Annotated in this window: 53 protein-coding genes, 3 tRNA genes and 1 pseudogene (1 of these 57 running past the window's edge); 41 read left to right on the top strand and 16 right to left on the bottom strand. The window is 69.9% G+C overall.

The annotated features are described in order from the left end of the window. On the bottom strand, nucleotides 1-347 hold the 5' portion of the coding sequence (locus tag VV01_RS00955; protein WP_050668250.1) for a hypothetical protein. It extends 1,081 nt beyond the left edge of the window; only the first 347 of its 1,428 coding nucleotides appear in the window; its start codon is at nucleotides 345-347; its stop codon lies beyond the left edge, outside the window. Nucleotides 348-560: 213 nt separating this feature from the next. Here VV01_RS00955 and VV01_RS00950 point away from each other — a divergent pair. After that, a tRNA-Arg gene (locus VV01_RS00950) sits at nucleotides 561-633 on the top strand. Nucleotides 634-829: 196 nt separating this feature from the next. Continuing rightward, nucleotides 830-1,180 (top strand): hypothetical protein, encoded by a 351-nt coding sequence (locus VV01_RS00945; protein WP_157508688.1) that lies wholly within the window; start codon nucleotides 830-832, stop codon nucleotides 1,178-1,180. A gap of 11 nt (nucleotides 1,181-1,191) precedes the next feature. Here the strand turns inward: VV01_RS00945 and VV01_RS00940 are convergent, their stop codons facing one another. Together VV01_RS00940 and VV01_RS00935 are read right to left on the bottom strand one after the other, a co-directional pair. Beyond that, nucleotides 1,192-1,779, bottom strand: coding sequence for a site-specific integrase (locus VV01_RS00940; protein WP_197274964.1), 588 nt, complete (start codon nucleotides 1,777-1,779; stop codon nucleotides 1,192-1,194). 245 nt (nucleotides 1,780-2,024) lie between these two features. After that, nucleotides 2,025-3,230: pseudogene (locus VV01_RS00935) on the bottom strand (IS3 family transposase). A 69-nt stretch (nucleotides 3,231-3,299) separates the two neighbouring features. Between VV01_RS00935 and VV01_RS00925 the strand changes: the two are divergent. Both VV01_RS00925 and VV01_RS00920 read left to right on the top strand, forming a co-directional pair. Continuing rightward, nucleotides 3,300-3,671 carry a UTRA domain-containing protein gene (locus tag VV01_RS00925; RefSeq protein WP_050668246.1) on the top strand — a complete coding sequence of 124 codons (372 nt, stop codon included), beginning with the start codon at nucleotides 3,300-3,302 and terminating at the stop codon, nucleotides 3,669-3,671. Then, on the top strand, nucleotides 3,668-4,189 hold the full coding sequence (locus tag VV01_RS00920; protein WP_071606242.1) for a GNAT family N-acetyltransferase: 522 nt from the start codon (nucleotides 3,668-3,670) through the stop codon (nucleotides 4,187-4,189). The genes VV01_RS00925 and VV01_RS00920 overlap by 4 nt, the downstream gene beginning before the upstream one ends. A gap of 456 nt (nucleotides 4,190-4,645) precedes the next feature. On the opposite strand, the gene VV01_RS23120 is transcribed toward VV01_RS00920, so the two are convergent. The 4 genes from VV01_RS23120 to VV01_RS00905 form a co-directional block, all read right to left on the bottom strand. Then, a complete protein-coding gene (locus VV01_RS23120; RefSeq protein WP_157508687.1) occupies nucleotides 4,646-5,173 on the bottom strand; it encodes a hypothetical protein in 528 nt (175 codons plus the stop codon). Continuing rightward, the gene (locus VV01_RS23115) at nucleotides 5,170-5,961 is read right to left on the bottom strand and encodes a hypothetical protein (RefSeq protein WP_157508686.1); all 792 of its coding nucleotides are present in this window, start codon (nucleotides 5,959-5,961) and stop codon (nucleotides 5,170-5,172) included. The genes VV01_RS23120 and VV01_RS23115 overlap by 4 nt, the downstream gene beginning before the upstream one ends. A gap of 457 nt (nucleotides 5,962-6,418) precedes the next feature. Then, nucleotides 6,419-6,772: a hypothetical protein gene (locus VV01_RS00915; protein ID WP_050668245.1), complete on the bottom strand. Its 354-nt coding sequence runs from the start codon at nucleotides 6,770-6,772 to the stop codon at nucleotides 6,419-6,421. Between the two features lie 401 nt (nucleotides 6,773-7,173). Beyond that, entirely contained in the window at nucleotides 7,174-8,211 is a 1,038-nt protein-coding gene (locus tag VV01_RS00905) for a saccharopine dehydrogenase NADP-binding domain-containing protein (RefSeq protein ID WP_071606241.1), read from the bottom strand. Between the two features lie 71 nt (nucleotides 8,212-8,282). On the opposite strand from VV01_RS00905, the gene VV01_RS00900 reads away from it, so the two are divergent. The 21 genes from VV01_RS00900 (at nucleotide 8,283) to VV01_RS00800 (ending at nucleotide 31,198) form a co-directional block, all read left to right on the top strand. After that, a complete protein-coding gene (locus tag VV01_RS00900) occupies nucleotides 8,283-9,227 on the top strand; it encodes a helix-turn-helix domain-containing protein (protein WP_050668244.1) in 945 nt (314 codons plus the stop codon). A gap of 475 nt (nucleotides 9,228-9,702) precedes the next feature. Further along, on the top strand, nucleotides 9,703-10,539 hold the full coding sequence (locus tag VV01_RS00895) for an aldo/keto reductase (protein WP_050668243.1): 837 nt from the start codon (nucleotides 9,703-9,705) through the stop codon (nucleotides 10,537-10,539). 10 nt (nucleotides 10,540-10,549) lie between these two features. Further along, on the top strand, nucleotides 10,550-11,788 hold the full coding sequence (locus VV01_RS00890) for a DUF6986 family protein (RefSeq protein ID WP_050668242.1): 1,239 nt from the start codon (nucleotides 10,550-10,552) through the stop codon (nucleotides 11,786-11,788). Between the two features lie 107 nt (nucleotides 11,789-11,895). Beyond that, on the top strand, nucleotides 11,896-12,141 hold the full coding sequence (locus VV01_RS00885; protein ID WP_050668241.1) for a thiamine-binding protein: 246 nt from the start codon (nucleotides 11,896-11,898) through the stop codon (nucleotides 12,139-12,141). After that, nucleotides 12,134-12,505: a helix-turn-helix domain-containing protein gene (locus VV01_RS00880; RefSeq protein ID WP_050668240.1), complete on the top strand. Its 372-nt coding sequence runs from the start codon at nucleotides 12,134-12,136 to the stop codon at nucleotides 12,503-12,505. Before VV01_RS00885 ends, VV01_RS00880 begins: the two co-directional genes overlap by 8 nt. A 199-nt stretch (nucleotides 12,506-12,704) precedes the next feature. Then, on the top strand, nucleotides 12,705-13,601 hold the full coding sequence (gene pucL / locus VV01_RS00875; RefSeq protein WP_050668239.1) for a factor-independent urate hydroxylase: 897 nt from the start codon (nucleotides 12,705-12,707) through the stop codon (nucleotides 13,599-13,601). Nucleotides 13,602-13,642: 41 nt separating this feature from the next. Continuing rightward, complete coding sequence (uraD, locus tag VV01_RS00870; protein ID WP_050668238.1) at nucleotides 13,643-15,571, top strand: 2-oxo-4-hydroxy-4-carboxy-5-ureidoimidazoline decarboxylase; 1,929 nt, start codon at nucleotides 13,643-13,645, stop codon at nucleotides 15,569-15,571. Further along, nucleotides 15,568-16,089 carry a 2-oxo-4-hydroxy-4-carboxy-5-ureidoimidazoline decarboxylase gene (gene uraD, locus VV01_RS00865; protein ID WP_050668237.1) on the top strand — a complete coding sequence of 174 codons (522 nt, stop codon included), beginning with the start codon at nucleotides 15,568-15,570 and terminating at the stop codon, nucleotides 16,087-16,089. The genes uraD (VV01_RS00870) and uraD (VV01_RS00865) overlap by 4 nt, the downstream gene beginning before the upstream one ends. After that, the gene (gene uraH / locus VV01_RS00860) at nucleotides 16,089-16,415 is read left to right on the top strand and encodes a hydroxyisourate hydrolase (RefSeq protein WP_050668236.1); all 327 of its coding nucleotides are present in this window, start codon (nucleotides 16,089-16,091) and stop codon (nucleotides 16,413-16,415) included. Before uraD (VV01_RS00865) ends, uraH begins: the two co-directional genes overlap by 1 nt. A 108-nt stretch (nucleotides 16,416-16,523) precedes the next feature. Beyond that, complete coding sequence (locus tag VV01_RS00855) at nucleotides 16,524-17,381, top strand: hydroxypyruvate isomerase family protein (RefSeq protein WP_197274963.1); 858 nt, start codon at nucleotides 16,524-16,526, stop codon at nucleotides 17,379-17,381. Next, nucleotides 17,378-18,259, top strand: a complete 882-nt coding sequence (locus VV01_RS00850) for a 2-hydroxy-3-oxopropionate reductase (protein WP_050668235.1) — start codon at nucleotides 17,378-17,380, stop codon at nucleotides 18,257-18,259. Before VV01_RS00855 ends, VV01_RS00850 begins: the two co-directional genes overlap by 4 nt. Nucleotides 18,260-18,284: 25 nt before the next feature. Next, nucleotides 18,285-20,072: a glyoxylate carboligase gene (gcl, locus tag VV01_RS00845; protein WP_050668234.1), complete on the top strand. Its 1,788-nt coding sequence runs from the start codon at nucleotides 18,285-18,287 to the stop codon at nucleotides 20,070-20,072. Further along, the gene (locus tag VV01_RS00840) at nucleotides 20,063-21,208 is read left to right on the top strand and encodes a glycerate kinase (RefSeq protein ID WP_231635123.1); all 1,146 of its coding nucleotides are present in this window, start codon (nucleotides 20,063-20,065) and stop codon (nucleotides 21,206-21,208) included. The genes gcl and VV01_RS00840 overlap by 10 nt, the downstream gene beginning before the upstream one ends. Continuing rightward, nucleotides 21,198-22,538 carry an allantoinase AllB gene (allB, locus tag VV01_RS00835; protein ID WP_050668233.1) on the top strand — a complete coding sequence of 447 codons (1,341 nt, stop codon included), beginning with the start codon at nucleotides 21,198-21,200 and terminating at the stop codon, nucleotides 22,536-22,538. The genes VV01_RS00840 and allB overlap by 11 nt, the downstream gene beginning before the upstream one ends. Then, complete coding sequence (locus tag VV01_RS00830; RefSeq protein ID WP_050668232.1) at nucleotides 22,535-23,365, top strand: bifunctional allantoicase/(S)-ureidoglycine aminohydrolase; 831 nt, start codon at nucleotides 22,535-22,537, stop codon at nucleotides 23,363-23,365. Before allB ends, VV01_RS00830 begins: the two co-directional genes overlap by 4 nt. Nucleotides 23,366-23,768: 403 nt before the next feature. Next, on the top strand, nucleotides 23,769-25,262 hold the full coding sequence (locus tag VV01_RS00825) for a xanthine dehydrogenase small subunit (protein ID WP_050668231.1): 1,494 nt from the start codon (nucleotides 23,769-23,771) through the stop codon (nucleotides 25,260-25,262). Further along, entirely contained in the window at nucleotides 25,259-27,703 is a 2,445-nt protein-coding gene (xdhB, locus tag VV01_RS00820) for a xanthine dehydrogenase molybdopterin binding subunit (protein WP_050668230.1), read from the top strand. Before VV01_RS00825 ends, xdhB begins: the two co-directional genes overlap by 4 nt. 1 nt (nucleotide 27,704) lies before the next feature. Next, nucleotides 27,705-28,544: a xanthine dehydrogenase accessory protein XdhC gene (xdhC, locus tag VV01_RS00815; RefSeq protein ID WP_050668229.1), complete on the top strand. Its 840-nt coding sequence runs from the start codon at nucleotides 27,705-27,707 to the stop codon at nucleotides 28,542-28,544. Continuing rightward, on the top strand, nucleotides 28,541-29,827 hold the full coding sequence (gene guaD, locus VV01_RS00810) for a guanine deaminase (protein ID WP_050668228.1): 1,287 nt from the start codon (nucleotides 28,541-28,543) through the stop codon (nucleotides 29,825-29,827). Before xdhC ends, guaD begins: the two co-directional genes overlap by 4 nt. Before the next feature lie 62 nt (nucleotides 29,828-29,889). After that, nucleotides 29,890-30,666, top strand: coding sequence for an IclR family transcriptional regulator (locus VV01_RS00805; protein ID WP_050668227.1), 777 nt, complete (start codon nucleotides 29,890-29,892; stop codon nucleotides 30,664-30,666). Between the two features lie 130 nt (nucleotides 30,667-30,796). After that, nucleotides 30,797-31,198: a hypothetical protein gene (locus tag VV01_RS00800; protein ID WP_050668226.1), complete on the top strand. Its 402-nt coding sequence runs from the start codon at nucleotides 30,797-30,799 to the stop codon at nucleotides 31,196-31,198. 48 nt (nucleotides 31,199-31,246) lie between these two features. Here VV01_RS00800 and uppS read toward each other — a convergent pair whose 3' ends face one another. After that, entirely contained in the window at nucleotides 31,247-32,017 is a 771-nt protein-coding gene (uppS, locus tag VV01_RS00795) for a polyprenyl diphosphate synthase (protein ID WP_071606240.1), read from the bottom strand. 56 nt (nucleotides 32,018-32,073) lie between these two features. Here uppS and VV01_RS00790 point away from each other — a divergent pair, with 56 nt between their 5' ends. The 8 genes from VV01_RS00790 (at nucleotide 32,074) to VV01_RS00755 (ending at nucleotide 40,811) form a co-directional block, all read left to right on the top strand. Beyond that, nucleotides 32,074-32,904, top strand: a complete 831-nt coding sequence (locus VV01_RS00790; protein WP_050668225.1) for a TrmH family RNA methyltransferase — start codon at nucleotides 32,074-32,076, stop codon at nucleotides 32,902-32,904. Between the two features lie 138 nt (nucleotides 32,905-33,042). Further along, nucleotides 33,043-33,468 carry a peptidase inhibitor family I36 protein gene (locus tag VV01_RS00785; protein WP_050668224.1) on the top strand — a complete coding sequence of 142 codons (426 nt, stop codon included), beginning with the start codon at nucleotides 33,043-33,045 and terminating at the stop codon, nucleotides 33,466-33,468. A gap of 104 nt (nucleotides 33,469-33,572) precedes the next feature. Beyond that, nucleotides 33,573-34,337 carry a helix-turn-helix transcriptional regulator gene (locus VV01_RS00780; protein WP_157508684.1) on the top strand — a complete coding sequence of 255 codons (765 nt, stop codon included), beginning with the start codon at nucleotides 33,573-33,575 and terminating at the stop codon, nucleotides 34,335-34,337. Nucleotides 34,338-34,371: 34 nt separating this feature from the next. Beyond that, on the top strand, nucleotides 34,372-35,397 hold the full coding sequence (locus tag VV01_RS00775; protein ID WP_157508683.1) for an RlmE/FtsJ family methyltransferase: 1,026 nt from the start codon (nucleotides 34,372-34,374) through the stop codon (nucleotides 35,395-35,397). Nucleotides 35,398-36,173: 776 nt separating this feature from the next. After that, nucleotides 36,174-37,997, top strand: a complete 1,824-nt coding sequence (locus VV01_RS00770; RefSeq protein WP_050668222.1) for a phosphoenolpyruvate carboxykinase (GTP) — start codon at nucleotides 36,174-36,176, stop codon at nucleotides 37,995-37,997. A 265-nt stretch (nucleotides 37,998-38,262) separates the two neighbouring features. Then, entirely contained in the window at nucleotides 38,263-38,769 is a 507-nt protein-coding gene (locus VV01_RS00765; protein ID WP_231635122.1) for a SigE family RNA polymerase sigma factor, read from the top strand. After that, complete coding sequence (locus VV01_RS00760; protein WP_050668220.1) at nucleotides 38,766-39,713, top strand: hypothetical protein; 948 nt, start codon at nucleotides 38,766-38,768, stop codon at nucleotides 39,711-39,713. The genes VV01_RS00765 and VV01_RS00760 overlap by 4 nt, the downstream gene beginning before the upstream one ends. A 186-nt stretch (nucleotides 39,714-39,899) precedes the next feature. Beyond that, nucleotides 39,900-40,811, top strand: a complete 912-nt coding sequence (locus VV01_RS00755) for a hypothetical protein (protein ID WP_050668219.1) — start codon at nucleotides 39,900-39,902, stop codon at nucleotides 40,809-40,811. 69 nt (nucleotides 40,812-40,880) lie between these two features. Here the strand turns inward: VV01_RS00755 and glpK are convergent, their stop codons facing one another. Next, nucleotides 40,881-42,395, bottom strand: a complete 1,515-nt coding sequence (gene glpK, locus VV01_RS00750; RefSeq protein WP_071606238.1) for a glycerol kinase GlpK — start codon at nucleotides 42,393-42,395, stop codon at nucleotides 40,881-40,883. A gap of 43 nt (nucleotides 42,396-42,438) precedes the next feature. Then, nucleotides 42,439-43,176, bottom strand: coding sequence for an MIP/aquaporin family protein (locus VV01_RS00745; RefSeq protein WP_050668218.1), 738 nt, complete (start codon nucleotides 43,174-43,176; stop codon nucleotides 42,439-42,441). Between the two features lie 217 nt (nucleotides 43,177-43,393). On the opposite strand from VV01_RS00745, the gene VV01_RS00740 reads away from it, so the two are divergent. From VV01_RS00740 to VV01_RS00725, 4 genes are all read left to right on the top strand, one after another. Then, complete coding sequence (locus tag VV01_RS00740; RefSeq protein ID WP_050668217.1) at nucleotides 43,394-45,121, top strand: glycerol-3-phosphate dehydrogenase/oxidase; 1,728 nt, start codon at nucleotides 43,394-43,396, stop codon at nucleotides 45,119-45,121. Between the two features lie 168 nt (nucleotides 45,122-45,289). After that, nucleotides 45,290-46,015: a response regulator transcription factor gene (locus VV01_RS00735; RefSeq protein WP_407942879.1), complete on the top strand. Its 726-nt coding sequence runs from the start codon at nucleotides 45,290-45,292 to the stop codon at nucleotides 46,013-46,015. Continuing rightward, nucleotides 46,012-47,586 (top strand): sensor histidine kinase, encoded by a 1,575-nt coding sequence (locus tag VV01_RS00730; protein WP_050668215.1) that lies wholly within the window; start codon nucleotides 46,012-46,014, stop codon nucleotides 47,584-47,586. Before VV01_RS00735 ends, VV01_RS00730 begins: the two co-directional genes overlap by 4 nt. A 26-nt stretch (nucleotides 47,587-47,612) precedes the next feature. After that, complete coding sequence (locus VV01_RS00725) at nucleotides 47,613-48,146, top strand: GtrA family protein (protein ID WP_050668214.1); 534 nt, start codon at nucleotides 47,613-47,615, stop codon at nucleotides 48,144-48,146. A gap of 217 nt (nucleotides 48,147-48,363) precedes the next feature. On the opposite strand, the gene VV01_RS00720 is transcribed toward VV01_RS00725, so the two are convergent. Next, nucleotides 48,364-48,457, bottom strand: a tRNA-Ser gene (locus VV01_RS00720). Between the two features lie 288 nt (nucleotides 48,458-48,745). Here VV01_RS00720 and VV01_RS00715 point away from each other — a divergent pair. Continuing rightward, on the top strand, nucleotides 48,746-50,395 hold the full coding sequence (locus VV01_RS00715) for an LCP family glycopolymer transferase (RefSeq protein WP_157508682.1): 1,650 nt from the start codon (nucleotides 48,746-48,748) through the stop codon (nucleotides 50,393-50,395). Nucleotides 50,396-50,437: 42 nt separating this feature from the next. Then, the gene (locus VV01_RS00710; protein WP_050668212.1) at nucleotides 50,438-52,345 is read left to right on the top strand and encodes a penicillin-binding transpeptidase domain-containing protein; all 1,908 of its coding nucleotides are present in this window, start codon (nucleotides 50,438-50,440) and stop codon (nucleotides 52,343-52,345) included. Between the two features lie 90 nt (nucleotides 52,346-52,435). Here the strand turns inward: VV01_RS00710 and VV01_RS00705 are convergent, their stop codons facing one another. From VV01_RS00705 to VV01_RS00695, 3 genes are all read right to left on the bottom strand, one after another. Beyond that, nucleotides 52,436-52,639, bottom strand: a complete 204-nt coding sequence (locus tag VV01_RS00705; RefSeq protein ID WP_050668211.1) for a cold-shock protein — start codon at nucleotides 52,637-52,639, stop codon at nucleotides 52,436-52,438. 333 nt (nucleotides 52,640-52,972) lie between these two features. Next, nucleotides 52,973-53,863 (bottom strand): coiled-coil domain-containing protein, encoded by an 891-nt coding sequence (locus VV01_RS00700; protein ID WP_050668210.1) that lies wholly within the window; start codon nucleotides 53,861-53,863, stop codon nucleotides 52,973-52,975. A gap of 527 nt (nucleotides 53,864-54,390) precedes the next feature. Continuing rightward, nucleotides 54,391-54,483: transfer RNA gene (locus tag VV01_RS00695), tRNA-Ser, on the bottom strand. Between the two features lie 136 nt (nucleotides 54,484-54,619). On the opposite strand from VV01_RS00695, the gene VV01_RS22090 reads away from it, so the two are divergent. Both VV01_RS22090 and VV01_RS00685 read left to right on the top strand, forming a co-directional pair. Then, a complete protein-coding gene (locus tag VV01_RS22090) occupies nucleotides 54,620-54,946 on the top strand; it encodes a hypothetical protein (RefSeq protein WP_071606237.1) in 327 nt (108 codons plus the stop codon). A gap of 160 nt (nucleotides 54,947-55,106) precedes the next feature. Further along, nucleotides 55,107-55,382: an HU family DNA-binding protein gene (locus VV01_RS00685; protein ID WP_050668209.1), complete on the top strand. Its 276-nt coding sequence runs from the start codon at nucleotides 55,107-55,109 to the stop codon at nucleotides 55,380-55,382. A 75-nt stretch (nucleotides 55,383-55,457) separates the two neighbouring features. On the opposite strand, the gene epsC is transcribed toward VV01_RS00685, so the two are convergent. After that, on the bottom strand, nucleotides 55,458-56,084 hold the full coding sequence (gene epsC, locus VV01_RS00680; protein WP_050668208.1) for a serine O-acetyltransferase EpsC: 627 nt from the start codon (nucleotides 56,082-56,084) through the stop codon (nucleotides 55,458-55,460). 4 nt (nucleotides 56,085-56,088) lie between these two features. Next, complete coding sequence (gene cysK / locus VV01_RS00675) at nucleotides 56,089-57,018, bottom strand: cysteine synthase A (protein WP_050668207.1); 930 nt, start codon at nucleotides 57,016-57,018, stop codon at nucleotides 56,089-56,091. Between the last annotated feature and the right edge of the window lie 10 nt (nucleotides 57,019-57,028).

Genomic DNA, 57,028 nt, shown 5'->3' with positions numbered 1-57,028 from the left:
CTGCCGCGGGTCGTGCTCTTCGATCCCGAGTTCCCCTGGGAACCCTGTGCGTTCGAGGACGAGGCGTTGTTGTCGGTCGCGCTCGGAGCACTGCGCTCGACGCCCGTCCCGCCGTCGTCGGACGTGCCTGCTGCAGAGCTGGTGCTTGGCGCAATCGACGTGGCGGGCGCTCCGGGCTGAGCCGACTCGACAGGGCTGGACGCGCTGCCCGCGGCACCGGCCGGCGTACTGCTGCTGGCCGCGACCGGTACGGACGGACCTGCCGCATCCTTGGACTCCTGGCACGCCGCGAGCGTGAGGCTCGTGCTGAGTGCGAGGCCGGCGATGACGATGGACTGACGCTTCATGATGTTCCCCCTTGGCGTTGGCCGGCTCCCCGTCCGGCTTGCATGATGAGGACGGCCCGCTCGGGGGCGAGGTTGACGTCGCCAGGTCTCATTTCGGTCTGAACTCGTCGGCGACTCGGTCCTAGGACCCTCGCTCAGCCCCGGAACGGCGGCCGATTTCGCAGTTCGGCCCGGAGCCCGTTAGTATTACTCGTCGTTGCCACGGCAACGCACGCACCCGTAGCTCAACGGATAGAGCATCTGACTACGGATCAGAAGGTTTGGGGTTCGAATCCCTACGGGTGCACGCTGTGTTGAGACAGTCAACGAGGCCCCGACCTGCGGAAACGCGGGTCGGGGCTTTGTCGTTGCCCTGACCACTCCGGCCACTGACAGCAGCGCTGACAGCAACCGAGCCAGCCAGAGACGCATGGTCCGCGGGCGGGTCAGCGTCACAACAGGATCTGGACGCGCGGCCGCGCAAGCCTTGAGACCATGCTCGGGTGCAGCGACAAGAACTGAGCGCGGGCGATCTGCGCCGCTTCGATCACAACGTTGCCGCGATGTGGGAAGGCGCCGAGATCGTGGGCCATGTCGCCATCAGCGTTGGCTCGTTCCGGAACATGTTCCTGCGCAAGCAGCCTTGTGTATGGTCGCTCGTGACCTGGGTCGATGGCACCCAGGAGGGGCCTGACGAGGACTACCCACCGTGGACGACAGCACTTGAGCTCATCAATGGGCACATCGTCGTCGAACGAGATGGCACCTCCACCGCGTACCGAATCGAGTGGGTGCCACAGGCCAGCCGATCTGCCGCCTGGGAGCAGTACGGGATGCACAAGTTCTCGCCCTGAGACCTGCACACTCACGCCCCGAGCGCCCCATCCATCGCGTCAGCCGCAGAACGCAGCGCCGTAGGCATCACGTGCCCGTAGAGGTCCGTCGTCATGCTCAGCTGCGTGTGCCCCAGCATCTCAATGACCACGCGCGGAGACACGCCCTGAGCAAGCAGCAGCGTGGCGCACGTGTGCCGCAGGTCGTGGAAGCGGATGCGACGTACGCCGGCCGCTGCGATCTGCTGATCGAACAGCCGATTCAGGTCGCGCGGCTCGATGACGGTTCCCTTCGTGGTGCTGAACACCAGCCCGAGGTCGGTCCACGCCCCGCCAGCCGTCGAACGTTCCTCGTCTTGTCGCGCACGATGCTCGCGGAGAGCACTGGCACTCACCCGAGGCAATGGCATGGTGCGCCGGCTGCGCTGCGTCTTCGGACTTCCCGAGACGAGTCCGACTCCCTGCCCGAGCCGCTGCACCGTGCGATGAACGCGCAGCGATCCGCCGTCGAGGTCCACGTCGTCCCAGCGCAGCGCCAGCAGCTCGCCCTTGCGGGGCCCGAGCGCCACCCCAACGGAGAAGAGGGCCGACAGCCGATGCTCGTTCAGGCGGTGCGCCAACTACTTGACCAAGGCCTCATTACTGTGGAGCACGGACGAGGATCGTTCGTGCGGGGCAAGCCGCAGCTCATGCGGTTCGGTGCTGAGCGGTACTCGAACCGCCTGCGGCAGGAGACCGGGCTATCGCCGTATCGGGCCGAAGTTGAGCGGCAAGGGCGAGTCCCAAGCGTGGACTGCACGAGCATCGAACGCGTAACGCCACCGCCGGACATGGGACTGCTGCACGAACAGGTGACAGGTGGTAGTCATGCCGCCTGATCGGCTGGCGTGGTCATGATCGTCTCGTACTCGATGGGGGTCAACCGGCCGAGGCGGTCTTGGCGTCGACGCCGGTGGTAGGTGCGTTCGGTCCAGGTGATGATCGCGATCCGCAGGTCTTCGCGGGTGTCCCAGGTGCGGCGGTCCAGGACGTTCTTCTGCAGCAGCGCGTAGAAGGACTCCATCGCGGCGTTGTCACCGGCAGCGCCGACCCGGCCCATCGACCCGGTCAGCGCGTGCTGGTTCAAGGCGTGCACGAACTTGCGTGAGCGGAACTGGCTGCCGCGGTCGGAGTGCACGATGCACCCGGTGACGTCCTGCCCCTGCGCGCGTCGCCGCGCGACGGCCGAGTCCAGGGCTGCCGACCGCGAGGGTGGACTTCATCCGGTCGCTGATGGAGTAGCCCACGATCCGCCCGGAGCAGGCGTCCTTGATCGCGCACAGATACAGCTTCCCCTCACCAGTGCGGTGCTCGGTGATGTCGGTCAGCCACACCTGGTTCGGCGCGGCGGCGGTGAAGGAGTGCCGGATCACACCGTGCTCGTCCTGACCAGCGAGCAGGTCATCGTGCACCGGTGGCCCGGGCTTCTTGCCGTGGCTGCCGCGCTTCTTGCCGAAGACCGACCACCACGCGTTCGCCGAACAGAACCGCCACGCCGTGCGCGGCGTCATCACCTCACCCGCGTCGGCGGCCTCCACAAGCAAGTACCGGTACCCGAACTCCGGATCATCACGGTGGGCATCGAACAACGCGTTGGCCCGGTAGGCCGCCTGCAGCTCACGACCGGTGACCGGACTGGCCAGCCAGGCGTAATACTTCTGACGGTGGAGCTTCAGGACCCGGCACGTGACCGTCACGGGAATCCCGTCAGCGGCCAGCTCACTCACGAGCGGGTAGAGCCTTTTCCCGGCAGATGCGCCTGAGACAGGTAAGCCGCCGCCCGGCGCAGCACCTCGTTCTCCTGCTCAAGCAGCCGTATCCGCCGGTTGGCCTCCCGCAGGTCAGCAGACTCAGCCGTGGTCGTGCCCGGCTTGTCGCCATCATCGATCGCGGCCTGGCGCAACCACTTGTTCAACGTCATCGGGTGGACACCGAAGTCCTTGGCGACCTGCTCCAGCGTCACACCCGGCTCACGGCCGCGGGCGACGCGCACGACATCATCACGAAACTCTCGGGGGTAGGGCTTAGGCACAGCAACATCCTTCCAGGCCACCCTCACGGGCAAGCCAGATCAGATGTCACCTGTTCGTGCAGCAGTCCCGTGGTCCGGCGCGAGAACTGGTACTTCGCCGACGACGAACCGATGCAGCAAGGCGTCACGTACATCCCCTCGGAGGTCGCGGAGGGCACTCCCCTCGCCGACTCGGCCGACATGGGCAAAGGGAGTCTGTATGCGCGATTCGCGGACCGCGGCTACGTGATCGCCAGTATCCGTGAGGAGGTCTCAGCCCGGATGCCAGGCCCCGACGAGGCTCGCCGCCTCCACATCCCGGACGGCATCCCAGTCCTTGAGGTCCTCCACACGGGCATCGACACCGCAGGTCGGCCGTTCGAGGTCACGAGGTTCGTCATGCGAGCCGACTACAACGCCGTGCAGTACACGATGCCGATCAACGAGGAAGGCGCAAAGTGAGCAACGCCCATGCAGTCATTCGACTTCGACGGGACAGCGACCTACCTGAGCTCGCCCAAATTCTCGTGGCCGTCCATGCGCTGGACGGCTATCCAGTCGAGGGCGTCGACAATCCCCTGGCCTGGCTCGTCTCGGACAGCACTCTGTCAGCGTGGGTGGCTGAGCTTGACGGCAAGCTTGTCGGACATGTCGCGCTCTCCGACCCCAGCGAGAGCGAGGGCGCGGCCAAGCTGTGGGCGGAGCAACACGGGAATACTGGCCCTGGGTTAGCGATGCTTGGCCGGCTGTTCGTGTCGCCCGCTGGCCGAGGCCGTGGACTTGGCGCTCGTCTCACCGCGACCGCGACTAACGAGGCTCGTCGCATGAATCGGCGCGCCGTATTGGATGTCATGGAGAAGGATGTGGCCGCCCGGAAGACCTACGAACGCCTTGGCTGGATACGCCTCGGCGAGTTCGACCACGCGGCCGGAGCGGGCCGTGCAGTGCCAGCCATTGCCTACGCTGCGCCAACGGAGTGAATAGCGCTCCGTTGGCAACTAGCCAGCATCACGCCGGTCTCTGGACCCATTTCGAGTCAGCGACGATCTCATTGACCACGTCCCGCCACTTACGCCGATCCTTCTCTGGCCGCGCGGGAAGAACATCGGCATGAGCCGCCGAGAGGTCCGCGTCTGTTTCCCCCACCGCAGGGGTCTGCCTAACGCCGGCCTCTACCCGGCGAGGTACCGCAGCACAGAACAGTATGGACGCGTACTTCTCGACCGGGTAGAGGCATGTCACGTCCCGGCCTCGACTCTGCAGAACCGAGTCGAGGTGAACCGACATACCCTCATTCACTTCTCGACGCAGCCCCCCCGGCGAGGGCACCCAAACGTTATTCAACGAATCAAACGTTAGACAATTCGGAACCCTCGGGATCCTTCGATAGAGACCTTCGGAGTCCGGGATCGTAGGATCATCGAAGACCCACTCGCTCATCGCTGCAGCATGCTCTGACGCCAGAAGGGATTACGTGTCCACACTTCCTCCGCCATCGAAGCAAGAACTGCCTTCGACAGAGTGCGGACGTGACTTGGATCCGTCAACGAAAAAGACTCGCTCGCTACCTTCACCCAGAGATAGCTGGGTCCGTCAGAGTCGATGTCCACTTGCAGATGCCTTTCGCCGGCAACCCAATGCAGAACTGCGACACCGTCATCATCCGGAACGATCGATGGGAATGTCGACTCCGCGGTCGTGACCTGGCGAAGGAAGTCGAAAATGTTACGAACAGTCTTGGCCTCGAACGCATCGTGGCCCAGGTCATCGCAAATCTCTTCGATTAAGTGAGAGACGTGCTTCATCGCTGGAGTCGCCGTAGTCAACGACGGACGGTCCGGGAAGCGGGCGCCAGCTTCTCGCGAGGGAATGCGCGGAGTGAAGACGAATTTCCGCTCCCTCTGGCCCCAATGCCCAGCCTCCTGGCGTGGCCAGCTCGGCACAAGATCAACAATTGCGGTCATGACAGTTCCACCCTCCCCCAGGCTTCGCGCTGCTCTTCAGACGTGTACTGCACGAATAGTTCAATGAGTTCGTCATGCGCGTCTCGCATGCCGCCGAGAGTGCTTTCCTCCGACGAATCTACATTCCGACTGACTGATATAGAGAATATCGACTCGTCGCCGACGTCACCATCCACCGCTAAATACGAAGAGCATTTATGCGAATCCTCATCAGCGCACGCATGAATTCGTACTCCAACATAGCCAGCGCCCGGTAAGTGGCCCCCAGGAGTCCCGGTCCATCCTGTTAGGACACCAGTGGCCAACCCCGCGACGTCGACGCCGTCGATTACGTTCTCGTAGCGACATTCTGCACCAGTGATCACTAGCGATATTCCAGCCTCGTCGCGCAAGGTCTTCTCGAAGTCGGCCAAACGCTCTTCAAGTTCTCTTACGAGTTCCTCAAAACCAGGATAAGAGGAATCCTCCGAGAACTCCCATGCGATACCAAACTCGTCGCCCTGGAATTCGATCGATCGTTGACCGTCACTAGTGCTGTACGTCGTCCGCGCCAGCGGCCAGGTGGTCCCGCGGCCCGAGAGCCTGATGGCCTGCGGCCCTTCGCTTGGCGGCGTCGGAACCTGCTCGTCCACATTCGGGTACGCATCACGCCACAGACTCCTCAGCGGCGCGACATGGCTTGCCTGGACGTGACCCGTCGCCTCATACCGCAGGGCCAAGTTCGTGCGCCTAACGGGTGGATTCTCGAAGCGCAGCGGGCGCGCGCGCTCGTCCATGCCGGTCCCCATGCGCGCAGTATGACATCCAACCCTTGACTTCGGGGCATGCCCTGCCGATCAAGCCTCCACGCTGCGTCAGGCGGCATACAGGCGCTCCGTATCGTGAGGACTTTCTCTACTGACTTCAAGGCGCCTGCGGCGCTCGGCGGCCGGCCGCCGCCGTTCGCGCTCCAGGCGCAGGGACCCCCGCGCTTCGGCCTCGCAAGCTCGGCCTTCGCGCACCCCCGCACCCGTCGCGCTCACGGCACGGCCGACCACCACATGCAGGGAGGGCGCGCGATCCAGTTGATCGAACGCCCTCACCACACGAGCAGCCGTACCGACGCAGCAGCCTCCGTCGACACGTCAGGCCCTCAAGCCCGCACGAACCGATCGGTCCCGGTGATCGCTCCGCGCTCGTGGATGGCCACCACCCGCAGCGCCAGCGAGCTTGACCGCCTTCGACGCGACGACTCCATCTGCTCCGCTATCGGTTCGGCGGCTCTTCCTGTCCATCCGCCTTATGGCTCGGCGTGCCGATCGTCTCCAGCGGGCCCATCTCCCCATGCTCCTCGGCGTGTGCCCCTCGTACGGCCCTGATCCTCCGGTCGGCCTCGCGGTCCGCCTCTGCCCTGGGCATCCATTCGCTCTCGGTCGACATGACGACCTCTCCATCGGCCGCCGCTGCTCGGCGTTCCTTGAGCCAGGAGTCGAACTTGTGCTCCGGGCACGTCGGGATCACCTCGCACCGGAAGTGGTCGACGTCCGGCTTCTCGACCAAGCAGAACAAGATCACCGAACCCTCAACGGGCCTGCCACAGGTGTTGCATCTCGACGTCATCAGCTTCTCCTTCGAACCTCTTCGACGAGCTCGGTTGCCCGCCGCTCTGACAGCAGTTGTGACAGCAACCGGTCCGCACGGAGGCCCGCGACAGCACCCCACTGCGGATCGTCGACCAAGGCAGGACGCGCCCTCGCGCGACTGTGCCACACTGCGAATCGGACTACGGATCAGAAGGTTTGGGGTTCGAATCCCTACGGGTGCACGCTGTGTTGAGACAGTGTGAAGAAGGCCCCGGTCCTCGTGACCGCGGCCTTCTCGCGTCTGCGGCAGGAGCCGCACGCATTCTGAGAACCGCTCACTCGCGTCACATCTCGGCGACGCACGCTCTCCTCGCCCCTGAGAAGTGCCCCCTCGCGCCGGTTCTCAGCGCGTCGAGGTGACCGGCGGCGTACGGCCGCTCACGAAGCGCTGAGCGCGGCCGCCTCGTGCTCGCTCACGGCGAAGGCGTCCGTCGACCGCTCGAGTGCCTCGAGCAGGTCGCGGGCGTCGAACGCCTTGCCCGGCGCGAGTGCGCCCTCGCCGTGGTGGCGCCCGTCGAGCAGACGAGCGACGCCCTCGCCGATGATCGGCGCGGTGAACGCGTAGATGTCGCGACCCGAGGCGGTGATGCGCCGGACCTGCTGCCCCCGCCGGACGACGACGTCGACCACGAACCGCTGGCTCGACCGGCCCGAGTCGTCCGCGGCGCTCGGCGCGGGCGTGCTCTCGTCGCGCAGCTCGTTCAGGGGTGCGGTGTTGAGGTACGACGTCAGCTCGCCCACCTGCAGGTGGCTGTGCATCGTGATCGTCTCCGAGAACGGCAGCTGAACGACCTCCTGGTCGCCGATCGGTTCGGCGAACGACCACCGACTCACCGGTGCCGGGTTGGGCAGGGGCGAGAGCTCGCCGCCGCGGATCAGCTGCCGGACGGCCGTGTTGCGCTCGCCCGTGATGCGGGTGCCCTCGGTCGGCCACCAGCGGTCCAGACCGATCGCGACCTCGACCTCGTCGGCGTCGGTCTCAGCCGCGAGCGCTGCGGTCGCGAGGAGGTCGGCCAGGCCGCCGTAGAACGCCATCGCCGGGACGACGGTCACTCCGACCGCCCGCGCGGCCGCGTCGACCTCGTCGTGCAGCAGCTGGACAGCCGGCTGCTCGGCGGTGACGTCGAGGTAGTGGGCGCCGGCGGCGACCGCAGCACGCGACAGGCTCAGGGCCGTGTCGAGGAACGGGCCGGCGACGTTGACCACCACCGCGACGTCGGCCAGGGCCGCGTGCAGGGCGTCCGTGTCGTCGAGGGACACCGCGCGACGCTCCAGGTGCTCGTACGGCAGGGCGTCGAGGCGTGCGGCGTTGCGACCGGCGAGGACCGGCTCGATACCGCGGGACAGCAGCTCGTCGGTGACGAAGCGCCCGGTGTGGCCGGCGGCGCCGTAGATCAGGACTCGTTCGTTGCTCATGTCCTCAACTCTGGTCGGGCGCCGGAGCATGCGCGAGCGTCGGAAACGACGCCGGCCGTACACTTTCGGACATGCCTCGGATCGCGCTGGTCATGCACGACTCGGCCATGCTCTACGAGTCCGCGATCGCCGCCGAGGTGTTCGGCGTCGACCGCTCCGACCTCTCCTCCGACGGCACCTGGTACGACCTCGTCGTCTGCACAGCCGACGGCACCCCGCACCGGTGGTTGCCCGACCTGCCGACGACGGCGTACGACGGGCTCAGTGACGTGGACGCCGTCGTCGTCTCATCCACGGACGACCTCGACGGCGAGGGCGATCCGACGCTGAGCGCAGCGCTGGTGGCCGCGCACGCACGCGGGTCACGGATCGCGTCGTTGTGCACGGGAGCGTTCCTGCTCGCCGCGGCCGGCCTGCTCGACGACCGGCGTGCGACCACGCACTGGATGCACGCCGACGCTCTCGCCGAGCGCTACCCACGGATCGAGGTGCGTGCCGACGTGCTCCACGCAGACGAGGGCGACGTGCTCACCTCGGCGGGCAAGTCGGCAGCCCTCGACCTGTGTATTCACCTGGTACGCAACGATTTCGGCGTCGTGGCCGCCAACGGGATCGCGCGTCGGCTCGTCGTACCGGGCCACCGCCAGGGCGGCCAGGCGCAGTTCATCACGGCCCCCGCCGGGCCGCGTACGCAGGACGGTCTCGCGCCGACGCTGGAGTGGGCGCGCGGCCGCCTCGACCAGCCGCTCACGGTCGGCGACCTCGCGTCGCGCGCCGGACTGAGCACCCGGCAGCTGGCACGCCGCATGCACGCCGAGCTGCAGACCGGGCCGCTCGACTGGTTGCACCAGCAACGCATCGCGCGTGCCCAGGAGCTGCTCGAACGCACCGACGCCTCGGTCGACCAGATCGCCGACAGCTGTGGCATGGGTACTGCGACCACGCTGCGCCGGCACTTCCAGCGCGCCGTCGGCGTCTCGCCCACGGCGTACCGCGCGACGTTCCGGCTGCGCTGAGCCGACCCCCGCTGGTCGAGGAGGGCGAGGCGCTGGCCGAGCCCGTATCGAGACCACCGCGACCGCGAACGGACGACCCTCCCCGCGCCGCACCGGGTCTCGATACGGCTCGCGCCGGGGCGCTCGCCTACTCGACCAACGGGTGTGGTGAGGTCGCCTCCTCGACCAGCGAAGGCGGTCGCCCATTCCTCCCGCGGGATCGTGCGCGTCGACCGGGCAACACGGGTGGTGGAGCACTGTGCACTGGTTCGCCAGGTGAGCCATGCGAGCGCGTGGTTCACCACGCGAACCAGTGCACAGCGCGCGCCGAACCACTCCTCGCCCGACAGCCCGACCTCGATGGAACTCTCCCGTGCGGCACCGGGTCTCGCTACGGCTCGCGCTGGGGCGCTCGCCTGCTCGACCAACGAAGGCGGACCCGCGGGGTGCCGGCGGGCCTTTCGGACGGCGGGCCGGCGGCCGTACGTTGGAGCCCATGGCTACCCCCACCACAGCGCTCAACGACGGCTCGTCCCTGCCCGCGATCGGTTTCGGCACCTATCCGCTGAAGGCCGCCGAGGGCGTGAGCGCCATCGTGAGCGCGCTCGAGGCGGGCTACCGACTGCTCGACACGGCGGTCAACTACGACAACGAGCAGGCCGTCGGCGAGGCGATCCGACGATCCGGCATCCCGCGCGAGCAGATCCAGGTCGCCACCAAGATCCCCGGCCGCCACCACGCGTACGACGAGGCGCGCGCCTCGATCCGCGGCTCGCTCGAGAAGCTCGGCGTCGACTCCATCGACCTGCACCTCATCCACTGGCCCAACCCGAGCGTCGGCCTGTACGCCGAGGCGTGGCGGGCGCTGGTCGACGCCCGCGCCGACGGCGAGGTGAAGGCGATCGGCGTCTCCAACTTCACCGAGGAGCACCTGCAGCGCATCATCGACGAGTCCGGTGTGACGCCCGCGGTCAACCAGATCGAGCTGCACCCCTACTTCCCGCAGCAGCAGATGCGCGAGGTGCACGAGCGGCTCGGCATCCAGACCGTCGCGTGGAGCCCGATGGGCAAGCGCCAGGCGCCGTTCGGTGAGCCGCCGGTGGCCGACGCGGCAGCCGCGCACGGCGTGACGCCCGGACAGGTGATCCTGCGCTGGCACCACCAGATCGGCAGCCTGCCCATCCCGAAGTCGGCGACGCCCGAGCGGCAGCGGCAGAACCTCGACATCTTCGGGTTCGAGCTGTCCGAGGCGGAGGTCGCCGCGATCACCGCGCTCGGCCGCCCCGACGGTCGTCTGTTCGATGGCGACCCCAACACGCACGAAGAGATGTAACTTCAACAGAATGTTGATCTCCGATCTGACGGCTACCCTCGACGAGCGACTCGCACAGGCCGACGCCGACCTGGCCCGCCGCTACCCCGGACCCCGGCCCGACCGCCAGCCGGTGCACACGGTGTACGTGCCCGCCGACCGGTTCTCGGCGACCCTCGCCCACGAGTGGGGCGCCTTCGCTCTCGCCGCGCTGGAGTCGACCGACATCGCCGCCGAGATCGACCTGCCCGCCGACGTCGCCGCCGACGTCACCGAGCGCACCCGCCACAAGCTGGCGACCGAGCCGGTCGAGGACCTGCGCATCGACTTCGAGGACGGCTTCGGCGCGCGGTCGGACGCCGACGAGGACGCGGCCGTCGATGCCGCCGCGGCCGAGCTGGTGCGGGCGATCGACGACGGGACCGCACCGCCGTACACCGGCATCCGGTTCAAGAGCTTCGAGGCGCCGAGCCGAGCCCGCGGCGTACGCACGCTGGTGCGGTTCCTGTCGGCGATCACCCATGACGGTCGGCTGCCGGACGGGTTCGTCGTGACCCTGCCCAAGGTCACGTCGGTCGAGCAGGTCGAGGCGATGGTCGACGCCGCGGCGGCGATCGAGTCGGAGCTCCAGATCCGTTCTGGCGCAGTGCAGTTCGAGATCCAGGTCGAGACGCCTCAGGCGATCCTCGGGCCCGACGGACGTGCGCTCGTCGCCCCGATGATCCACGCCTCGGCCGGTCGCTGCACCGCCCTGCACTACGGCACGTACGACTACTCCGCGTCGTGCGGTATCGCGGCCGCCCAGCAGAGCATGGAGCATCCAGCGGCCGACCACGCGAAGGCCGTCATGCAGGTCGCGGCGGCCGGCACCGGCGTACGACTGTCCGACGGGTCGACCAACGTCCTCCCGGTCGGCGATGCCGCGCAGGCACGCGAGGCGCGCAGGCTGCACGCACGGCTCGTACGCCGGTCGCTCGAGCGGGGTTATTACCAGGGCTGGGACCTGCACGCAGGTCAGCTGCCGACGCGCTACCTGGCGACGTTCGCGTTCTACCGCGAGGGGCTTGCTGCTGCGTGTGATCGCCTGAAAAACTATGTGTCGCAACAGGACTCGGCGATCCTCGACGAGCCGGCGACGGCACGGGCGTTGGCCGACTTCGTGGTCCGCGCGCTCGACTGCGGCGCCACGGACGACGCCGAGGTCGCTGCCCTCACCGGGCTCGACCGCCCGAGCATCGACCGCCTCGCCCTGCGTACACCGTCGCGCTGAGGCTCCGAAACGACCCGCCCTTTGCGAGACGACCCGCAGATCGGCGGGTCGTCTCGCAAGGAGCGGGTCGTTTCGGTGGGGGTGACGGCGCGGATAGCGTGGGGCCCATGCGCGTGCGATGCGAGGTCACGACCGAGCCCTTCCACGGGGAGGGGCCGCTGCCGCCCCATGTGGTGGCCGTCGCCGACGCGTTCACGGCCGCCGGCCTGACCCCCGACCTCGGCCCTCTCGGAACGTCAGCCTCCGGCGACGTGTCCGCAGTGGCGGCCGTGCTGCGCGACGTGACCAGCGCGGCGTTCGAGGCCGGTGCTGCGCGCGTCAGCGTCCAGGTGGAGCGGGCCGACGATGAGTGAGTCGTCGTCCCGACTCGAGGACGCACTGTCCGAGCTGCTCGAACGCGTCGGTGGTGTCGTCGTCAGCGACCCCCAGCCCGACGACGTGCCGATCACCTTTGACGGCAGCACGATTCACGTGCGCGTGCCCGCTGCCGAGCACGACCTGTCGGACGGGCTGTCGCGGCTGATCCAGTCGGTCGAGACCGAGCTCGGCGCCCCGCTGTCGTCGTTGCCGCGCGCCCAGAAGCAGCACGCCGTACGCCTGCTGGAGGAGCGTGGGGCGTTCGAGATGCGCCGCTCGGCCGAGACGGTCGCCGAGGCGATGAACCTGTCGCGGTTCACGATCTACAACTACCTCAACCGGATGCGCGAGTCCTCCTGAGCGGGTCTCCCTGCGCGTCACCAGGTTTCGACACGAACTCCGCTAGCGCTCCGTTCGGCTCAACCAGCGGTTGGCCGGCCCGCGAGCAGTTTTCAACAAACTGTTGACGCTATGTCGCGGGCCGCTTTACGCTCGCCGGATACCAGCGATCGCTTCCGTTCATCGGAAACGTGATTCCGGATCATGAGAGGCCTGTTCCATGGCTCATCACCTCGGCTCCAACCAGTACGGCAAGGCGGAGAACCGCGTCGTCCGCATCTACCGCGACACCGACCGCCACGAGATCCGCGACCTCAACGTGTCGACGGCCCTGCGCGGCGACTTCACCGCGGCGCACACGACCGGTGACCAGGCCGGCGTCCTGCCCACCGACACGCAGAAGAACACCGCGTTCGCCTGGGCCAGGAAGCACGGTGTGAGCTCGGTCGAGGACTACGCGCTGGCCCTGGGAGCCCGTCTGCTGGAGGCGTCGCCCGCCGCGACGTCGAGCCGGGTCGAGGTCGATGAGTACGCCTGGGACCGCATCACCGTCGACGGCCGACCGCACGACCACGCGTTCGTCCGCCGAGGCGACGGCACGCGTACGACGATCGTCACCCAGGAGCGCGACGGGCAGACCCATGTCGTGTCGGGGGTCAAGGACCTGGTCGTGCTCAAGTCGACCGGCTCGGAGTTCAAGGGCTTCCTCAAGGACGAGTTCACGACGCTCCCCGAGGCGGACGACCGCATCCTCGCCACGTCCCTGGTCGCGCGGTGGCGCTACGACGGCACCGACGTCGAGTGGAACACGACCTTCGACGAGATCCGGGCGACGCTGCTCGCGACGTTCGCGACGACGTACAGCCGGGCGCTGCAGGAGTCGCTGTACGCGATGGGCAGCGCCGTGCTCGACCACCGGCCCGAAGTCGCCGAGATCCGGTTCTCCGCCCCCAACAAGCACCACTTCCTCTACGACCTCGACCGCTTCGGCATCGACAACCCCGGCGAGGTCTTCCACGCCGCCGACCGCCCGTACGGCCTGATCGAGGCCTGCGTCGAGCGCGACGGCGCGTCGGATCCCGGCACGGCGTGGCTCGCGACGCCCGGATTCTGCTGAGTCCCAACCCTTTTCGTCCGGCCGCACCACGGAGGTTCCCGATGTCCGCAGGCCTGACAGCACCGCCTCGACGTACGACCACGCACCCGGTCGACGAGGTCCTGCCGCCGCGCAAGCTCGCGGTCTACGGCATCCAGCACGTCCTCGCGTTCTACGCCGGAGCCGTGATCGTCCCGATCCTGCTCGCCAACGGCATCGGACTGAGCGACCAGCAGCTCATCCACCTCATCAACGCCGACCTGTTCACCTGCGGCATCGCCTCGATCATCCAGTCGGTCGGCTTCTGGAAGGTCGGCGTACGGCTGCCGCTGCTGCAGGGCGTGACCTTCACGGCCGTCTCGCCGATGATCGCCATCGGCACCGCTGCCGGCGGTGGCACCGACGGGCTGCTCACGATCTACGGAGCGGTCATCGTCGCGGGCCTGTTCACGTTCTTCCTCGCGCCCTACTTCAGCAAGCTGCTCCGGTTCTTCCCGCCGGTCGTGACGGGCACGGTCATCACGATCATCGGTCTCGCCCTGCTGCCGGTCGCGGCCGCGGACGCCGTGGGAGGCGCCGGCCCGACCCTGCACCCCGACAGCGGGCGCTACATGGCCTACGCCCTCGGCACGCTCGCGCTGATCGTCGTGATCCAGCGGATCTTCAAGGGCTTCATGGCGACCGTCGCCGTGCTCGTCGGCCTGGTCGTCGGCACGGGCGTGGCCTGGATGCTCGGCGACGCGCACTTCGACTCGGTCGGCGAGGCACAGTGGGCGGGGGTGACCACGCCGTTCTACTTCGGCTGGCCGACGTTCTCGGTCGCCGCGATCATCTCGATGGTCGTCGTCATGCTCATCACGGCCGTCGAGACCACCGGCGACGTGTTCGCGACCGGCGAGATCGTCGAGAAGCGGGTCGGCAAGGAGGACGTCGCGCGAGCGCTGCGCGCCGACGGCCTGGCCACCGTCATCGGCGGCGGCCTCAACTCCTTCCCCTACACCTGCTTCGCCGAGAACGTCGGCCTGGTGCGTCTCACCCGCATCAAGAGCCGCTGGGTCGTCGCGGCCGCCGGCGGGTTCATGATCCTGCTCGGGCTCGTACCCAAGGCCGGAGCGGTCGTCGCCGGGATCCCCCACCCGGTGCTCGGCGGAGCCGCCCTCGCGATGTTCGCCACCGTCGCCGTCGTCGGCTTCCAGACCCTCTCGCGGGTCGACTTCCACGACCACCGCAATGTCGTCATCGTCGCCACCTCGGTCGGTCTCGCGATGTACGTCACGGCCCAGCCCGAGGTGTCCAAGGCCGTCCCTGACTGGGCCGAGATCATCCTCGGCTCGGGCATCACGCTCGGCTCGATCACCGCGATCGTCCTCAACGTGCTGTTCCACCACGTCGGCTCCCACCGCGGCCCCGCCGTCGCCGGGTCGCCCGGAGCGCTGATCCGCCTGAGCGAGGTCAACGCCATGTCGCGCGAGCAGTTCGTCGAGACGTTCGGCGGCCTGTTCCAGGGGTCCAGCCATGTCGCCGAGCGAGCGTTCGACTCGCGGCCGTTCAGCGACACCCGCGACCTGCGCCGCGCGTTCCAGGAAGCGTTCTACACCCTCGACGACGACGAGCAGGAGCGCCTCATCGACTCCTACCCCGACCTCGGCGCCGACAGCGTCGCCGACGGCGAGGCCGGCGAGGACTCCCTGCGCGACCAGTCGACGCTGGGCCTCACCCGCCTCGACGACCGCGCACACGAAGAGCTCGCCGAGCTCACATCGCTCTACCGCAGCCGGTTCGGGTTCCCACTCGTCACCTGCGTCCGCGACCGCGACTCCTTCGACCAGGTGCTGCGTACCGGCTGGGAGCGCCTCGACAACGCGCCCTCGCAGGAGCACGCTGCTGCTCTGGTCGAGATCGCCAACATCGCCGGCCACCGGTTCGACGACCTGGTCGCCGACGCCAACCCGATCCATTCCGCCCGCACGAGATTCGCCGAGGGGTCATGAGCGTTCACGACTTCAACGAGCTGCCGGCGTCCGAGGCCGAGCGCCTGCTCCGCTCCTGCCTCCCCGTCGAGCGCTGGATCTCGACGGTCGCGCAAGGCCGCCCGTACGCCGACTGGCCGGCGCTGCGATCCACTGCCGAGTCCGCCGCCGCGCACCTGTCCGACGACGAGCTGGAGACTGCGCTCGCCGGCCACCCGCGCATCGGCGAACGGGCGAGCGGGCCCCGGCACGAGGCCGCTCACAGCGCCCGCGAGCAGTCCGGCGTCGACCGTGACGACCCCGCGGTGGCGCGGGCTCTCGCCGAGGGCAACGCCGCGTACGAACGACGGTTCGACCGGGTGTTCCTCATCCGCGCCGCCGGCCGCACCGCCCCCGAGATCCTGTCCGAGCTGCACCGACGCCTGTCCAACGACGACCGCACCGAGCGCGACGAGACGGTCACCCAGCTGCGCGAGATCGCCCTCCTGCGGCTGCAGCAGGCTGCCGCGCCCGACGCCGTGACCCAGGAGGCCACCTGATGACCACGCTCAGCACCCACGTGCTCGACACCGGCCTCGGCCGACCGGCCTCCGGCGTCGGTGTCACGCTCGAAACCGTTGCAGGACAACCGATCTGGAGCGGCGAGACCGATGCCGACGGCCGGGTGTCCACGCTCGGCCCCGAGACCCTCGACGCCGGCGACTACCGCCTGCGGTTCGCGACGGCGCCCTACTTCGCGGCTCAGGGCAAGCGCACCTTCTACCCCGAGGTGGTCGTCGTCTTCACCGTCGACGACGCCGACGCCCACTTCCACGTGCCCGTGCTGCTCAACGCGTACGGCTACTCCACCTATCGGGGCAGCTGACCCCGGCCGCACCTCTCCACGGGTCGTGAGACCTGTCGTCCGACCGGGCCGACGCCTGCCCGGGCACACAGCGAAATTCTCATTCCGCATCCCGAAAGGATCGCGATCATGGTCGACCACGACCTCCCGTTCCTGGCCAACATCTCGATGCTGTTCACCGAGGTGCCCTTCCTCGACCGACCGGCTGCCGCACGCAACGCCGGCTTCGACGCCATCGAGTGCTGGTGGCCCTGGCCCGACCGCCCGGTCCCGTCCGACGGCGACGTCGAGTCGTTCGTGCTCGCGGTCCAACGCGCCGGAGTCCGGCTCGTCGGGCTCAACGTCTTCGGCGGCGACCTCGCCGGCGCCGACGCCGGAGTGCTGTCGATCCCGAGCCGTAGCAACGAGTTCCGCGACAACCTGCCCGTGGCCGTCGAGATCGGCCGCCGGCTCGGCGTCCGCGGGTTCACCGCGCTCTACGGCTGCCGCGTCGACGGCGTCGATCCGCAGCAGCAGGACGAGCTCGCCGCCGAGCACATCGCCCTTGCCGCCGACCATGCCGCCACGATCGGCGCCACGATCTTCGTCGAACCGGTCAGCGGCCCCAGGCCCTACCCGCTGCGTACGGCGGCCGACGCCGTCCGCGTCGTCGACCGGGCCCGCGCCGACGACCACCCCAACGTCGGGCTGCTCTGCGATCTCTACCATCTCGCCACCAACGGCGACGACGTCCCGCGCGCGATCAGCACGTACGCCGACCGCATCGCGCACGTCCAGCTCGCCGACTCCCCCGGCCGGGGCGAACCCGGTCGGGCGATCTGCCGGTCGCCGATCTGCTCGCGGCGCTCGAGGCGTCGGGATACCGCGACTGGGTCGGCCTGGAGTACACGCCGACCACCGACACCACCACCAGCCTGCGCTGGCTGCCGACCGCCCGCCGCTCGGCCGCCTGACCCCGCGTCCACCACCGAAGGAGCCACGACATGACCCGCATCGCGTTCATCGGCCTCGGCATCATGGGCAGCCCCATGGCGGTCCACCTCCAGCAGGGAGGCCACCAGGTGACCGGCCACAACCTCGACCCCTCGCGCACCCAGCCGCTCGTCGACGCCGGCGCCGCCGCCCCGACCATCGCCGACGCCGTCGACGGTGCCGAGGTGGTCGCCGTGATGGTGCCCGACAGCCCCGACGTGCAGGACGTCCTGCTCGGCGAGCACGGCGTCTTCGCCCACGCCAAGCCCGGCACCCTGGTCATCGACTTCTCCAGCATCCGCCCCGACGTCACCGTCGACCTGGCAAAAGCCGCACAGCACAAGGGGATTCGCCTCCTCGACGCTCCCGTCTCAGGCGGTGAGGCCGGCGCGCTCAACGGCGCTCTGTCGATCATGGTCGGGGGCTCGGAGGCCGACTTCGCCGAGGCGTGCCCGATCTTCGACCTCGTCGGCAGGACGGTCGTCCACGTCGGCAGCAACGGCGCCGGTCAGACCGTCAAGGCCGCCAACCAGCTCATCGTCGCCGCCAACATCGAGGCGCTCGCCGAGGCGGTCGTCTTCCTCGAGGCGTACGACGTCGACCTCACCGCCGCCCTCGACGTGCTCGGCGGCGGCCTGGCCGGCTCGGCTGTCCTGGAGCAGAAGCGCGGCAACATGACCAGCGGCGACTTCACGCCCGGCTTCCGGATCGACCTGCACCACAAGGACCTCGGCATCGTCACGAGCGCCGCCCGCGAGGCCGGCGTCGTCGTACCCCTCGGTGGTGCCCTCGCTCAGCTGATGGCCGCTGCCCGTGCCAACGGCGACGGCGACCTCGACCACTCGGCCCTGCTGCGCGGCGTACGCCGCCTGTCGGGTCGCAGCCTCGGCTGACTCGCGAATCCGTAGGAGCCACACCATGACTCGTATGACAGCCGCGCAGGCGGCCGTGCAGATCCTGCACCGAGAAGGCGTCAGCACGCTGTTCGGTCTGCCGGGCGCCGCGATCAACCCGTTCTACAAGGCGATGGAGACCGACGGTCGTCTGCGCCACGTGCTCGCCCGCCACGTCGAGGGCGCGTCGCACATGGCCGACGGCTACACCCGCGCCGCGCCCGGCAACATCGGCGTCTGCATCGGCACCAGCGGCCCGGCCGGCACCGACATCATCACCGGCCTGTACGCCGCGAGCGCCGACTCGGTGCCGATCCTCGCGATCACCGGGCAGGCACCGGTCAACAAGCTGCACAAGGAGGACTTCCAGGCGGTCGACATCGCTGCGATCGCGGCGCCGCTCACCAAGATGGCCGTCACGGTCATGGAGCCGGCGCAGGTGCCGGGCACGTTCCAGCAGGCGTTCCACCTGATGCGGTCGGGTCGCCCCGGGCCGGTGCTGATCGACCTGCCGATCGACGTGCAGATGGCCGAGATCGAGTTCGACATCGACACGTACCAGCCGTTGCCGGTCCACCGTCCGGCCGCCACTCGCGCGCAGATCGCCAAGGCGATGGACCTGCTCGCGCAGGCCGAGCGCCCGCTGATCGTCGCGGGCGGTGGCGTCATCAACGCCGACGCCAGCGAGCTGCTCGTCGAGCTCGCCGACGTCACCGGCGTGCCGGTCGTGCCCACGCTGATGGGCTGGGGCTCGATCCCCGACGCCCACCCGCTCAACGCGGGCATGGTCGGGCTGCAGACGAGCCATCGCTACGGCAACGCCACCCTGCTGGCGTCCGACTTCGTGCTCGGCATCGGCAACCGCTGGGCCAACCGTCACACCGGCGACGTCGAGACCTACACCGCGGGCCGCACCTTCGTGCACGTCGACATCGAACCCACCCAGATCGGAAGGGTCTTCGCGCCCGACTACAGCATCGTGTCCGACGCGCGAGCAGCACTGGAGCTGTTCGTCGCCGAGGCGCGCGACCGGCGTACGACGGGAGCACTCCCCGACCGGTCCGCCTGGGCCGGTGCACGCCGTGAGCGCAAGGCCACGATGTGGCGGCGCACGAGCTTCGACGTGACGCCGATCAAGCCGCAGCGCGTCTACCAGGAGATGAACCGCGTCTTCGGCCGCGACGTGCGCTACGTCAGCACGATCGGCCTGTCACAGATCCAGGCGGCGCAGCTGCTGCACGTCTACGGCCCGCGTCACTGGATCAACGCCGGCCAGGCCGGCCCACTCGGCTGGACCGTACCGGCCGCGCTCGGTGTCGCGGTCGCCGAGCCGGGCGCGCTCGTCGTGGCACTGTCGGGCGACTACGACTTCCAGTTCATGCTCGAAGAGCTGGCCGTCGGGGCGCAGTTCGCCATTCCCTACGTGCACGTCCTGGTCAACAATGCCTACCTGGGCCTCATCAGGCAGGCCCAGCGCGGCTTCGACATGGACTACTGCGTGCAGCTGTCGTACGACAACATCAACTCGCCGGAGGTCAACGGTTATGGCGTCGACCACGTGCGCGTCGCAGAAGGCTTGGGGTGCAAGGCGATTCGGGTGCTCGACCCCGACGACATCGCGCCCGCGCTCGAGGAGGCGCAAAAGCTGATGGCCGAGCACCAGGTGCCCGTCGTGGTCGAGGTCGTCCTCGAGCGCGTCACCAACGTGTCGATGGGCACGTCCATCGACGACGTCGCCGAGTTCGAGGAGCTCGCAGGCTCCGCGCTCGACGCCCCGACCGCCGTCCTCGCCCACCTGGACCGATGCCGATGACCCACGTGCTGCTCGCGCCCGACAAGTTCAAGGGCACCCTGACCGCGGCCCAGGTCGCGGACGCGCTGGCCGTCGGCGTACGCCGTGCCGCACCGTCCGCGACCACGGTCACCGTGCCCGTCGCGGACGGCGGTGACGGCACGTTGGCGGCGGTCGTCGCGGCCGGGTTCGAGCGGGTGCCGGTCACGGTGTCCGGCCCGACGGGGGCACCCGTCGAGTCGGCGTACGCCCGCCGCGGCGACGATGCCGTCGTCGAGCTCGCCGACGCGTCCGGGCTGAGCCGACTGCCCGACGGCCGGCCCGCGCCGATGACCGCGAGCAGCGCCGGCACGGGCGAGCTGATCGCGGCCGCGCTCGACGCCGGCTGCCGTCGGGTCGTGGTCGGCATCGGCGGCAGCGCGGGCACGGACGGCGGCGCCGGGCTGCTGACCGCACTCGGTGCGCGCGTGCTGGGCCGGGACGGCGCGCCCGTACGCCCCGGTGGCGGCGGGCTCGCCGACGTCACCGATCTCGACCTCAGCGCACTCCACCCACGGCTCGGCGAGATCGAGCTGGTCGTGGCGAGCGACGTCGACAACCCGCTCGCCGGCCGCCACGGCGCCGCGCAGGTCTACGGCCCGCAGAAGGGCGCGTCCCCCGACGAGGTCGGCGAGCTCGACGCTGCGCTCAACCGGTGGGCCGACGTCGTCGCCCGCGCGACCGGCGTCGACCGCCGCTCGCAACCCGGTGCGGGTGCCGCAGGCGGAGTCGGCTTCGGGCTGGTGGCCGTGCTCGGTGCGAGCGTGCGCCCGGGCACCGAGCTGATCGCCGAGGTCACGGGGCTGCGCGCCGCGATCGAGGCGGCTGATCTGGTCGTCACCGGTGAGGGCTCGCTCGACGCACAGTCGTTGCGCGGCAAGGCGCCGGTCGCGGTCGCGCGCCTCGCAGGTGCCGCCGGCGTACGCGTCGTCGTCGCCGCCGGGCGTCTCGCCCTCCCGCGAGCCGAGGTGCGCGCGGCCGGGTTCGCGGCGGCGTACGCCCTCACCGACCTCGCGAGCGCCGACGAGGCGATGGCCCGGCCGGCGCCGCTGCTGGAGACCATCGGTGTGCAGCTGATGACCGATCACCTCGAAGGAGACCCCGCCCATGCCGGCTGACCTGGTCGTCCACGCCGCCCGCGCCGTCGTCGACGGACGTGAGACACCCGTGACCGTCACGGTGCGCGACGGCGAGATCGTCGCCGTCGACACGTCCGGCCTCGCGCCGACCGGCCCGGACGTCGTCCACCTCGCCGACGACGAGGTGCTGCTGCCCGGCCTCGTCGACAGCCACGTGCACGTCAACGAGCCCGGCCGCACCGAGTGGGAGGGTTTCGCGAGCGCTACCCGAGCAGCAGCGGCCGGCGGCGTGACCACGCTGATCGACATGCCGCTCAACAGCATCCCGCCGACGACGACGGTCGCCGGGCTGCAGGCCAAGCGTGCGGTGGCCGTCGACCAGGCCTACGTCGACGTCGGCTTCTGGGGCGGAGCCGTGCCCGGCAACATCGACGACCTGCTGCCGCTGCACGACGAGGGCGTGTTCGGGTTCAAGTGCTTCCTCATTGACTCGGGCGTGCCCGAGTTCCCGCCGCTCGCACCGGACGAGCTGCGCGACGACCTGCGTCGCACCGCCCTGATCGGCGCGCTGATGATCGTGCACGCCGAGCGCGCCGACGAGATCGATGCGGCCCCGCACGTGCCCGGTCCTCACTACTCCGACTTCGTCGCCTCACGCCCGGATCTCAGTGAGGTCAACGCGATTCGGCTCGTCATCGACACGATGCGCGAGACCGGGGCATGTGCGCACATCCTGCACCTGTCGTCGGCCGAGGCGCTGCCACTCATCCGCGAGGCCAAGGCCGAGGGCCTGCCGCTCACGGTCGAGACCTGCCCGCACTACCTCACGTTCACCGCCGAGCTCATCCGCGACGGGTCGACGGCACACAAGTGCTGTCCGCCGATCCGCAGCGATGCCAACCGTTCTCGGCTGTGGCAAGCCCTCGCCGACGGCACGATCGACTGCGTCGTCAGCGACCACAGCCCGAGCACGGCCGACCTCAAGACCGACGACTTCGCCACGGCGTGGGGTGGTATCGCCTCGGTGCAGCTCGCTCTGCCCGCCGTCTGGACCGGCGCCCGCGAGCGCGGGCTCGGCCTCCCCGACGTCGTCCGCTGGATGGCCGAAGGGCCGGCCCGGCAGACCGGGCTCGATGAGACCAAGGGCCGCATCGCCGTCGGAGCGTCGGCCGACCTCGTCGCGTTCGCACCCGAGGCCGAGGTGACCGTCACCGTCGGCGACCTGCTCCACAAGAACCCCGTGTCGGCGTACGACGGAGTCACCCTGCGGGGCGTCGTACGCCGCACCTGGCTGCACGGACACCCCGTCGACCTCGACGCCGAGCCACGCGGCCGGCTCCTGACCCGACCCCTGGGAGGACTCTCATGACCGACCACCCTTACTACGCGCCCGCCGGCGGGCTCCCGCCTCAGACGCAGCTCACGACCGACCGGGCGGTGTTCACGACGTCCTACGCCGTGCTGCCGCGCGGCACCATGACCGACATCGTCACCAGCAACCTGCCGTTCTGGGACCTCACCCGGCTCTGGGTGATCGCGCGCCCGCTGTCCGGGTTCGCCGAGACGTTCTCGCAGTACATCGTGCAGGTGCAGCCCGGCGGCGGCAGCGACCGCCCTGAGGGCGACCCGACCGCCGAAGCCGTGCTGTTCGTGGTCGCGGGCGACGGGCTGCTGACGGTCGACGGTGCGGGCCACGACCTCAGAGCCGGCAGCTACGCGTTCCTGCCGCCGGGCACGACGTGGACGCTCCGCGCCGGTGACGAGCCGCTGACCTTCCACTGGATCCGCAAGGCGTACGAGCAGGTCGACGGGGTCGAGGTGCCCGAGGCGTTCGTCACCCACGAGACCGATGTGGCCGGCGTACCCATGCCCGACACCGACGGCGCGTGGCAGACGCAGCGGTTCATCGACCCCACCGACGTGCGGCACGACATGCACGTCAACATCGTCACGTTCGAGCCTGGCGGGGCCATTCCCTTCCCCGAGACGCACGTCATGGAGCACGGGCTCTACGTGCTCGAGGGCAAGGCCGTCTACCTGCTCAACAAGGACTGGGTCGAGGTGCAAGAGGGCGACTTCATGTGGCTGCGCGCGTTCTGCCCGCAGGCCTGCTACGCCGGTGGGCCCGGGCGGTTCCGTTACCTGCTCTACAAGGACGTCAACCGGCACGTCGGCCTGCGCGGGTACGCCCGCTGAGCCCACCACCGCCGGTTGAGCCGGCCCGAGGCGCCAGCCGAGGGCCGTGTCGAAACCAGGGCGACGGCACGGGGGACCCTCCCCGTACGTCGCCTGGTCTCGATACGCCCTCCGCTAGCGCTCCGGGCTACTCGACCAGCGGTGGGCCGGTCGAGTAGGCGAGCCCTCACCGCCGGTCGAGTAGGCGAGCCCCCAGGGCGAGCCGTATCGAGACCCGGTACACCGCGAGGGAGACTTGCCCCGAAATGCTGTTCAACAGTTTGTTGACCCCGTAGAGTCGGATGAATCGCGAGCCCGGTCGTTCCGCATGGCCAACCGGACGGGCTCAGCCAGCGGACACCAACCATGCCTTCGCACACCACCGCGCGGACGACGTACCGCCGGGGCTTCGGAAGGAGTCGGCATGAGCAGCACCCCGCGCAACGGCACCGTCGACGGCTCGGTCTCGCTGACCGTCAACGGCGTCGCGACACCGCTCGGCGAGGCGCCGGCGTACACCACGTTGCTCGACTGGTTGCGCGGCCAGGGCCTGACCGGCGCCAAGGAGGGCTGCGCCGAGGGCGAGTGCGGCGCGTGCTCGGTCATGGTCGTACGACCCGACGGCGACGACCGGTCACGCTGGACCGCGATCAACGCTTGTCTCGTGCCCGCGGCGGCGTACGCCGGCCAGGAGGTCGTCACCTCCGAGGGACTCGGCACCGTCGACGACCTGCACCCTGTCCAGCGCGAGATGGCGGTGCGCGGCGGATCTCAGTGCGGCTACTGCACACCCGGGTTCGTCTGCAGCATGGCCGCAGAGTTCTACCGCCCGGACCGTACGCGGGCCGCAGCCTCTCCCGATGGCGCCGCCGACGACGGCGACCACGAGCACGGCCCCAACGGCTTCGACCTGCACGCGCTCAGCGGCAACCTGTGCCGCTGCACCGGCTACCGACCGATCCGCGACGCCGCGTACGCCCTCGGTGACGCCGCCGGTGACGACCCGTTGGCCGAGCGCACGTCTCGACCGGCCCCCGCGGCCGAGCCCCTGCGGCACACGGCTGCCGACCGCTCGTTCGTACGACCCGCTGACCTCGACGAGGCCCTGCGGCTGCTCGCCGACAACCCCGACGCCGTCGCACTCGCCGGATCGACCGACTGGGGCGTCGAGGTCAACATCCGCAGTGCCCGCGCCGACCTCGTCGTCGTGATCGACCGGCTGCCCGAGCTGCGTGAGCTGCACGTGCGCGACGACGTCGTCGAGATCGGCGCCGCCCTCACCCTGAGTGAGGTCGAGCGTGGTCTCGACGGCCGAGTTCCGTTGCTGGACAGCCTGTTTCCCCAGTTCGCATCACGCCTGATCCGCAACGGCGCGACCATCGGCGGCAACCTCGGCACCGGCTCCCCCATCGGCGACACCCCGCCGGCACTGCTCGCGCTCGAGGCGGACCTGGTGCTCACCTCCCCCGACGGCGATCGTGTCGTCCCCGTGTCCGACTACTTCACCGGCTACCGCGAGTCCGTACGCCGACCGGGCGAGCTGATCCGATCGGTGCGAGTTCCGTTGCCGCTCAGTCAGATCACGGCGTTCCACAAGATCGCCAAGCGCCGGTTCGACGACATATCCAGCGTGGCCGTCGGGTTCGCGATCCAGACCGACGGCGGCGTCGTGAGCAAGGCGCGCATCGGGCTGGGCGGCGTGGCCGCGACGCCGATCCGGGCGACCGCGACGGAGGCCGCTCTCGAGGGCCGGCCGTGGTCGGCCGAGACCGTTGCAGCCGCAGCAGCAGTCATGCGCGGCGAGGGCACCCCGATGGACGACCATCGAGCGAGCGCCGCCTACCGCAGCGCCATGCTCGGCACCGCGCTACGCAGACTCCACTCCGACAACCCGACGACGGAAGGCCGGACAGCATGAGTCAGCTCTCCGAACGGCCCGCCAATCCTGTTGTCGGACAAGAGATCCCGCACGAGAGCGCGGCCCTGCATGTCACGGGCACGGCGCTCTACACCGACGACCTCGTCGGCCGCACGCATGGCGTGCTGCACGCCTACCCCGTACGCGGCGAGCACGCCCACGCGACCGTCACTCGGCTCGGCGTCGCGCCCGCGCTCGACGTGCCCGGCGTCGTACGCGTCCTGACCGCCGATGACGTCCCGGGTGTCAACGACGCCGGCGTCAAGCACGACGAGCCGTTGTTCCCCACCGAGGTGATGTACGTCGGCCACCCGGTCGCGTGGGTGCTCGGCGAGACGTTGGAGCAGGCGCGGCTCGGCGCCGAGGCGGTCGAGGTCGACTACGCGCCGCTGCCGTCGCTCATCGGCGTGACCGAGGCCATCGCGGCCGGCAGCTTCCAGGGGGCTCAGCCGACGGTGCGGCGCGGTGACGTCGACTCCGGGTTCGACCGAGCCGCACACGTCTTCACGGGCGAGGTCGAGTTCGCCGGCCAGGAGCACTTCTACCTCGAGACGCACGCCTCGCTCGCCCAGGTCGACGAGGGCGGCCAGGTGTTCGTGCAGTCGAGCACGCAGCACCCCAGCGAGACCCAGGAGATCGTGTCGCACGTCCTCGGCGTGCCGGCTCACGAGGTGACCGTGCAGTGCCTGCGCATGGGCGGCGGCTTCGGCGGCAAGGAGATGCAACCCCACGGTTACGCCGCCATCGCGGCGCTGGGTGCCACCCTCACCGGTCGGCCGGTTCGTCTGCGGCTCAACCGAACTCAGGACATCACCATGAGTGGCAAGCGACACGGCTTCCACGCCGAGTGGCGCGTCGGGTTCTCGCAGGACGGGCGGCTCGAAGCGCTCGACGCCACGCTCACGTCCGACGGCGGGTGGAGCCTCGACCTGAGCGAGCCGGTGCTCGCCCGGGCGCTGTGCCACATCGACAACGCCTACTGGATCCCTGACGTGCGGGTCAACGGCCGAATCGCCAAGACCCACAAGACATCTCAGACCGCATTCCGCGGGTTCGGCGGCCCCCAGGGCATGTTCGTGATCGAGGACATCCTCGGCCGGTGCGCGCCACTGCTCGGCATCGACCCGCTCGAGCTGCGGTCACGCAACTTCTACACCGAGGGCCAGCACACGCCGTACGGCATGCTCGTCCGTCACCCCGACCGTCTCGACGCCACCTGGTCTCAGGTGCTCGCCGGCGGCGACGTCGAGCGTCGCCGCGCCGAGATCGCCGAGTTCAACGCCACGCACGAGCACACCAAGCGGGCGCTGGCGATGACGCCGGTGAAGTTCGGCATCTCGTTCAACCTCACGGCGTTCAACCAGGCGGGCGCCCTCGTCCTCGTCTACAAGGACGGCTCGGTGCTGGTCAACCACGGCGGCACCGAGATGGGCCAGGGCCTGCACACCAAGATGCTGCAGGTCGCCGCGACCACGCTGGGGCTGCCGCTGTCGAAGGTGCGGCTCGCGCCCACGCGCACCGACAAGGTGCCCAACACCTCTGCCACGGCTGCGAGCTCGGGCGCCGACCTCAACGGCGGCGCCGTCAAGAACGCCTGTGAGCAGATCCGCGAGCGACTGGCCGTCGTCGCGGCCGGTCGCCTCGGCGTACCCGCCGCTGACGTGCGGTTCCACGACGGCACGGTCTCCGGGCTGGGGGCCGGCGACATGGGTTGGGACGAGCTGGTGCGCATCGCGTACTTCCAGCGCGTCCAGCTGTCCGCGTCCGGCTACTACCGCACCGAGGGCCTGCACTGGGACTCCTCGACGATGCAGGGCACGCCGTTCAAGTACTTCGCGTACGGCGTCGCAGCCACCGAGGTCGAGGTCGACGGGTTCACCGGCGCCTACCGCACGCGCCGCGTCGACATCGTGCACGACGTCGGCGACTCGCTCTCACCGCTCATCGACATCGGGCAGATCGAGGGCGGATTCGTCCAGGGCGCAGGGTGGCTCACGCTCGAGGACCTGCGCTGGGACACCTCCGACGGTCCGCGCCGGGGGCGTTTGTCCACCCAGGCCGCGAGCACGTACAAGCTGCCGAGCCTGTCCGAGATGCCTGAGGTCTTCAACGTCAGCCTGCTCGACAAGGCCCACGAGGAGGGCGCGGTCTACGGCTCCAAGGCCGTCGGCGAGCCGCCGCTGATGCTGGCGTTCTCGGTGCGCGAGGCCCTGCGTGAGGCCGCGGCGGCGTTCGGGCCGGCCGGCGTCAGCGTCGACCTCGCCTCGCCCGCGACGCCCGAGGCGGTCTACTGGGCGGTCGAGCAGGCTCGCGCCGCGCACGAGCACGGCCACGTCGTCGAGGGTGCGCCCGGCCGCGTCCCCGACCAGCCGGGCAGCGAAGCCACACCGATGCTGCCCAACTCCGAGCGCATCCAGTACGGCGTCCGTTCGGGGGTGTGAAGTGGACTGGTTCGCGGCCCTCACCCGGGTGCGCGCGGAGCGCCGACCGGCCGTCCTCGTCACGCTGACGTCCGTACGCGGTCACGCCCCTCGCGCGGCCGGCGCCAAGATGGTCGTCACCGCCGACGAGGTCTACGACAGCATCGGTGGCGGCAACCTCGAGGAGTCCGCGGTCGCCGACGCGCGTGCTCTGCTCGACACGGGCCGTCCGGCCGCTCCCGTGCAGCGCACGTTCTCCCTCAGCGACAAGGCGCCCGCACAGCACGGCGTCCAGTGCTGCGGAGGCGAGGTGCAGGTCCTGCTCGAACCCCTCGCCGTACGACCCGCCGTCGCGATCTTCGGTGTCGGCCACGTCGGCCTCGAGCTCGCCCGCGTGCTCGCCCGGCACGACCTCGACCTGCACCTCGTCGACTCGCGCACTGCCCAGCTGGAGCCCGCCCGGCTGGCACCGCTCGACGACGCCGTCGCCACGGTCCGAGTCCACCGGGCGCCCGTGCCCGAGGTCGTGCTCGGTGAGGTGCCGCCCGGCTGTCATGTGCTCGTCATGACCCACGACCACGCCGAGGACCTCGCCATCTGTGATGCCGCGCTGCGCTGCGGTCACCTCGGCACGATCGGCCTCATCGGGTCGTCGGCCAAGTGGTCGCGATTCCGCAAACGCCTTGCAGCTGAAGGACATTCGGACTCCGCCATCGAGCGCATCACCACCCCGATCGGCCTGCCCGACCTGCCCGGCAAGGAGCCCGCCGTCATCGCCGTCGGCGTCGCCGCCGACCTGCTGCGCACGCTCGCCCCCGCGACGGCCACGCCCGCCGCCGACACCCAGGAAGCCACCCGATGACCCTCTACCGGGCCACCGTGCTCGACACGCCCGCCGACCCGTTCACCGGCGGCACACTGCGCGCTGAGAGCGACGCCGCGGTCGTCGTACGCCACGGCGTGATCGTGGCCCGCGGACCCTACGCCGAGACCGCTGCCGCGCACCCCGACGACGACGTCGTCCACCTCGAGTCCGGTGTGCTGCTCCCAGGATTCGTCGACACGCACGTCCACTTCCCCCAGGTCCGGGTCATCGGGTCGTTGGGCATGCCGCTGCTCGACTGGCTCGAACACGTGGCCCTCCCCGAGGAAGCCCGGCTGGCCGACGCCGCGTACGCCGCCGGTGTGGCCGACGACTTCCTCGACGGCCTGGTCGAGGCCGGCACGACGAGCGCCCTGGTGTTCGGGGCGCACTTCGCCGACGCGGTCGACACGTTGTTCTCGCGGGCCGACCGTCGCGGGCTGCGCATCACCTCCGGCCTCGTCACGTCCGACCGCATCCTGCGCGACGAGCTGCTGACCACGCCCGAGCGTGCGTACGACGAGTCGCTCGCCCTCGCCCGACGCTGGCACGGCACCGGTCGGCTGCGCTACGCCGTCACGCCGCGCTTCTCGCTGTCGTGCTCCAGCGCACTGCTCGACGCGTGCGGGTCGGTCGTCAAGGACGCGCCCGGCGTCTGGTGCACCTCCCACGTCAACGAGAACGACGCCGAGATCGCCCAGATAGCAAACCTTTTCGACGGCACCAGCTATGTCGAGATGTACGAGCAGCACGGACTCCTCGACCGGCGTACGGTCCTCGCCCACAACGTCCACCCGACCGATGCCGAGCTCGACGTCCTCGCCGCGCGGGGCGCCTCGGTCGCGCACTGCCCCACCAGCAACGCCGCTCTCGCCAGCGGCCTGTTCCCGATGCGCAGGCACGTCGAGCGCGGCGTCCGGGTCGCGCTCGGCACCGACGTCGGCGCCGGCACCGGCCTGTCACTGCTCAAGGAGGGCCTGCAGGCGTACTTCGCCCAACAGCTGCTCGGCCCCGCCGGCCTGCGGCTCACTGCTGCACACCTGCTGCACCTCGCGACATCGGCCGGCGCCGTCGCGCTGGGCCTCGTCGACCAGGTCGGCGACCTGTCCGTCGGCAAGCAGTTCGACGCGGTGTGGGTACGACCGCCGGCCGGCTCGACGCTCGACGTCGGTCTGCGCCACGCAGCCTCCGACGACGACGCGCTCGCCACGGTGTTCGCGCTCGGCACCCCGGCAGACCTCGCGGGCGTGTGGGTCGCGGGCGACCGGGTGAAGGGCGGCTGACTACAGTCGCCTTCCATGATGCGGGATTGGTTTCTCACCGGCGGTCGGCACGGGACGCGGCGATGAGCACCGACACCGGTCGTGAGCGGCGCACGGGCGGCGTCCAGAGCCTGGAGCGGGCGTTCGCCGTCCTGGAGGCGATGGCGGACGCCGGTGGAGCGGTCACGTTGTCGCAGCTGGCCACCGAGACCGACCTCCCGCTGCCGACGATCCACCGGCTCGTCCGCACGCTCGTCGACCTCGGTTACGTCCGCCAGGAGGCCTCGCGCCAGTACATCCTCGGCCCGCGCCTGATCCGGCTCGGCGAGACGTCGTCACGGATGCTCGGCCGGTGGGCACGCCCTCAGATGGAGCGCCTCGCCCACGATCTCGGCGAGTCGGTCAACCTCGCGCTGCTCGACGGTGACCAGGTCGTCTACGTCGGCCAGGTCATGGCGTCGCGCAACTCGATGCGCATGTTCACCGAGGTCGGCCGCCGGGCGCTGCCGCACTCCACCGGCGTCGGCAAGGCTCTGATGGCGCAGATGCCCGAGGCCGACGTGCATGCGCTGCTCGCTCGCACCGGAATGCCTGCCGCCACTCCTCACACGCTCACGGACGAGCCGACGCTGCTGGCCGAGCTGGCGACGATCCGCGAGCGCGGCTACGCGCTCGACGAGGGAGAGCAGGAGGTCGGCGTACGCTGCGTCGCCGTCGCCGTCCCCTCCTCGATGCAGCCGCTGGCCCTGTCGGTCTCCGGCCCGCTGCCGCGCATGGGTGACGACGTGGTCGAGGCGGCGGTCGGGCCACTCACCGACGCCGCCGCCCGCATCGCCGACGAGATCTCACGCTGGGGCTGACCGCTGCCGCGCTCGTACTGCGGCTGGTGTTCCCGACGCAGCTCGAGCACGGTCAGGAGCATCAGACGCAGTTCGATCCGAGCCGTCGAGGGCGCTGACAGGAGCGGGTGCGCGGGGTTAGCGTGCCCGGGTGAGACGTGATCCGCACGAGAACGTCGCGACCGTCCTGGTCGAACCGTGCGCTCTGGCCGACCTCGAGCTGGAGCTGATGTCGCACGACCTGCGACTGTGGCCCGTCCGCACGGCACCGGCCGGCGAGGACGGTGCGCCGGTGTGCGAGGACGGCCCACGTCGGGCGTTCCAGATCCGGCGCGACCTGCTCGAGAAGCACCGCGGCGCCTGGGACTGCGCCGCCGAGTGGGTGGCGGTGTGGATCGGGTTCGGGCGCTCGTGGCAGCACGGCGACGAGCCGCTCCCGTGGGCCGCGCACGCCCGGCTGTGGCAGGTGCTCGAAGGCCGCGCCGAGCACGTCCGGTTCCACCGACGGCTCGGCGGCGTACGCCGGATCGCGCTCCCCCGCGAGGCGTACTGACCGCGCAGCGAGCTGCCCGCTGTCGCCGGCGCCCGCCTGCAGCTCACGTCAGAACTGAGTTCTGGTGTTCTGACCGGGTTGTTTCTCGGTCAGAACACCAGAACTCAGTTCTGACCGACGGCGGGCGGCGGCGTAGTGCTCCAGCCCCGCCAGCAGATCGTCCCGGCTGAAGTCCGGCCACAGCGCGTCCACGAAGTACAGCTCGGCCCCTGTCGTCTCCCACGGGAAGAACCCGGAGAGCCGCTGCTCACCGCTGGTCCGGATCACCAGGTCGATGTCCTTGGACGGCCCACCGCGCAGCCCGCGCGCGATCGCCCCCTCGTCCAGGTGTGCGAGCGCCGCCTCCCACGAACCCGCCTCGGCCACCGCCGACCGCGCCGCATGGGCGACCTCCTCCTGCCAGTCGTACCCAATCGCCAGCGTCAGGTGACGGCCACGGCCGTACGACGACCGCATCGCCTCCCGCAACGCCGCCGCCGTCGTACCGGGCAGCAGGTCGAGGTCGCCCGCGACGTGCAGCTGCCAGTCGGAGCCGGCGACCGAGGAGGCGATCACGGTCTCGAGCAGCTCCATCAGGTTGGCGACCTCATCGCTGTCGCGGCGGCTGAGGTTGAGCGCGGAGACCACGAAGATCGTCACGTGCTCCAGGCCTTCGTCCTCGCACCAGCCGAGCACGGTCTGCATGTGGCGGGCGCCGGCGCGATGGCCGGCCTGCGGCGTGAGCGACGCCAGCCGAGCCCATCGACGGTTGCCGTCCATCACCAGACCGACGTGCTGTGGCCGCGGCCCGACCGGCGTACGACGCGTGCGCAGACTCATGGGCAACGACGCTACGGCGCGGACCTGCGATGTGCCTGACATCTAGGCTGCCGATCATGCGGTCGACCCGGGTCAGCAAGCGCAACGCCACCTTCCAGCAGTGGCAGACCCTCCTCACCAACCGCACCAAGCGCACCCGCGCCGGTGAGTTCATCGTGCAGGGCGTCCGTCCGATCACGCTCGCGGTCGAGCAGGGCTGGACGGTCCGCTCCTTCCTGTACGCCGACGGCGCCCGCCTGTCGCAGTGGGCCAAGGACCTGCTCGCGAGTACGCCGGCCGCGCACTTCGCGCTCGCGCCCGAGCTGTTGGCCGAGCTGGCCGAGAAGGACGAGGGCGCCCCCGAGATGCTGGCCGTCGTCGAGATGCCACCGGACGACCTGGCCCGCATCCCGACCGGCGCAGGGCCCACGCTCGTGTTCGACCGACCGAGCAGTCCGGGCAACATCGGCACCATGATCAGGTCGATCGACGCGCTCGGCGGCAGCGGACTCATCGTGACCGGTCACGCCTCAGATCCCTTTGACAGCAAGTGCATTCGAGCCACGACGGGTTCGTTCTTCGCCGTGCCGACGGTGCGCGTCGACTCGCACGCCGACGTGCTCGCGTGGGTCACCGACCGGCGTACGAAGGGCGAGCGGGTCGCCGTACTCGGCACCGACGAGGGCGGCGACGCCACACCGCACGAGTCCGATCTCACCGGCAGCGACGTGATCGTCATCGGCAACGAGACGCGCGGCATGACCGCCGCCTGGCGCGAGGCGTGCGACCGGGTGCTCAGCATCCCGATGACCGGCTCGGCGTCGTCGCTCAACGCCGCCTCGGCCGCGACGGTCGTGCTGTACGAGGCGCACCGGCAGCGGCTGACCCGGGCCTCCGACGCCGGCTGAGCGGCCGATCAGCGCCGCCGTGTCAACACCTTCTGCGTGATCCGGCGAGCGATCTGGTGCGCGCGCCGCGGCAGGCATGTACTTCCCGCATCGACCCGTCCGGGACTCCCTCGTCCCGACTCGAGAAAGGTCCATGTGATGAAGCGTTCGCGCACTGCAGGACTGGCGGCCGGCCTGGTGCTCGCCGCCACCTCGCTCACCTTCGTCGGCGCTGACGAGGCCAGCGCTCAGGGCACCGCACCGTGCCCGTCGTACTACTACTGCTTCTACGAGAACAGCAGCTACAACCGGTACGTCTCCGGCTGGCACCTCAACTACTACAGCACCACGTCGGGCAGCTTCTCCAACCCGCCGTCGTCGTCGGGCGACCGCCACGACGAGCTGACCTCGATCATCAACAACGGCAACCGCACGATCTGCATCTACAACAACGGCTTCTTCGACGACACGCTCATCAAGCGCGTCGCGCCGTACCAGGACGTCTCCTACATCGGCGACTCCGCCAACGACAAGGCCGACCGCTGGAAGGTCTTCAGCGGCAACTCCGCCTGCCCCTCGGACTGACCCGACGCTCGTACGACGGGGCCCGGACCGCTCGGCGGTCCGGGCCCCGCGCGCTCGTAGCCGGAGCAAAGTCGGCTCGTAGCGCCTCGCCTCACAGTGACGCCATGACGAACGACATGTCCGCGATCGGCGGTGCCACCTCGCTCGGCCACCGTGATCTCGTCGACCTGTGGTGCGAGCTCACCGAACGCACCTGGGCTGCGTTCACGACCGTGGCCCGCGGGCGCGCCGTGCCCGGCGTACGCCCCGTCCCGGGTCACCACGACCCGACGGGCGCCGTGGTCGACCTCGCCGCTCGGATACGGCACTCGCTCCTCGTGCTGCAGCCGCAGACGCCGTTCGACCCGACCGACCGCAGCGGGCCGCTGGTGCGCGCGTGCCGAGCGCGCGGAGCCCGGGTCGCGCTGATCACGACCCAGCGCGCGGGGGTGGACAACCCGTTCGTCCACTCGCCTCGTCACGTCGCCGTCGCCGGGCCCGCGATCGGACCGCTCGCGATCCTCGACTCGACGCTGGTCGTGATGCCCGGTCTGCCGATGCCCTGCGGTACGCCGACCACGTTCGTCCTGTCCGAGCCCGACCTCACCGCTCTGGCGCTGCAGGTGTGGGCCGCCGCCGAACAGCGCGCGGTCAGCGGCGACGACGCGGGCTGGCCGACCGCGAGTCCTCGCCAGCGCGTGATCGCGGGCGGCCTGCTGCGCGGGCTCACCGACACCTCGATCATGCGCGAGGTGGGGCTGTCCGCGCGCACCCTGAGCGGTGAGGTGGCGGCCCTGCTGCGACTCACCGGCACCGGCAGCCGGTGTGAGCTGGGCTTCCGGCTGGGCCGGCTCGCGGCCCTCCCCGGTGTCGCGCTCGGCTCGGGTTGAGCGGTGGGGCCGCGCGCCTGACACGATGGGCGCCGTGGAACAGTCCGTGCTCTTCTCGGTGGCCCCCGACTACTACCGTTCGGCGGTCGCCGAGCTGCGTCGGTCGCTACCTGTCCGCAAGATCCTGCGCGTCGGTGAGGACGCCGGCGTCGTACGCCTCGACGCAGGCGGTCAGGCCGAGGTCGCCCAGGCCGCGATCGCCGGTGACCTGCGGTTCGTACGCCACCTCGCGGCCGTCGACGAGGACGTCAAGACCGCACAGCTGGACGACCTCGACGCCGAGGGCGTGGCCGACTGGGCGGCCGACGTCGTACTCGACGAGCTCGACACGGGCGACGAGGTCAGCCTGCACGTCTGGGACAGCGGCGAGGTGCCGTGGGCGCCCGGCAAGATCCGGCGTCCACTGCTGGAAGTGTTGATGGACAACGGAATTCGCGTGGTCACCTCGGGCGCCGAGCAGACCGTGTCGCTGTGCGTCGGCACGGAGCGTACGACGGTCGGCCTGGGTTCGAGCGGCCTCGGGCTGTGCGACTGGGCCGGCGGCCGCATCCGGCTGGCCAAGCGCAAGGAGCAGGTGTCGCGCGCCGAGCTCAAGCTCGAGGAGCTGTTCGGGTTCATCGGCGCCCCGACCGGTCGCGTGGCGGTCGACCTCGGCGCGAGCCCGGGTGGTTGGTCGCGCATCCTGCGCACGCACGGTTTCGAGCGTGTGTACGCCGTCGACCCCGCCGACCTCGACGAGCGTGTGCTCGCCGACGACGAGATCCACCACCACCGCACGACGGCGGGCGAGTTCCTCGACCACTACCAGGGCGAGCCGGTCGACCTGATCGTCAACGACATGCGGATGGTCCCTCACATGACGGCCGTGACGATGGTCGACGCCGCCGACATCCTGCGACCGGGCGGCCAGGTGGTCGTGACGTTCAAGCTCGGCACGAGCAACCCGGTCAAGCAGACCGACGAGTCGCTGGAGACCCTGGCGGCGGCGTACGACCCGACGTTCATCCGTCAGCTGCAGCACAACCGCCACGAGCTGACGGTCGTCGCCACCCGCCGCTGAGGCGCGCCCTGTCGCGGTGGGTCACACCGCGCGAGCCAGGTCCGCCCTCGCAGTAGGCCACACGGAGCGAACCCACCGGCAAAAGCTGGCGACGAGCACACGCATGCATGTGCACCTCCCCCACTTTTGCCGACGGATCTCGTCTGGTCGGCACGGCATGCACTGCCGACCAGACAGCTTTCGCCGAGGCCCTGGTCGCGGTGGGTCACGCCGAGACCGGCCGCGCACGGTAGGTCACACCGAGCGAACCAGGTCCGCCCTCGCGGTGGGTCACACCGAGCCCGGCCGCTCGCAGTGGGCCACACCGAGCGAGCCATGTCCGCCCTCGAGGTGGGTCACACCGAGCCCGGCTGCGCGCGGTGCGCCACACCGAGCGAACCCACCGGCAAAAGCTGGCGACGAGCACACGCATGCATGTGCACCTCCCCCACTTTTGCCGGGAGGTGCCACCCGGCCGTCGCGGACAGCAGACGAACGCCCGGCGACCGACCGGCGTACAACCGGGTTCCGAACGTGATCGCAGAAACAAGATGAGCGGAAATGTCCGAAACTCGTTGCTCTCGGTGACTTCGACCGCAGAGGGTCCGCCAAGTCAACACAACTCACTAGACATGTGACCGGGGTCACATTGAGGCCGCTTGCAGGGATTGGGGAGGGCCGATCGACGCGGCGTACGGTCGACGGACCGCCCCCGATGACGCGGGCAGCAACCCCACCCACGAGGGCGGACGGCAGCGCAACACGTGCACACAGCCGCCGCCGAAAGTAGGCGAAACATGACGGCAACGGACGCGCCCGGCACCACGGGTACCTCGCACGCCAAGCTCCAGGCCTGGGTCGACGAGGTCGCCGCCCTCACCACCCCCGACCGCATCCAGTGGGTCACGGGCTCCGACGAGGAGTGGACCGAGCTGACCGACCGACTCGTCGAGGCCGGCACGTTCGTGCGCCTCAACGAGGAGAAGAAGCCCAACAGCTTCTACGCCGCGTCCGACCCGAGCGATGTCGCCCGCGTCGAGGACCGCACGTACATCTGCTCCGTGGACGAGAAGGACTCCGGCCCCACCAACAACTGGATGGAGCCGGAGAAGATGAAGGACCTCATGCGAGGTCTGTACAAGGGGTGCATGAAGGGCCGCACCATGTACGTCATCCCGTTCGTTATGGGTCACCTCGAGTCCGAGAACCCGATGTTCGGTGTCGAGATCACCGACTCCGAGTACGTCGTCGTGTCGATGCGCGTCATGGCCCGCACGGGCAGCAAGGTCCTGGAGAAGATCGAGGAGCTCGGCGACGCGGCGAACTACGTGCCGGCGCTGCACTCGGTCGGCGCCCCGCTCGAGGACGGCCAGCAGGACGTCAAGTGGCCGTGCAACCCCGAGAAGTACATCGTGCAGTTCCCCGAGGAGCGCACGATCTGGAGCTTCGGCTCGGGCTACGGCGGCAACGCGCTGCTCGGCAAGAAGTGCTACTCGCTGCGCATCGCGTCGGTCATGGCGCGCGACGAGGGCTGGCTGGCCGAGCACATGCTCATCCTCAAGCTCATCTCGCCCGAGCAGCAGGTCTACTACGTCGCCGCGGCCTTCCCGAGCGCCTGTGGCAAGACCAACCTCGCCATGCTCAAGCCGACCATCCCGGGCTGGAAGGTCGAGACGCTGGGTGACGACATCGCCTGGATGCGCTTCGGCAAGGACGGCCGCCTGTACGCCGTCAACCCCGAGTTCGGCTTCTTCGGTGTCGCTCCGGGCACCAACGAGCACACCAACCCCAACGCGATGGCCACCATCAACAAGGGCAACTCGGTCTTCACCAACGTCGCCCTGACCGACGACGGCGACATCTGGTGGGAGGGCCTGGAGAACACCCCCGCCCACGCGACGAGCTGGAAGGGCCAGGACTGGACGCCCGACTCCGAGGAGCTGTCCAGCCACCCGAACTCGCGCTACTGCACCCCGATCGAGCAGTGCGACATCCTGGCCGACGAGTACAACGACCCGAACGGCGTGCCGATCTCGGCGATCCTGTTCGGTGGCCGCCGCAAGACCACGGTCCCGCTGGTGACCGAGGCCCGCGACTGGCTGCACGGCACGTTCATGGGCGCGACCCTCTCGTCCGAGACCACCGCCGCCGCGACCGGCGCCGTGGGTGTCGTGCGCCGCGACCCGATGGCGATGCTGCCGTTCATCGGCTACAACGCCGGTGACTACTTCAACCACTGGGTCAACCTCGGCAAGGACGCCGACGCCACCAAGCTGCCGAAGATCTTCTACGTCAACTGGTTCCGTCGCGACGACGAGGGCGGCTTCCTGTGGCCGGGCTTCGGCGAGAACAGCCGCGTCCTGAAGTGGGTCATCGAGCGCATCGAGGGCAAGGCCGCTGCGGTCGAGACCCCGATCGGTCACGTGCCCACGCCTGAGAGCCTCGACGTCGACGGGCTCGACATGAGCGACGCCGACCTCGAGAAGGCCCTCGCGGTCGACGCCGAGGAGTGGAAGGCCGAGATCCCGCAGATCGAGGAGTGGTTCGCCAAGTTCGGCGACCAGCTCCCGACCCAGCTGCAGGTCGAGCTGGACGGCCTGAAGGCCCGCCTCGGCCTGTAAGGTCAGCTCAACCCGCCCCGGCGGGCACCCGTCGTACGCCGGCCCGGCACCTCTGGCAGGTGCCGGGCCCGCGCACGTCCGGGCCCGGTAGGACCGAATTCAAGAATCGCCGCGCGATGCAACCTCGGGTCTCCTGAGGCGTCTGTGAAGGTGACGGGACCATCACGGACATCGCATGGGGAGGGCGGGCATGACAACCTTGGCGTTGACTCAGACCCGCCCGACCGGGGAGGCGATGCGGGTGGACTCGACAGGAGTGCGTGCAGTGACCGATTCCGAGGTGGATCTCGCTGCGCTGTACGCCGCACACCACCTCTCGATGGTCCGGCTGGCCCGACTGCTCGTGGACGACCTGGCCTCGGCCGAGGACGTCGTCCAGGACGCGTTCCTCGGGCTGCACCGCCGCCAGGGTCAGCTGCGCGACCCCGGAGCAGCGGTCGGTTACATCCGCCAGGCCGTCGTCAACCAGGCCCGTTCGCAGCTGCGCCGTCGTCGTACGGTGCGCGCCCACCTGCGGGTCGCCGAGCCCGAGATCGGCCCCGCCGCCGACGCCGACCTGATGCTCAGCGAGGAGCACCGCGAGGTCCTGGCCGCCGTCAACCAGCTGCCCGAGCGTCAGCGCGAGGTGCTGATCCTGCGCTTCTGGTCGGGCCTGTCCGAGACCGAGATCGCCGAGACGATGGGCGTCAGCAACGGCACCGTCAAGTCCCAGGCGAGCCGCGCGATGAAGACCCTCCAGCAGATCCTCGAAGCCGAGCGGGGGCGAGCATGAGCAACCACGACCTCGAACGCCTGCTGACCGAGGCCTTCGACGCCCAGGCCTCGCAGGTCACACCCGACCAGCTCGACACCGAGCGCGAGCACGTCGTACGCCGACAGCTCGCCGAGCCGGTGCCGCTGCACCGTCGCGACCGACGCGGGTTCTTCATCGCGGGCGCGGGCCTGGCGGCTGCTGCCCTCGTCGTCGGCGCCGTCGTCGTGACCCAGCAGCCGCACGGCACGGCCGAGCTCGCCGGCCAGTCCACGTCGGCGTCGCGGTCGACCGATCCGGCACTCACCGCCTCGACGTCACCGCTGCAGACCGACGTCCCGTCCACCGCAGCCGCGACCACCGTCGTCCCGCCGCCGTCCTCGGCGACCGCCGACCCCGACCTGCCCTCGGGCCGGTCCGACCGGACGACCCGGACGCCGTCGACCGCGACCGCCACCTCCGGCGCGCTGACCAGCTCGGGGCCGCTGAGCGTGCCCGCGACGTTCGTCGCCGAGGGTGAGCGGTCCAGCATCCCGATGCCTCCGGGCCTGACCTACGAGATCGTCTCGTCCGGTCCGAGCTCGGTCCAGGTCCGCGTCAGTGACTTCATGCAGCTGGCCCGATACCTCGACAACAACAGCCCGTTGGCGTCGTGGCCGCGCGACGGCGGCGGCTACCACTCGCCCGCCAGCAGCATGGCGGCCAGCATCCCGGCAGCCGAGGGTGACGGGTCGACCGGCACGTTCTCGTTGTTCGCCGACTCCTCCGAGCCGACGGCCACCGAGCAGCCCACCGCCACCGACGAGCCGACGGGCCCGACCGAGCCGACGCAGTCGCCCACGACGACGAGCGCGCCGACCACCGAGCCGACCGGCACCACCACCTCGCCGCCCACCAGCGACGGCGGCGGCTCGGACCAGACGGCCTCGGGCAGCGCCGACGGAGGTGCCCCACCCGCACAGTGATCGGCGTCACCGCGGCCCGGACAAGTTCTTCGCAGCGGATGACAACCTCGATCCCGCCGAAGCGTCTTTACCGATGAAGGCACGGGGGCCTTCGCGTGAGACACCTGGTCCGGGCGGCTTCGAGGAGGGGCGAAGCCGCCCGGCAGGTGCGCCACCCGCACGTCCACGATTCATTTTGGGGAAGTCTTGAACCACGACCTGGAGCAGCGACTCCGTGATGCCTTCGAGGCGCACGCGGCGCAGGTCACTCCTGATCGCCTCGACAGCGCCCGCGAGCACGACATGCGGCGGCAGCTCGCTGTGGTGACACCGATCCATCAGCGGTGGCGCACCGTCGCGATGGTCGGCGGCGGCATCGCAGCAGCAGCGCTCGTCGCCGGCACCGTCGTGATGGCCGGTGGCCTCGGCCGTGACCACGGCGCCGTGGCCGCCGACCCCACGCTCGCCGTCAGCCCGACGTCCGGCCCGAGCGGCACCGGTACGGCGCTCGGCACGGCGGCCCCGACGACGGCTCCGTCCGACACCGGCGACGGCACGCCGTCACTGGCACAGACCCGTACGCAGGACCGCACCTCCTACGTCCCGGCCCCGCCCCGCGACACCGGCGCGAGCCGCAGCATGACCAGCAGCGAGGAGCCGTCACCGAGCACGACCGACGAGCCCACGCCCACGTCGACGTCGACGTCGACCACGAGCGAGCCGACGACGACGTCGACGGTCGAGTCCAACACCACGAAGATGACCGCTGCCTCCGGCCCGGCCCACCTGTCGATCACGCCGTCGGTGTCCGTCACCAGTCCGCAGGCCACGGTGTCGTTCACCTACAGCGGTGACGTGCACCCGGCGACCTCGGGCGGCGTCGAGCCGACCTTCACCCAGATCACCTTCGGCGACGGACAGCAGGCAGGCTCCGACGGCGGAGGCACGACGTGCGACGGCTCGGCGCCGACCCGTCCGATGAGCGGCTCGTTCCCGCGCGGCACCAACACCTACGCCAGCCCGGGCACCTACACGATCACGTTCACGGTCGGCTACTGCGGTGACGCCGGTCCGACCACGGCCTCGGTCAAGCGCACGATCACCATCGAGCCGCACTGACCCGAGACGGACACCACAAGGCCGGCCCCCGCGCGTCGCGGGAGCCGGCCTTCGGCGTACGGGCGTGGGTCAGGCGTCTTCCTTGGTCCAGTCGAGAGTGCGCTTGACCGCCTTGTTCCACTTCGCGAAGCCCGCGTCACGGTCCTTGGCGTCCATCTGCGGCTCCCACCGCTTGTCCTCGGCCCACTGCTTGCGCAGCTCGTCCTCGTCCTTCCAGAACCCGGTGGCCAGACCCGCGGCGTAGGCCGCACCGAGCGCCGTCGTCTCGTTGATCTGCGGCCGGATGACGGGCACGTCGAGGACGTCGGCCTGGAACTGCATGAGCGTGTCGTTGACGACCATGCCGCCGTCGACCTTGAGCTCGGTGAGGTCGACGCCCGAGTCGGCGTTCATCGCATCGACGACCTCCTTGCTCTGGTAGGCCACGGCCTCCAGCGCCGCCCGCGCGATGTGGTTCTTGTTGACGTAACGCGTCAGGCCGACGATCACACCGCGGGCATCGGAGCGCCAGTGCGGTGCGAACAGGCCCGAGAACGCCGGCACGATGTAGACGTCACCGTTGTCGTCGACCTTCTTGGCGAGGGTCTCGACCTCGGGTGCGTCCTTGATCAGGCCGAGGTTGTCGCGCAGCCACTGCACCAGCGAACCGGTGACGGCGATCGAGCCCTCGAGGGCGTACACCGGCTTGTTGTCGCCGATCTTGTAGCAGACCGTCGTGAGCAGGCCGTTCTTGGAGTCGACCTTCTCCTCACCGGTGTTGAGCAGCAGGAAGTTGCCCGTGCCGTAGGTGTTCTTGGCCGTGCCGGGCTCGAAGCACACCTGCCCGAACGTCGCCGCCTGCTGGTCGCCGAGGATGCCTGCGATGGGTACGCCGGCCAGCACGCCGCGCGGACGGACCTCGCCGTAGACCTCGGAGGAGGACTTGATCTCGGGCAGCATCGACATCGGGATCTGCATGTCGGCCGCGATCGACTCGTCCCACTGCAGGGTCTCGAGGTCCATCAGCATGGTGCGCGAGGCGTTGGTGACGTCGGTGACGTGGATGCCGCCGTCGGTGCCACCGGTCATGTTCCAGATCACCCAGGTGTCCATGTTGCCGAACAGCAGGTCACCTTTCTCGGCCTTCTCGCGGGCGCCGTCGACGTTGTCGAGGATCCAGCGCACCTTGGGCCCGGAGAAGTACGTCGCGAGCGGGAGCCCGACCTTCTTCTTGTACTTGTCCGGGCCGTCCTTGCCGGCGAGCTCGTCGACGATCTTGTCGGTGCGGGTGTCCTGCCAGACGATGGCGTTGTAGACCGCCTCACCGGTGGTCTTGTCCCAGACGACGGCCGTCTCGCGCTGGTTGGTGATGCCGACCGCCGCGAAGTCGCTGGCCTTGAGGTCCTTCTTGGCGAGCGCCTCGGCGCACACCTTGCGGGTGTTGTCCCAGACCTCCTTGGGGTTGTGCTCGACCCACCCGGCCTTCGGGAAGATCTGCTCGTGCTCCATCTGCGCGACCGCGGCGACCGCGCCGTCGTGGTCGAAGATCATGCACCGGGTGCTCGTCGTGCCCTGGTCGATGGCTGCGATGTATTTCTTGGTCACGTCAATCCCTTTGCGTATCAGGTGAGTTCGAGTTCGTGAGTGACTAGCCGGCGTACCAGTGGAAGACGAGACCACCGATCACGCCGCCGACGATGGGGCCGACGACCGGGATCCAGGCGTAGCCCCAGTCGCTGCTGTCCTTGTGCGGGATCGGCAGCAGGGCGTGCGCGATACGGGGGCCGAGGTCACGCGCCGGGTTGATCGCGTAGCCGGTGGGGCCACCGAGGCTGGCGCCGATACCGACCACCAGCAGGGCCACGGGCAGGGCCTCCAGCATCGTGCCCTTGCCGCCGTTCCAGGCGCCGAACGACAGCGCGCCGAACACCAGCACGAAGGTGCCGATGATCTCGGTGACGAGGTTCCAGGCGACGTTGGGGATCTGCGGGCCGGTCGAGAACACCAGGCTGGGCGCGTCGCCCCGCTCGTCGAACTGCTTCTTGTACGCAGCCCACGCCGCGACCGCTCCGATGAAGGCACCGACCATCTCACCGCTGATGTAGGTGAGGATCGAGCCGAGGTCGACGGCGACGCCGGGGACGAACTCGTCCGCGCCGGAGGCGGCGATGCCCAGCGTGACCGCGGGGTTGAGGTGACCGCCCGACTTGTAGGCGGCGTACACACCGGCGAGGACGGCGATGCCCCATCCGAAGTTGACCATCAGGAAGCCGCCGCCGGTGCCGTTGTTCTTGGGGAAGACGTTGTTGGCGACGACGCCAACACCGAGGACGATCAGGACGGCTGTCCCGATCACCTCACTGAAGAAGATCGATCCCAGACTCACGCGCGTGTCCTCTCGAAATGACGAAGCGGCGTACGCGGGGTGCCCGGCTGCCCACTCCGTCGTGCTCAGCGTTCTCCACTTCCTACAGGTCGGGGCGACGGCGCGTCCATCATTTGTTGCAAATCACACCCGCGGAGCACCAAGGGGCCGGGCGTGAGTACGGTCGGACCGAAGGCGTAACGTTTGGCCCAAGCCACGCCGCCCGGGAGGAAACGTCATGGTCATGCAGCCGTTCAGCGCAACACTCGGACCGCAGGAACGGGCTCAGGCCTGGGCCGAGCTCACCGAGCGCGAGTTCGACGTCCTGGTCATCGGGGCCGGGGTCACTGGGGCGGGCACCGCGCTCGACGCCGCGACCCGAGGCCTGCGTACGGGCCTGGTCGAGGCGCGCGACTTCGCCAGCGGCACGTCGTCCCGCTCGTCCAAGCTGTTCCACGGCGGGCTGCGCTACCTCGAGCAGATGAACTTCGCGCTCGTCGCCGAGGCCCTCAAGGAGCGCGAGCTGATGCTCACCCGCATCGCGCCCCACCTCGTGCACCCCGTGCCGTTCCTCTACCCGTTGTCGCACCGCGGCTGGGAGCGCCCGTACGTCGCCGCCGGCCTCACGATGTACGACCAGATGGGCGGAGCCCGGTCCGTCCCGCGGCAGAAGCACCTCACCCGCGGCGGCGCGCTCAAGCTGTTCCCGGGTCTGAAGTCCGACGCGCTCGTCGGTGCGGTCCGCTATTACGACGCCCAGGCCGACGACGCCCGGCACACCATGACCGTCGCCCGGACGGCCGCCCACTACGGCGCCGTCGTCCGCACCTCCACCGAGGTCGTCGAGGTCATCAAGGAGGCCGACCGCGTCACCGGTGTCGTCGTGCGCGATGTCGAGACCGACGAGCGCGCGACGGTCAAGGCCAAGGTCGTCATCAACGCCACCGGCGTGTGGACCGACGACGTGCAGAAGATGGCCGGCGGTCGCGGGCGCTTCCGGGTGCGCGCCAGCAAGGGCGTGCACATCCTGGTGCCGCGCGACCGCATCGCCGGCGAGGTCGGGCTCATCCTGCGCACCGAGAAGTCCGTGCTGTTCGTCATCCCGTGGGGGCAGCACTGGATCATCGGCACGACCGACACCGACTGGACGCACGACCTGGCCCACCCGGCGGCGACGGCCACCGACATCGACTACATCCTCGAGCACGTCAACACCGTGCTGGCCTCGCCGGTCAGCCGTGACGACATCGTCGGGGTGTACGCCGGTCTACGGCCCCTGCTCGCCGGCGAGAGCGAGGACACCAGCCAGCTGTCACGTGAGCACGCGGTGGCGCGTCCGGCTCCGGGCCTGGTCTCGATCGCGGGCGGCAAGTACACGACGTACCGGGTCATGGCCGCCGACGCCGTCGACGTCGCGGCCAAGGACCTCGAGGGCGTCAAGGACTCGGTGACCGAGCTCGTACCCCTGGTCGGGGCCGACGGCTACGCCGCGATGGTCAACCTCAAGCACGAGCTGGCCGCCGAGACCGGTCTGCCCGAGTGGCGCATCACCCACCTGCTCGGCCGTTACGGCTCGCAGCTGCACGAGGTGCTCGCGCTCGCCGACGAGGACGCCTCGCTGCTCGAGCCCGTGGGCGGCGCCGAGTCCTACCTGCGGGCCGAGCTGAAGTACGCCGTCACCCACGAGGGCGCGCTGCACCTCGCCGACGTGCTCGCCCGGCGTACGCGTATCTCCATCGAGACCAAGCACCGCGGTGTCGACTCGGCTCAGGAGACCGCCGAGATCATGGCGGGCGTGCTCGGCTGGGACGCCGCGGCGGTCGAGCGGGAGGTCACGGCATACGCCGAGCGGGTCAAGGCCGAGCTCGCCTCCCAGGAGCTCGACACCGACGAGGCGTCCGACGCCGCGCGCCAGCAGGCACCCGAGACCCGGCAGGGCCTGCGCGACGTGGTCGCCACCAAGTAGCCGGCCCGGCCCCGCCCTCCGCACCGGCCGCCCCGCCCTTCCCAGCCGGGTTCGGTCGACACCGACGGGGTGCCGGGCGGGCCGGGGTCAGCGAGGCAAAGCGCGCGCACAGGAATCGCACAGGTCGACCCTGGCGTGCACATAGGACCGCGCGGTTGACTCGCCATCGTGACCACGAACGCGCCCGCACTCACCCGCGCCGACGGCAGCCCCGTCCGGGTGCTGGTCGTCGACGACGAGCCCAACCTGACCGAGCTGCTCGCGATGGCGTTGCGCTACGAGGGCTGGGACATCAGGGCCGCCGGGACGGGGTCGACCGCCGTGCGCGAGGCCAAGGACTTCAAGCCGGACGCGGTCGTGCTCGACATGATGCTGCCCGACTTCGACGGCATGGAGGTGCTGCGGCGCCTGCGCGACGACGACCCTCACGTACCCGTGCTGTTCCTGACCGCCCGTGACGCCGTCGAGGACCGCATCGCCGGGCTGACCGCCGGCGGCGACGACTACGTCACCAAGCCGTTCAGCCTGGAGGAGGTCGTGGCACGCGTACGAGCGCTGCTGCGTCGCGCGGTCGTGCTCGCCCCCGAGGCCGACTCGGTGCTCACGGTGGGCGACCTCACGCTCGACGAGGACAGCCACGAGGTACGCCGCGGCGGAGCCGAGATCTCTTTGACCGCAACGGAGTTCGAGCTCCTGCGGTTCATGATGCGCAACCCCAAGCGGGTTCTCTCGAAGGCCCAGATCCTCGACCGCGTGTGGCACTACGACTTCGGCGGCCAGGCCAACGTCGTCGAGCTCTACATCTCCTACCTGCGCAAGAAGATCGACGCCGGGCGCGACCCGATGATCCACACCATGCGCGGCGCCGGATACGTCCTCAAGCCGGCCCCATGACGCGCCTGCTCCACCCCGGCTCGTGGACGCTGCGATCCAAGCTCGTGGCGTCGATCGTGGTGCTGTTCTTCCTGGTGACGACGGCCGTGGCCGCGCTGACCGTCGTACGGCTGGAGAGCACCCTGACCGGTCAGGTCGACGACCAGCTCAAGGCATCGGCGGCCGCGATCACACCGTCGGACGATGCCCGGCCCCGCCCGCGAGCGCAGGGTCCGGCGATCGGCGGCGGCGACCTGCGCCTGGACCGAGCCGCTGACGGAAGCGTGCTGACCATTCAGGCGGGCACTCCCGGCAACCCGTCGACCGAGGCCGTCCCGAGCGCGACGATCAGCACCTCGGGCAGTGCGACGCAGCTCACCTCCGCGCAGATCTCTCGTCTCAGCACGGTCAAGGCGGGCAGCGGCCCGACCACGGTCGAGCTGGGTGGCGCCGGCACCTACCGCGTCATGACCGTCACCCATCCCGGCCTGGTCACGGACGACAGCGGCACCCCGCGCCGGGTCGAGGTCACGACCACCATCGGCCTGCCGCTCGACCCGATCGACGGCACCGTACGCCGGACCGCCCTGTCCGTCGCTCTGCTCTCCGGCCTCGGGCTCCTCACGCTCGGAGCCGGCACGGCGTGGGTCGTACGCCGCAACCTCGCCCCGCTGACCCGCGTCGCCCGGACCGCCACCCGGGTCTCGCAGGCACCGCTCGCCTCGGGCGCCGCCAGCACCGGCGAGCGTGTGGCCCCGGCCGACACCGAACCGCGCACCGAGGTCGGCCAGGTCGGAGCCGCGCTCAACGGGCTGCTCGACCACGTCGATCGTTCGTTGGCGGCGCGCCACCGCTCGGAGATGCAGGTACGCCAGTTCGTCGCCGACGCCAGCCACGAGCTGCGCACACCACTCGCCTCGATCAAGGGGTACGCCGAGCTGTCGCGCCGCGAGCCCGACCCCGTCCCGCAGGGGGTCAGCCACGCGCTGGGGCGCATCGAGTCGGAGGCCGCCCGGATGACCTCGCTCGTCGAGGACCTGCTGCTGCTCGCACGTCTCGACGCCGGCCGTCCCCTGGCCCGCGAACCCGTCGACCTGACCCGCCTCGCGGTCGAGTCCGTCAGCGACGCCCACGCCGCCGGCCCCGATCACGCGTGGGCGCTGGACCTGCCGGACGCGCCGTGCGAGGTCGTCGGCGACGAGGGCCGGCTGCGTCAGGTGCTCATCAACCTGCTCGCCAACGCCCGCAAGCACACCCCCGTCGGCACCCAGGTCACCACCGTCGTACGCCCCACACCGGCGGGCGGCGCGACCATCGTCGTCCGTGACAACGGACCCGGGATCCCGCCCGACCTGCAACCTCGGGTGTTCGAGCGCTTCATCCGCGGCGACCGGGCCCGGACCCGTGTCGAGGGCAGCACCGGCCTCGGGCTGTCGATCGTGCAAGCCGTCATGAGCGCGCACGGCGGACGGGTCGACCTGCGTTCCGCCCCCGGGCGGACCGAGGTGGTCCTCGAGCTGCCCGGGCCGACTACGCTCCCGGTGGGCTCGGTCGCCACCGGGCCGACGGACGCACAGGCGCCGCAGGCATGAGCGGCCGGGGTGAGGGAGGACCGACCGTGGCACGACTGGGCCAGACGCTGCGTGGGCGGCTCGGCGCCGAGATGGTCAAGTTCGCCGCCGTCGGCGTCGGCAGCACGCTCCTCAGCCTCGTGCTGTTCGTCGCGTTCGCCCACCTGACCACCCACCAGTGGGCCAACGCCCTCGCGCTGATCCTCAGCACCATCGCCAACACCGCGGTCAACCGCAGCTTCACGTTCGGCGTCCGCGGACGCGAAGGAGCCGTCCGCGTCCAGCTGCAGTCCCTGCTCCTGCTCGCGATCAGCTGGGGCCTCACCGCACTCGCACTCTGGGCGCTGCAGCAGATCGCGCCCGACGCCAGCACCTGGGTCGCGGCGGCCGTCTTCCTCGGCGGCAACGCGGTCGCCACGATCGTCCGGTTCTGGCTGCTGCGCCGCTGGTTCCGCCCGGGCGAACGGCCCGCGAGCCCTGACCACGGCCACGCCGAGAACGTCCTGGAGAGCCTCCCCTCGTCCGCGCACTGGGAGCGGTACGACGACGAGGCGGCGCCTGTGGACGACGCGCGTTCCTGAGGCGGTCGGCGTACGACGGCCGGGCGCGCTCGTACCGGGGCGTGCTCTGACGGGGCGTGCTCTGACGGGGCGGCGGAGGGAGCCGTCGCGAACGGGACCGCTCGTGCCTCGCGGGCCCGTTCGCTCCTCCCAAATCCCCCGTGCACACAGCAGAGATGAGAACGGGGCACAGCGCGCGCGGCCTTCGGCCGGTGCAGCTGTGCCCCGTTCTCATCTCTGGCGGAGGCGGAGGGATTTGAACCCTCGATGGGGTTGTAGCCCCAAACCCGCTTAGCAGGCGGGCGCCATAGACCTGACTAGGCGACGCCTCCAGATCAAGCGCAGGCAAGGCTACCTGTGCGGAGCGCCCCGACCAAACCGAGGGCGAAGCACTAGCAACCCGACCGGCGTACGCGACGTCCTCACAGTGTGACGAGCGGCCCAATCGCGTTCGGACTCCTGATATTTCGCTGAGTTCGCACCATCGTGCAGGTGAATCAGGGACGATGTTCGACGCGCGAGCGACCGTTCGCCACCCGACGTTTGATGACCCAGCACGCATAGGTCACGATGTGATGAAGCCCGACCGGGCGGACGACGACGTAGAGGATTTCTTGCCGATGACGAACAGTGCCCACGAGGCGCTTCGCCGTCAGCCACCGCCGCGCGGCCGTGGCCGGCGCGAGTCGCGCACCGAGCCGCTGACGCGCTCGGACATGCGCGGTCGTCGTTCGCAAGAGGTCCGTCGCGCCCTGCGCCTCACCGCCCTCAGCACCCTCTTCCCGGGGCTGGGCCTGGTGTTCACCCGGCGCCACCGCTTCGGTTTCCTGCTCCTCACCGGCGCCGCGCTCGTCGCGCTCGGCCTCGCCTATCTCGTCGCCAACGGCGGCGTCATCACCGCCGCCACCCGCCTGCTCACCCGCAACGGCCTGATCGCCCTGCTCGGGCTGTTCATGGTCGGCGGGATCCTGTGGGTCTTCGGCATCATGCTCACCGCCCGTGAGACCGCCCGACGCGGCTGGAGCACCGGCGCGCGATGGCTGCAGCGCTTCTTCACGCTCGCGATGTGCCTCGTCGTCGCCGTTCCGGCGGCGCGCGCCACCCAGTACGTCATCATCACCCAGGACACCTTCGGCTCGATCTTCCAGGACCGGTTCAACGGTCGCGGCGACAACGCGGTCAACCCCGGCAGCGGCGCCGACGCCTGGAAGGACGTGCCGCGGGTCAACATCCTGCTGCTCGGCTCGGACGCCGGCCTCGACCGCAAGGGCGTGCGCACCGACTCGATGATGGTCGCGAGCATCGACACCCGGACCGGCGACTCCGTCCTCATCAGCATCCCGCGCAACCTGCAGAACGTCCCCATCCCGGCCGACAACCCGCTCCACCAGGTCTGGCCCGACGGCTTCAACTGCGGCACCGACTGCATCATGGACGCCGTCTGGCAGCAGGCCGCGTCCGACCACGCCGACCTGTTCGGGTCCGATGAGAAGTACCCGGGCTGGAACACCACCCGCGAGGTCATCGGCGAGGTCACCGGCCTGCCGATCAACTACTCCGTCGTCATCAACCTGCAGGGCTTCCAGCAGCTGGTCGACGCGATGGGCGGCGTCACCATGACCGTCCCTGACGGCCCAACGGGCAAGGGCATCGCGATCGGGGGCTCGATCGACGAACGGACCCAACGGATCAAGCCCGGTTCCATCACCGGCTACGTCAAGCCCGGTCGCTACAAGCTCAACGGCCGCGAGGCGCTGTGGTACTCGCGCAGTCGCGCCGAGGACCCGCACGGCGACAACGGCCGCATGAAGCGCCAGCAGTGCATGGTCAACGCGCTCGTGTCGCAGACCAACCCCGTGCAGATGGTCGCGAAGTTCCCCGACATCATGTCCGTCGCCAAGGAGAACATCCTGCTCGACGTGCCCCAGAACGACCTGTCGGCCTTCGCCGACCTGGTCAACCTGATGAAGAAGGGGCACATGCGCAGCGTCCACCTCGGCAGCCCCGTCATCAACACGGGCAAGCCGGACTTCGACAAGATCCGGTCCCTGATCCAGCAGGCGATCACCGAACCGCCGACGCCTGCGCCCTCGTCCGGTGCGACTCCGGGTGCGTCCGACGGCGCGACCGGCTCCGACGAGAGCACCGCGTCACCGTCCGACGACGGGAGCACCTCCTCCGACGACGAGACCAGCAGCGACGAGTCGACGTCCGACACCAACGGTCCCTCGTCCAAGAAGGCGATCGAGAGCACGGCCGCTTCCTGCTGAGTCGTTCAGCGATCCGACAGCGGCGTGGGGTTGGATGTGGCCATGCCTCGATCAACCGTCCTGACCGCTACCGGCGCCGGCGTCCTCGTGGCCGCCGGCCTCGGCGGCTACATGCTCTGGGACCAGCACCAGCAGAGCTCCGAGAAGGACGACGCCGCCCGCGCTGCCGCGACGTCGTTCGCGACCGCCTGGCAGCAGCGCTCACTCGACCAGGCGTCGTACGTCGGGACCTCACCCAGCAGTGCCGCGCAGGACTTCAAGACCGCCACGAGCGCGCTCGGCAAGGGGCCGATCAAGGTCACCGTCGGCGAGGTCGAGCGCGACGGCTCGCAGGCCAGGGCCGACCTCAGCGTCAGCTGGACCCTCGCCGACGGCAAGCAGTTCTCCTGGACCGATCCGGTTCAGCTCGCCACCTCGGGCGACCGGTGGGGCGTCAAGGTCGGCGACCGGTCGCTGTGGCACCCCAAGCTCGGCGCCAACGACGCCTTCGCCGTCAACGAGAGCAGCAGCGCCACCCGCGGTGAGATCCTCGGCCGAGGCGGGGCCAAGATCATGGCCAACCAGACGGTGTACGACATCCGCATCGACCCGGTGAAGGCCACGTCCGACAGCGTCCAACAGCTCGAGCGGACGGTCGGCTCCGACCCGGGCAGCCTGACCCGCAAGCTCGACCAGGCCAAGAGCTCGGGCTCGCAGACCACGATCGCGGTCATCACCTACCGCGAGGCCGACTACGCGTCCCGGCGAGGCACGCTCGAGGGCCTCACCGGCGTCCTCGTGCACGAGCGCCAGCAGCCGCTCGCGCAGACCCGCACGTTCGGGCAGCCGCTGCTCGGCAGCGTCGGCCCGGTCACGGCCGAGATGGTCAAGCAGGACCCGCAGCGCTACCGCGCGGGCTCGTACGCCGGTGTGTCGGGTCTGCAGGCCGCCTACGACAAGACCCTCGCCCCCACCGGCGGGCTGAGCGTGTCGATCAAGGGCCGCCCCACCACGATTCTGTTCGGCCAGCAGCCCAAGAACGGTCAGAGCCTGCAGACCACGCTCGACCCCAAGGTGCAGAGCGCAGCCGAGGCGGCGCTGGCCAAGACCGGCACCACGCCGTCGGCGCTCGTGGCGATCGACGTCAAGACCGGCGACGTGCTCGCGGTCGCCAACTCGCCCGCCAACGGCATCAACCGCGCGCTGACCGGCCGCTACCAGCCGGGCTCGACGCTGAAGATCTCCTCGACGTACGCGCTGCTCACCCGAGGTTTCAACCCGAGCACCAAGGTGCCGTGCCCCGGCTCGATCACGGTCGACGGTCGGCGTATCGGTAACTTCGAGCAGGAGACCCTGCCCGACCCCACGTTCTACGAGGACTTCGCCCACTCGTGCAACACCGCTTTCGTGAAGGCCACGGCCGGGTTGCCGGCCAACGCCCTGCACGACGCGGCGTCCGCCCTCGGCGTCGGTCAGGACTGGTCCGGCACGCTCGGGGTCAAGGCGTTCACGGGTTCGGTGCCGGTCACCAACGGCCGCACCGACCAGGCGGCCGCGAGCTTCGGGCAGGCACGCACGCTCGCCTCGCCGCTGTCAGTTGCCGTGATGTCGGCCTCCGTGGCGCGCGGCTCGTACATCCCGCCGGCGCTGGTCACGGGCCAGGGCGGCGACCGTACCCCGAAGCCGCTGAACTCCGGCGCCGTCAGCCAGCTGCACACGATGATGCGCCAGGTCGTCACCGACGGCTCGGGCACGGTCATGCAGGGGACACCGGGCGGCGACGTCTACGCCAAGACGGGCACAGCCGAGTTCGACGAGAACGGCAAGCCCCTGGTCCGCGCCTGGCTCACCGGCTGGCAGGGCGACGTGGCGTTCGCGGTCCTGGTCGAGCAGGTTCAGATGGGTGAGACCGGCGGCACAGTGGCCGCTCCGGTCGCCAAGGACTTCCTCACCCGCCTCCAGGCCGGCTGAACCGGCTCCGAGCACAACGAAGCCCCGGCACCGTGACGGTGCCGGGGCTTCGTCTCGAGCCGATCAGGTCGGCCGATGAAGTCTGGACTCTCAGACCGGAGCGACGTTGGTCGCCTGCGGACCCTTGTCGCCCTGGGTGATCTCGAACTCGACACGCTGCGCCTCGTCCAGGCTGCGGTAGCCCTGGGTCTGGATCGCGGAGTAGTGGACGAACACGTCCGGGCCGCCACCATCCTGTGCGATGAAGCCGAAGCCCTTCTCAGCGTTGAACCACTTCACGGTTCCCTGTGCCATGGGGGTAACTCTCTATCTGTTGCTCTGGCGTTGCCGCCCCGCGTCGCGAGACGGCGGCTGCCGCTGGTCTTACCCCCAAAAAGCGTGAAATACGCCCACAACGCCGAGACGCCCGCATGCGAACACGAGCCCCTCATTGCTCTGAGAGAAACTGCAACTGCAACCGGGTATGACGTTAGCACGGTCCAGATGAACCGGACACAGATGAAAAGCGACGTAAATCTAGCCACATCCGTCACACCGACCAACGCCCGGTGACGATCGCTCGCGGCCCGACACGCTGACCGGCCTCAGGACGAGCCCGGACCGGCCGGCGTACGACGACGCGTGGGCTCAGCCCTTGGCTGCGCCGCTGGCGACAGGCTTCTGCTCGGCCTGGGAGTCGGTCTCGTCGGACGCGTCCTTGTCGGACACCTCGACATCGGCCGCCTTGAGCTGCGCGGACTTGGGCTCACGCGCCACCTCGGCGGTGAGCACGTCGTTGAGGCGGGCCAGCTCGGAGCGGACGTCGGACTGCAGGCCGCCCAGACGCGCGAGCTCCTGAGTCGCCTGGTCGCGCTGCCGACGGATGTCGGTCTCGGCGCGCTGGCGGGTCTCGTCGGCCGACGCCTCGGCCTCCTTGCGCAGGCGCACGGCAGCCTGCTCGGCGGCGGTGTGCATGTGCTCGGCCTGCTGACGCGCGGCGGCGAGCTGGTCGGCGATCTGCTGCTCGCGCTCCTGCAGCTCGGCCTGTCGCTGCGAGGCCTGCTGCTCGAGCAGGGACGCCCGAGCGATCAGCGACTGCTCGATGTCGTGGCGGTGCTTCTCGGCGTCCGTACGAGCCTTCTCCAGGATCGCCGAGGACTCGCGGCTCGCACTGTTGCGCATCTCGGTCGCCTCCTGCTCGGCGAGACGCAGGAGCTTCTCGGCGCGGAAGCCGAAGCTGTCCTCGGGAACCGTCGGCTCGCCACCGGCGGTGCGAGCGCGCAGCTCACGCAGCTCGGTGGCCGTGCGCTCGGCGGACTCCGCCGTGACCTGGTGCTGACGGTTGGCCTCGGCCAGCCGCACCTTCAGGCGAGTGATCTCCTTGTTGCGCGCCGACAGCGCGTCATCCACCTGGCGGCGGTCGTACCCGCGCAGCACCGTGTCGAAGATCTGGTCGTTCTGGCCCTCGTCACGCTGCGGGACCGGGCCGGTGCCCGTCGCGTCGGAGGACTTGCCGTTCGAGGTGGCCTCGTTAGCCACGGATCACTTCCTCTACTCCAGGACACGCCGCGACCAGGGGAGCCGACGCGGCACATCAGTGATCGTGTCCGGTCAGGCACGGCCGGCCACGCAGGGGACCCACTGGTGAGCGGGAGGTCATGCATGTTGGGAGGGTGGCGGACGAGTGCGGGGCGCATCGAGACGCCGAGGCCTGAGCCTGGGGAAGGTGTCTCGCGGTCGCGCCGTCCTCGAACCGCTGCACGGGCAAGCGTATCCGCCAGCACGCCCCGACATGCCGATAGTCCGTAAGGCGATTGGCCCTGATGACGTGGTGTACGCCACCCGGTGGCCGGCGGACCTCGTGCTCGGCGGCGGAGGTCGGTGGAATCGCCCACCGTGGGTCACACCGCGAGCTGCTCGTCGCAGTGGGTCACACCGACCGCGAACAACGCTCCAGGGACCTCGCTGCGCTCGATGGCGGAGGGCGTGGGAACCGTCGTCCTCGCTCGTTCCTCACGAGGACTCCTCCCTCATGAGCGGCCCTCAGGGGACCTCGCTGCGCTCGATGGCGGAGGGCGTGGGATTCGAACCCACGAAGCCGGGGTAACCGACTTAGCGGTTTTCAAGACCGCCGCACTAGGCCACTATGCGAGCCCTCCCCTGCCCGCGGGACGGGCAAGCCCGCCCATCGTAGACGCGTCCTGCCGGGAGCCCGACGCCTCGTCCGACGTCACCGGGTGCCGCGGGCTGTGGGTGGGCCGTTGTTAGTGTCGGGCCCAACGAGAGGAGCACGACATGGGAAAGCTGTCATTCCTGGTCGGGCTCGGCGCGGGGTACGTCCTCGGCGCCCGGGCCGGCAAGCAACGGTACGAGCAGATCAAGACCCAGGCCGGCAAGGTCTGGGAGAACCCGTCCGTGCAGAGCAAGGTCGGCGACGTGACGGAGCAGGTCAAGGCCAAGGCGCCGGCAGCGAAGTCGGCGGCCGGCTCGGCAGCGACCAAGGCTGCCTCGAAGGTCGGCCTGACCGACGCGGGCGAGTCCGGCGCAAGTGGACGCCACAGCAGTACGGATCCTGCAGCGCCGAGCTCGCCACCGGCCAACGGGCCGCAGACCCTCCCCTGACCCAGCCCCCGGCGTACTGTGTGCCGGGATCGCACGGGCAGAAACCGCGACACGACGCGGAATTTTGTCGCGTGCCGACGCGAAATCTGCGTCGATCTGCCGTAGTTTCAAACCCGAGCCACCAGTGGCTCACCGTTCAACCTTTAGGACAGGACCTTTCATGAACCGCACTGACCTCGCCAGCACCATCGCCCAGCGCACGGGTGTCAGCGTCAAGGACGCCAACACCGTGATCACGGGCCTCAACGACGTCATCCTCGAGGCCGTCGGCCGCGGCGAGAAGATCCAGCTGCCGGGCCTGCTCACCATCGAGGTCGTCGACCGCGCCGCGCGCACCGGTCGCAACCCGCAGACCGGTGAGGAGATCCAGATCGCTGCGTCGAAGGCCGCCAAGGTCACCGCCGGCAGCAAGCTCAAGGCTGCCGCCAAGGGCTGACCTGCCCCCTGCACCACACGAACGGCCCGCACCCTGCGAGGGTGCGGGCCGTTCGTCGTACGCCGGTCGGTCGGCTCAGATGAGCAGCGCCGGGTCGGCGTAGGGGTCGTACTGCGGCTCGGGGAACCGCACCTTGGCCGGGATGCCGGTCGCGACCGACTGCGGCGGGACGTCCTTGACGACCACCGCGTTGGCCCCGATCTGCGCGCGGTCCCCGATACGGACCGGCCCGAGGATGCGGGCGCCGGCGCCGATCGTCACCCCGTCACCGACCGTGGGGTGCCGCTTGATGCGCTGCAACGACCGGCCGCCGAGCGTGACGCCGTGGTAGAGCATCACGTCGTCGCCGACCTCGGCGGTCTCGCCGATGACGACACCCATGCCGTGGTCGATGAAGAACCGCTCGCCGATGGTGGCTCCGGGATGGATCTCGACGCCGGTGATCGCACGCGAGGCCTGCGACACCAGGCGAGCGGGCAGCCGCCACCGGCCGCCCTGCTTCCACATCCGATGAGCCACACGGTGCGACCAGATCGCGTGCAGACCCGGAGAGGCGAGGGCCATCTCGAGGCGCGACTCGACCGCGGGGTCGCGGGCGATCGCCGCGTCGAGGTCGGCCCGGACGGAGGCGACCGCGCGGCGTACGGACTGGGTCACCCGCTTGCGCGGGACCCCTCCGGTCAGCAGCGCGTCAGCTCCCATGACGTCAGTCAACCAGGCCCTCGAACAGGATCGTGGACAGGTAGCGCTCACCGAAGGACGGGATGATCACGACGATGGTCTTGCCGGCGTTCTCGGGGCGACGCGCGACCTGGTCGGCGGCGGCGAGGGCAGCACCCGAGGAGATGCCGACGAGCAGGCCCTCGTCGGTGGCGGCCTTGCGGGCCCACTCGACGGCGGTGCCGGCGTTGATGTCGATGACCTCGTCGTAGACCTCACGGTCGAGGATGTCGGGGACGAAGTTGGCGCCGAGGCCCTGGATCTTGTGCGGGCCGGGCTCGCCACCGTTGAGGATGGCCGACTCCTCGGGCTCGACGGCGATGATCTGCACGTCGGGCTTGCGCGACTTCAGGACCTGGCCGACACCGGTGATGGTGCCGCCGGTGCCGATGCCGGAGACGAGGATGTCGACCTGGCCGTCGGTGTCCTTCCAGATCTCCTCGGCCGTGGTCTGACGGTGGATCTCGGGGTTGGCCTCGTTGGCGAACTGGCGGGCCAGGATCGCGCCCTCACGCTCGGCGGCGATCTCGTTGGCCTTGTCGACCGCACCCTTCATGCCCTTGGCGCCCTCGGTGAGGACGAGCTCGGCGCCGTACGCCTTGAGCAGTGCGCGACGCTCCTTGGACATGGTCTCGGGCATCGCCAGGACGACGTTGTAGCCCTTGGCCGCACCGACGAACGCGAGCGCGATGCCGGTGTTGCCCGACGTCGCCTCGACGATCGTGCCGCCCGGCTTGAGCTCGCCGGAGTCCTCGGCGGCCTTGATGATGGCCGCGCCGATGCGGTCCTTGACCGAGGCGGCCGGGTTGCTGAACTCCAGCTTGGCGGCCACAGTCGCGTCGGACTCGATGATCCGGTTGATGCGGACCAGGGGCGTGTTGCCGATGGCCTGGGTGACGTCGTCGAGGATGGGCACTGCTACCGCC

It is taken from the genome of Luteipulveratus halotolerans (assembly GCF_001247745.1).
Classification (GTDB): domain Bacteria; phylum Actinomycetota; class Actinomycetes; order Actinomycetales; family Dermatophilaceae; genus Luteipulveratus; species Luteipulveratus halotolerans.
The sequence above is the reverse complement of the archived record's forward strand: the minus strand, read 5'-3'. Positions and strand labels throughout refer to the sequence as shown.

Coding starts and splice junctions, on each gene's coding strand:
- VV01_RS00760 (WP_050668220.1), top strand. CDS start 38,766: ATGAGCAACCACGACCTCGAACGCCTGCTGACCGAGGCCTTCGACGCC.
- VV01_RS00905 (WP_071606241.1), bottom strand. CDS start 8,211: ATGAGCAACGAACGAGTCCTGATCTACGGCGCCGCCGGCCACACCGGG.
- guaD (WP_050668228.1), top strand. CDS start 28,541: ATGACCCTCTACCGGGCCACCGTGCTCGACACGCCCGCCGACCCGTTC.
- uraD (WP_050668238.1), top strand. CDS start 13,643: ATGTCCGCAGGCCTGACAGCACCGCCTCGACGTACGACCACGCACCCG.
- VV01_RS00850 (WP_050668235.1), top strand. CDS start 17,378: ATGACCCGCATCGCGTTCATCGGCCTCGGCATCATGGGCAGCCCCATG.
- uraD (WP_050668237.1), top strand. CDS start 15,568: ATGAGCGTTCACGACTTCAACGAGCTGCCGGCGTCCGAGGCCGAGCGC.
- VV01_RS00740 (WP_050668217.1), top strand. CDS start 43,394: ATGGTCATGCAGCCGTTCAGCGCAACACTCGGACCGCAGGAACGGGCT.
- pucL (WP_050668239.1), top strand. CDS start 12,705: ATGGCTCATCACCTCGGCTCCAACCAGTACGGCAAGGCGGAGAACCGC.
- VV01_RS00855 (WP_197274963.1), top strand. CDS start 16,524: ATGGTCGACCACGACCTCCCGTTCCTGGCCAACATCTCGATGCTGTTC.
- VV01_RS00885 (WP_050668241.1), top strand. CDS start 11,896: ATGCGCGTGCGATGCGAGGTCACGACCGAGCCCTTCCACGGGGAGGGG.
- gcl (WP_050668234.1), top strand. CDS start 18,285: ATGACTCGTATGACAGCCGCGCAGGCGGCCGTGCAGATCCTGCACCGA.
- VV01_RS00895 (WP_050668243.1), top strand. CDS start 9,703: ATGGCTACCCCCACCACAGCGCTCAACGACGGCTCGTCCCTGCCCGCG.
- VV01_RS00830 (WP_050668232.1), top strand. CDS start 22,535: ATGACCGACCACCCTTACTACGCGCCCGCCGGCGGGCTCCCGCCTCAG.
- VV01_RS00805 (WP_050668227.1), top strand. CDS start 29,890: ATGAGCACCGACACCGGTCGTGAGCGGCGCACGGGCGGCGTCCAGAGC.
- VV01_RS00715 (WP_157508682.1), top strand. CDS start 48,746: ATGACGAACAGTGCCCACGAGGCGCTTCGCCGTCAGCCACCGCCGCGC.
- VV01_RS22090 (WP_071606237.1), top strand. CDS start 54,620: ATGGGAAAGCTGTCATTCCTGGTCGGGCTCGGCGCGGGGTACGTCCTC.
- VV01_RS23120 (WP_157508687.1), bottom strand. CDS start 5,173: ATGACCGCAATTGTTGATCTTGTGCCGAGCTGGCCACGCCAGGAGGCT.
- VV01_RS00880 (WP_050668240.1), top strand. CDS start 12,134: ATGAGTGAGTCGTCGTCCCGACTCGAGGACGCACTGTCCGAGCTGCTC.
- VV01_RS00840 (WP_231635123.1), top strand. CDS start 20,063: ATGCCGATGACCCACGTGCTGCTCGCGCCCGACAAGTTCAAGGGCACC.
- uppS (WP_071606240.1), bottom strand. CDS start 32,017: ATGAGTCTGCGCACGCGTCGTACGCCGGTCGGGCCGCGGCCACAGCAC.
- VV01_RS00770 (WP_050668222.1), top strand. CDS start 36,174: ATGACGGCAACGGACGCGCCCGGCACCACGGGTACCTCGCACGCCAAG.
- VV01_RS00710 (WP_050668212.1), top strand. CDS start 50,438: ATGCCTCGATCAACCGTCCTGACCGCTACCGGCGCCGGCGTCCTCGTG.
- VV01_RS00900 (WP_050668244.1), top strand. CDS start 8,283: ATGCCTCGGATCGCGCTGGTCATGCACGACTCGGCCATGCTCTACGAG.
- VV01_RS00825 (WP_050668231.1), top strand. CDS start 23,769: ATGAGCAGCACCCCGCGCAACGGCACCGTCGACGGCTCGGTCTCGCTG.
- VV01_RS23115 (WP_157508686.1), bottom strand. CDS start 5,961: ATGGGGACCGGCATGGACGAGCGCGCGCGCCCGCTGCGCTTCGAGAAT.
- VV01_RS00685 (WP_050668209.1), top strand. CDS start 55,107: ATGAACCGCACTGACCTCGCCAGCACCATCGCCCAGCGCACGGGTGTC.
- VV01_RS00730 (WP_050668215.1), top strand. CDS start 46,012: ATGACGCGCCTGCTCCACCCCGGCTCGTGGACGCTGCGATCCAAGCTC.
- allB (WP_050668233.1), top strand. CDS start 21,198: ATGCCGGCTGACCTGGTCGTCCACGCCGCCCGCGCCGTCGTCGACGGA.
- VV01_RS00780 (WP_157508684.1), top strand. CDS start 33,573: ATGACGAACGACATGTCCGCGATCGGCGGTGCCACCTCGCTCGGCCAC.
- VV01_RS00915 (WP_050668245.1), bottom strand. CDS start 6,772: ATGACGTCGAGATGCAACACCTGTGGCAGGCCCGTTGAGGGTTCGGTG.
- VV01_RS00890 (WP_050668242.1), top strand. CDS start 10,550: ATGTTGATCTCCGATCTGACGGCTACCCTCGACGAGCGACTCGCACAG.
- VV01_RS00790 (WP_050668225.1), top strand. CDS start 32,074: ATGCGGTCGACCCGGGTCAGCAAGCGCAACGCCACCTTCCAGCAGTGG.
- VV01_RS00785 (WP_050668224.1), top strand. CDS start 33,043: ATGAAGCGTTCGCGCACTGCAGGACTGGCGGCCGGCCTGGTGCTCGCC.
- VV01_RS00705 (WP_050668211.1), bottom strand. CDS start 52,639: ATGGCACAGGGAACCGTGAAGTGGTTCAACGCTGAGAAGGGCTTCGGC.
- xdhB (WP_050668230.1), top strand. CDS start 25,259: ATGAGTCAGCTCTCCGAACGGCCCGCCAATCCTGTTGTCGGACAAGAG.
- uraH (WP_050668236.1), top strand. CDS start 16,089: ATGACCACGCTCAGCACCCACGTGCTCGACACCGGCCTCGGCCGACCG.
- epsC (WP_050668208.1), bottom strand. CDS start 56,084: ATGGGAGCTGACGCGCTGCTGACCGGAGGGGTCCCGCGCAAGCGGGTG.